The sequence below is a fragment of the Simplicispira sp. GW247-4R2A genome (assembly GCF_059424465.1).
The window spans coordinates 1-51,498 of record NZ_JBWKZM010000034.1; the positions used below are offsets into that span (position 1 = coordinate 1).

50 protein-coding genes and 1 tRNA gene are annotated in these 51,498 nt (G+C 62.2%); 32 read left to right on the forward strand and 19 right to left on the reverse strand.

Annotation, left to right across the window (positions count from 1 at the left end; all coding sequences use genetic code 11):
• Window positions 1–43 precede the first annotated feature (43 nt).
• The 7 genes from AC07ZH_RS18175 to AC07ZH_RS18205 all read right to left on the reverse strand — a co-directional run bounded on the left by AC07ZH_RS18175 (window position 44) and on the right by AC07ZH_RS18205 (window position 5,259).
• On the reverse strand, window positions 44–442 hold the full coding sequence (locus AC07ZH_RS18175; protein WP_495200809.1) for a hypothetical protein: 399 nt from the start codon (window positions 440–442) through the stop codon (window positions 44–46).
• Window positions 443–454: 12 nt separating this feature from the next.
• Window positions 455–1,204 (reverse strand): pilus assembly PilX family protein, encoded by a 750-nt coding sequence (locus AC07ZH_RS18180; RefSeq protein WP_119108083.1) that lies wholly within the window; start codon window positions 1,202–1,204, stop codon window positions 455–457.
• Between the two features lie 20 nt (window positions 1,205–1,224).
• Window positions 1,225–2,172 (reverse strand): PilW family protein, encoded by a 948-nt coding sequence (locus AC07ZH_RS18185; RefSeq protein WP_495200810.1) that lies wholly within the window; start codon window positions 2,170–2,172, stop codon window positions 1,225–1,227.
• The gene (gene pilV / locus AC07ZH_RS18190; RefSeq protein WP_119108081.1) at window positions 2,172–2,792 is read right to left on the reverse strand and encodes a type IV pilus modification protein PilV; all 621 of its coding nucleotides are present in this window, start codon (window positions 2,790–2,792) and stop codon (window positions 2,172–2,174) included. Before pilV ends, AC07ZH_RS18185 begins: the two co-directional genes overlap by 1 nt.
• A complete protein-coding gene (locus AC07ZH_RS18195; RefSeq protein WP_495200811.1) occupies window positions 2,786–3,358 on the reverse strand; it encodes a GspH/FimT family pseudopilin in 573 nt (190 codons plus the stop codon). Before AC07ZH_RS18195 ends, pilV begins: the two co-directional genes overlap by 7 nt.
• Before the next feature lie 470 nt (window positions 3,359–3,828).
• On the reverse strand, window positions 3,829–4,848 hold the full coding sequence (locus tag AC07ZH_RS18200; RefSeq protein WP_495200812.1) for an IS110 family RNA-guided transposase: 1,020 nt from the start codon (window positions 4,846–4,848) through the stop codon (window positions 3,829–3,831).
• A 120-nt stretch (window positions 4,849–4,968) separates the two neighbouring features.
• Complete coding sequence (locus AC07ZH_RS18205; protein ID WP_495200813.1) at window positions 4,969–5,259, reverse strand: hypothetical protein; 291 nt, start codon at window positions 5,257–5,259, stop codon at window positions 4,969–4,971.
• Window positions 5,260–5,518: 259 nt separating this feature from the next.
• On the opposite strand from AC07ZH_RS18205, the gene rpsO reads away from it, so the two are divergent.
• The 22 genes from rpsO (at window position 5,519) to AC07ZH_RS18315 (ending at window position 25,984) form a co-directional block, all read left to right on the forward strand.
• Window positions 5,519–5,785: a 30S ribosomal protein S15 gene (gene rpsO, locus AC07ZH_RS18210; protein WP_119108077.1), complete on the forward strand. Its 267-nt coding sequence runs from the start codon at window positions 5,519–5,521 to the stop codon at window positions 5,783–5,785.
• A 195-nt stretch (window positions 5,786–5,980) separates the two neighbouring features.
• Window positions 5,981–8,242, forward strand: a complete 2,262-nt coding sequence (gene pnp, locus AC07ZH_RS18215; protein WP_495200814.1) for a polyribonucleotide nucleotidyltransferase — start codon at window positions 5,981–5,983, stop codon at window positions 8,240–8,242.
• A gap of 81 nt (window positions 8,243–8,323) precedes the next feature.
• On the forward strand, window positions 8,324–9,316 hold the full coding sequence (locus AC07ZH_RS18220) for an NAD(P)H-quinone oxidoreductase (protein WP_495200815.1): 993 nt from the start codon (window positions 8,324–8,326) through the stop codon (window positions 9,314–9,316).
• A complete protein-coding gene (tpiA, locus tag AC07ZH_RS18225) occupies window positions 9,304–10,077 on the forward strand; it encodes a triose-phosphate isomerase (RefSeq protein WP_495200816.1) in 774 nt (257 codons plus the stop codon). Before AC07ZH_RS18220 ends, tpiA begins: the two co-directional genes overlap by 13 nt.
• Window positions 10,078–10,114: 37 nt before the next feature.
• Window positions 10,115–10,501, forward strand: a complete 387-nt coding sequence (secG, locus tag AC07ZH_RS18230) for a preprotein translocase subunit SecG (RefSeq protein ID WP_495200817.1) — start codon at window positions 10,115–10,117, stop codon at window positions 10,499–10,501.
• A gap of 112 nt (window positions 10,502–10,613) precedes the next feature.
• A tRNA-Leu gene (locus tag AC07ZH_RS18235) sits at window positions 10,614–10,698 on the forward strand.
• Between the two features lie 76 nt (window positions 10,699–10,774).
• The gene (locus AC07ZH_RS18240; protein ID WP_119108072.1) at window positions 10,775–11,134 is read left to right on the forward strand and encodes an NADH-quinone oxidoreductase subunit A; all 360 of its coding nucleotides are present in this window, start codon (window positions 10,775–10,777) and stop codon (window positions 11,132–11,134) included.
• Between the two features lie 24 nt (window positions 11,135–11,158).
• Window positions 11,159–11,638 (forward strand): NuoB/complex I 20 kDa subunit family protein, encoded by a 480-nt coding sequence (locus AC07ZH_RS18245; protein WP_119011751.1) that lies wholly within the window; start codon window positions 11,159–11,161, stop codon window positions 11,636–11,638.
• A 10-nt stretch (window positions 11,639–11,648) separates the two neighbouring features.
• On the forward strand, window positions 11,649–12,257 hold the full coding sequence (locus tag AC07ZH_RS18250) for an NADH-quinone oxidoreductase subunit C (RefSeq protein ID WP_119108071.1): 609 nt from the start codon (window positions 11,649–11,651) through the stop codon (window positions 12,255–12,257).
• A 19-nt stretch (window positions 12,258–12,276) separates the two neighbouring features.
• Window positions 12,277–13,530, forward strand: a complete 1,254-nt coding sequence (locus AC07ZH_RS18255) for an NADH-quinone oxidoreductase subunit D (protein ID WP_119108070.1) — start codon at window positions 12,277–12,279, stop codon at window positions 13,528–13,530.
• Window positions 13,527–14,018, forward strand: a complete 492-nt coding sequence (gene nuoE, locus AC07ZH_RS18260) for an NADH-quinone oxidoreductase subunit NuoE (protein ID WP_495200818.1) — start codon at window positions 13,527–13,529, stop codon at window positions 14,016–14,018. The genes AC07ZH_RS18255 and nuoE overlap by 4 nt, the downstream gene beginning before the upstream one ends.
• A complete protein-coding gene (nuoF, locus tag AC07ZH_RS18265) occupies window positions 14,015–15,367 on the forward strand; it encodes an NADH-quinone oxidoreductase subunit NuoF (RefSeq protein WP_119108068.1) in 1,353 nt (450 codons plus the stop codon). The genes nuoE and nuoF overlap by 4 nt, the downstream gene beginning before the upstream one ends.
• A 15-nt stretch (window positions 15,368–15,382) precedes the next feature.
• A complete protein-coding gene (nuoG, locus tag AC07ZH_RS18270) occupies window positions 15,383–17,518 on the forward strand; it encodes an NADH-quinone oxidoreductase subunit NuoG (protein ID WP_495200819.1) in 2,136 nt (711 codons plus the stop codon).
• Entirely contained in the window at window positions 17,515–18,591 is a 1,077-nt protein-coding gene (gene nuoH, locus AC07ZH_RS18275) for an NADH-quinone oxidoreductase subunit NuoH (protein WP_495200820.1), read from the forward strand. Before nuoG ends, nuoH begins: the two co-directional genes overlap by 4 nt.
• A 14-nt stretch (window positions 18,592–18,605) precedes the next feature.
• Window positions 18,606–19,115, forward strand: coding sequence for an NADH-quinone oxidoreductase subunit NuoI (gene nuoI / locus AC07ZH_RS18280; RefSeq protein ID WP_119108065.1), 510 nt, complete (start codon window positions 18,606–18,608; stop codon window positions 19,113–19,115).
• 44 nt (window positions 19,116–19,159) lie between these two features.
• Complete coding sequence (locus AC07ZH_RS18285; protein WP_119108064.1) at window positions 19,160–19,825, forward strand: NADH-quinone oxidoreductase subunit J; 666 nt, start codon at window positions 19,160–19,162, stop codon at window positions 19,823–19,825.
• A gap of 2 nt (window positions 19,826–19,827) precedes the next feature.
• Window positions 19,828–20,136, forward strand: coding sequence for an NADH-quinone oxidoreductase subunit NuoK (gene nuoK, locus AC07ZH_RS18290; RefSeq protein ID WP_119108567.1), 309 nt, complete (start codon window positions 19,828–19,830; stop codon window positions 20,134–20,136).
• Between the two features lie 27 nt (window positions 20,137–20,163).
• Complete coding sequence (gene nuoL, locus AC07ZH_RS18295) at window positions 20,164–22,200, forward strand: NADH-quinone oxidoreductase subunit L (RefSeq protein WP_119108063.1); 2,037 nt, start codon at window positions 20,164–20,166, stop codon at window positions 22,198–22,200.
• A gap of 13 nt (window positions 22,201–22,213) precedes the next feature.
• The gene (locus tag AC07ZH_RS18300; protein ID WP_495200821.1) at window positions 22,214–23,689 is read left to right on the forward strand and encodes an NADH-quinone oxidoreductase subunit M; all 1,476 of its coding nucleotides are present in this window, start codon (window positions 22,214–22,216) and stop codon (window positions 23,687–23,689) included.
• 23 nt (window positions 23,690–23,712) lie between these two features.
• Entirely contained in the window at window positions 23,713–25,206 is a 1,494-nt protein-coding gene (gene nuoN, locus AC07ZH_RS18305) for an NADH-quinone oxidoreductase subunit NuoN (protein ID WP_495200822.1), read from the forward strand.
• Between the two features lie 9 nt (window positions 25,207–25,215).
• On the forward strand, window positions 25,216–25,521 hold the full coding sequence (locus AC07ZH_RS18310) for a DUF2818 family protein (protein ID WP_119108060.1): 306 nt from the start codon (window positions 25,216–25,218) through the stop codon (window positions 25,519–25,521).
• A 25-nt stretch (window positions 25,522–25,546) separates the two neighbouring features.
• Entirely contained in the window at window positions 25,547–25,984 is a 438-nt protein-coding gene (locus AC07ZH_RS18315) for a DUF1178 family protein (RefSeq protein WP_495200823.1), read from the forward strand.
• A 70-nt stretch (window positions 25,985–26,054) separates the two neighbouring features.
• Here AC07ZH_RS18315 and AC07ZH_RS18320 read toward each other — a convergent pair whose 3' ends face one another.
• A complete protein-coding gene (locus tag AC07ZH_RS18320) occupies window positions 26,055–27,881 on the reverse strand; it encodes an ABC transporter transmembrane domain-containing protein (protein ID WP_495200824.1) in 1,827 nt (608 codons plus the stop codon).
• 164 nt (window positions 27,882–28,045) lie between these two features.
• Between AC07ZH_RS18320 and AC07ZH_RS18325 the strand changes: the two genes are divergently transcribed.
• The 5 genes from AC07ZH_RS18325 (at window position 28,046) to AC07ZH_RS18345 (ending at window position 32,749) form a co-directional block, all read left to right on the forward strand.
• Complete coding sequence (locus AC07ZH_RS18325; RefSeq protein WP_119108057.1) at window positions 28,046–28,816, forward strand: ABC transporter ATP-binding protein; 771 nt, start codon at window positions 28,046–28,048, stop codon at window positions 28,814–28,816.
• A 1-nt stretch (window position 28,817) separates the two neighbouring features.
• Window positions 28,818–29,543, forward strand: coding sequence for an ABC transporter ATP-binding protein (locus AC07ZH_RS18330; RefSeq protein WP_119108566.1), 726 nt, complete (start codon window positions 28,818–28,820; stop codon window positions 29,541–29,543).
• A 76-nt stretch (window positions 29,544–29,619) separates the two neighbouring features.
• Window positions 29,620–30,819 carry an ABC transporter substrate-binding protein gene (locus AC07ZH_RS18335; protein ID WP_495200825.1) on the forward strand — a complete coding sequence of 400 codons (1,200 nt, stop codon included), beginning with the start codon at window positions 29,620–29,622 and terminating at the stop codon, window positions 30,817–30,819.
• A gap of 36 nt (window positions 30,820–30,855) precedes the next feature.
• Window positions 30,856–31,740, forward strand: coding sequence for a branched-chain amino acid ABC transporter permease (locus tag AC07ZH_RS18340; RefSeq protein WP_119108055.1), 885 nt, complete (start codon window positions 30,856–30,858; stop codon window positions 31,738–31,740).
• A 13-nt stretch (window positions 31,741–31,753) separates the two neighbouring features.
• Entirely contained in the window at window positions 31,754–32,749 is a 996-nt protein-coding gene (locus AC07ZH_RS18345) for a branched-chain amino acid ABC transporter permease (RefSeq protein ID WP_119108054.1), read from the forward strand.
• Window positions 32,750–32,776: 27 nt separating this feature from the next.
• On the opposite strand, the gene AC07ZH_RS18350 is transcribed toward AC07ZH_RS18345, so the two are convergent.
• From AC07ZH_RS18350 to AC07ZH_RS18360, 3 genes are read right to left on the reverse strand one after another with little or no spacing between them, the layout of a single operon-like run.
• Window positions 32,777–33,907, reverse strand: coding sequence for a lipocalin-like domain-containing protein (locus AC07ZH_RS18350; RefSeq protein ID WP_495200826.1), 1,131 nt, complete (start codon window positions 33,905–33,907; stop codon window positions 32,777–32,779).
• Between the two features lie 5 nt (window positions 33,908–33,912).
• Window positions 33,913–34,971: a PLP-dependent cysteine synthase family protein gene (locus AC07ZH_RS18355; protein ID WP_119108052.1), complete on the reverse strand. Its 1,059-nt coding sequence runs from the start codon at window positions 34,969–34,971 to the stop codon at window positions 33,913–33,915.
• Between the two features lie 31 nt (window positions 34,972–35,002).
• Entirely contained in the window at window positions 35,003–37,597 is a 2,595-nt protein-coding gene (locus AC07ZH_RS18360; protein ID WP_495200827.1) for an ABC transporter permease, read from the reverse strand.
• 111 nt (window positions 37,598–37,708) lie between these two features.
• On the opposite strand from AC07ZH_RS18360, the gene AC07ZH_RS18365 reads away from it, so the two are divergent.
• Window positions 37,709–38,137 carry an Hsp20/alpha crystallin family protein gene (locus AC07ZH_RS18365; RefSeq protein WP_119108050.1) on the forward strand — a complete coding sequence of 143 codons (429 nt, stop codon included), beginning with the start codon at window positions 37,709–37,711 and terminating at the stop codon, window positions 38,135–38,137.
• A gap of 8 nt (window positions 38,138–38,145) precedes the next feature.
• Here AC07ZH_RS18365 and AC07ZH_RS18370 read toward each other — a convergent pair whose 3' ends face one another.
• Genes AC07ZH_RS18370 through AC07ZH_RS18380 form a run of 3 tightly spaced genes read right to left on the reverse strand, consistent with a single transcriptional unit; the run spans window position 38,146 to window position 41,069 of the window.
• A complete protein-coding gene (locus tag AC07ZH_RS18370) occupies window positions 38,146–38,802 on the reverse strand; it encodes an ABC transporter ATP-binding protein (protein ID WP_495200828.1) in 657 nt (218 codons plus the stop codon).
• Between the two features lie 49 nt (window positions 38,803–38,851).
• Window positions 38,852–39,844 carry a tRNA (adenosine(37)-N6)-dimethylallyltransferase MiaA gene (gene miaA, locus AC07ZH_RS18375; RefSeq protein WP_495200829.1) on the reverse strand — a complete coding sequence of 331 codons (993 nt, stop codon included), beginning with the start codon at window positions 39,842–39,844 and terminating at the stop codon, window positions 38,852–38,854.
• Window positions 39,831–41,069 (reverse strand): multidrug effflux MFS transporter, encoded by a 1,239-nt coding sequence (locus AC07ZH_RS18380; protein ID WP_495200830.1) that lies wholly within the window; start codon window positions 41,067–41,069, stop codon window positions 39,831–39,833. Before AC07ZH_RS18380 ends, miaA begins: the two co-directional genes overlap by 14 nt.
• Before the next feature lie 160 nt (window positions 41,070–41,229).
• On the opposite strand from AC07ZH_RS18380, the gene AC07ZH_RS18385 reads away from it, so the two are divergent.
• The 3 genes from AC07ZH_RS18385 to ggpS all read left to right on the forward strand — a co-directional run bounded on the left by AC07ZH_RS18385 (window position 41,230) and on the right by ggpS (window position 44,854).
• Complete coding sequence (locus AC07ZH_RS18385) at window positions 41,230–42,423, forward strand: mechanosensitive ion channel family protein (protein WP_495200831.1); 1,194 nt, start codon at window positions 41,230–41,232, stop codon at window positions 42,421–42,423.
• A gap of 145 nt (window positions 42,424–42,568) precedes the next feature.
• Complete coding sequence (locus AC07ZH_RS18390) at window positions 42,569–43,282, forward strand: HAD family hydrolase (RefSeq protein ID WP_495200832.1); 714 nt, start codon at window positions 42,569–42,571, stop codon at window positions 43,280–43,282.
• 12 nt (window positions 43,283–43,294) lie between these two features.
• Window positions 43,295–44,854 (forward strand): glucosylglycerol-phosphate synthase, encoded by a 1,560-nt coding sequence (ggpS, locus tag AC07ZH_RS18395; RefSeq protein WP_495200833.1) that lies wholly within the window; start codon window positions 43,295–43,297, stop codon window positions 44,852–44,854.
• Window positions 44,855–44,905: 51 nt separating this feature from the next.
• On the opposite strand, the gene gdhA is transcribed toward ggpS, so the two are convergent.
• Entirely contained in the window at window positions 44,906–46,249 is a 1,344-nt protein-coding gene (gene gdhA / locus AC07ZH_RS18400; RefSeq protein ID WP_495200834.1) for an NADP-specific glutamate dehydrogenase, read from the reverse strand.
• Between the two features lie 258 nt (window positions 46,250–46,507).
• Complete coding sequence (gene mutL / locus AC07ZH_RS18405; protein ID WP_495200835.1) at window positions 46,508–48,454, reverse strand: DNA mismatch repair endonuclease MutL; 1,947 nt, start codon at window positions 48,452–48,454, stop codon at window positions 46,508–46,510.
• Between the two features lie 84 nt (window positions 48,455–48,538).
• On the opposite strand from mutL, the gene AC07ZH_RS18410 reads away from it, so the two are divergent.
• Window positions 48,539–49,192, forward strand: coding sequence for a DedA family protein (locus tag AC07ZH_RS18410; protein ID WP_119108043.1), 654 nt, complete (start codon window positions 48,539–48,541; stop codon window positions 49,190–49,192).
• Window positions 49,193–49,274: 82 nt separating this feature from the next.
• Here the strand turns inward: AC07ZH_RS18410 and AC07ZH_RS18415 are convergent, their stop codons facing one another.
• The 3 genes from AC07ZH_RS18415 to AC07ZH_RS18425 all read right to left on the reverse strand — a co-directional run bounded on the left by AC07ZH_RS18415 (window position 49,275) and on the right by AC07ZH_RS18425 (window position 51,448).
• On the reverse strand, window positions 49,275–49,502 hold the full coding sequence (locus AC07ZH_RS18415; RefSeq protein ID WP_119108042.1) for a YMGG-like glycine zipper-containing protein: 228 nt from the start codon (window positions 49,500–49,502) through the stop codon (window positions 49,275–49,277).
• A gap of 134 nt (window positions 49,503–49,636) precedes the next feature.
• Complete coding sequence (locus tag AC07ZH_RS18420) at window positions 49,637–49,975, reverse strand: cupin domain-containing protein (RefSeq protein ID WP_495200836.1); 339 nt, start codon at window positions 49,973–49,975, stop codon at window positions 49,637–49,639.
• A 42-nt stretch (window positions 49,976–50,017) separates the two neighbouring features.
• Window positions 50,018–51,448, reverse strand: coding sequence for an N-acetylmuramoyl-L-alanine amidase (locus AC07ZH_RS18425; RefSeq protein WP_495200837.1), 1,431 nt, complete (start codon window positions 51,446–51,448; stop codon window positions 50,018–50,020).
• Between the last annotated feature and the right edge of the window lie 50 nt (window positions 51,449–51,498).

A 51,498-nucleotide genomic window follows, 5' to 3' on the forward strand; every position in this document is an offset into this window, starting at 1 on the left:
CGCAGCACTTGCAGCGGCTGAGCCTCCAGGCTGATTCAGTACATTAAACAAATGTTGCACTTGGACTTGAATCCGCCACCTTCATGGAGTTGATTGCACCTGGAGTAAGTGATCCAGCGCCAGGTGAATTTCCATTGTTCCACATGGCTTCCCATGCAAGTCGGATCTTACCGTCTGGTAGCAAGATCTTGTCATTGAAAACAGTGCTCAAAGCTTCGCGCAACCGGTATATTTTGGAATGCGTATCTCCGCCACCAACGGACTCATCCATACTTCCTGAATCATCTACCGTTAAAACGACATCCGGTGCGGGCGGAATAGAAACCAGTCCAGGCGGTAATTTGGAAAAGTCCAGGGGATCGGCATAGGCCATTTGAGGTGCGCAGATACTTGCGACCAGAGCACTCAAAAGGGTTTTCTTGAAATTGGAAAGCTCTTTCATGGGTTTCTCCGATCAGTTCTTTACTTTTTGGCGTACGAAAGTAGATTGCAAAACTACTTGGGTGCTGGGTTTGATGCCAAGGGCTATCGCGGTGATCCGATAGGCGATGCTGGGCTTTAGGTTGAGCGGCAGATTGGTGGAGCCGTTGGTGATTAGGCCGGAATTTCCGGCATTCGGGTCGTACGGCATCACCTCGATCCAGTACCAGCCGCCCTGACCTGCGGTGACGTTTTTGAGGATAGGGTTGCTGGCAGTGGTGCCAGTGCCACCCGTTTCGGCGCCAGTATATTGGCCGTAGCGGGCGCCTTCGGGCAACATGGCATTCAGGGTTGTTTTGTCGTTCCAGAAATCTTGGTTGCCGGTTCGCTTGAGGCAAAGACCTTTGAAGCAGAACTGAGTGCTGGCCTTGGTGCCCAGTGTGCTGATGAGATCGCCAAGTTCCTTGTCTTCCGTCGGAAACCAGACCGGTGCGGAGGGTGCGGGCCGGCATGTGTCTGCAGTGACATTCGGGATAGCGCGGTCACAGGCCAAACCATCCGGGCGCTCGCCGCGAATATCGAATTCGGCGTCCTGAATAAGCGCCTGGGCAGCCTCAAAAGCGCGCTGGTAATCGGAGTCGTTGCCCACAACCATTTCATTGAAAAGTGATGTCCGTGCACCCCAAAGGGCAAGCAGCATGGACAGCATGACAAGAACAATTACAACGAAAAGCGATATGCCGTGCTGGTATCGCAATGATCGTCGAGGAGGGGTGCTGCGCATGGATAAACTCTTAGGTGTGCTCAGCCGGCCAGACCCTGGCTGCGCAATTGGTACACGGATCGGAAGGTCATGTGTAGGCGATTCTTGCGAGCAGCGGCAAGAGCACCGGTGCTGCTCATATTGACTGCCGTGCCGTCACAACCGATGTAGGTGCTTCCAGCCGGCATGTCTATGGGCTCATCGCCATACAAAACAAGACAGACTTCAACCCCAAAGACGCTAGACCAGTCCGGAGAGCCCCCGGCTGCAATAGGTGGGACGTTTGCGGCGTCCACATACTGAATGGTGGGCAATCCACTGATTGCAGCCGCTCGGCTCTGCACAAGATAGCGAACCTGAAAATCCGCCACATTTCTGATGAGGGATTGTGGTACGTTGTCCGACCCTGCACAGCGGAGTTCGCCATTGTCCAGAACAAACTGACTTTGAATGATGGTGGCAGAAGGTTGGTCGCCCAGGCAGTCTCGGAAAAACGAGACATTGGTCCCACTCGGAAAACTCTGTTCCTGATAGTTCTGATATGCCAAGGAAAGTTTGTATTCTCCGGCACTAGGTGCATCCTTCCCTGCCACAGACGGGATAGTCGGTGGGATATCTGGGAATGCAGAATATATTTCCGTATTGGGTGAAAAAGCAACCACGTCGTCCACTTCCACAGGATCGGTAGCGGCCTTGTTGGCCGCAAGATTCAGACGCATGGAGCCTGATTGTCGGATTTGCTGACCCATGACGCGAAACACGTACGAAGCCTGCTGCTGCAACTGGCTCGCATCGGTTATCGTGCCTGATACGCCCCGCGAAACCATCATAGCGCCCATGGCCACCACGATGGTCATCAGGCCAATGGCGATGCCGATCATCAACTCAATAAGGGTCACGCCGCGCTGGAGCGGCCTTGTGCACATTGGGGGGCTACTATGCAGAAGAGTAGTCATGTGTCTGGGTCCGCAAAAGTTACCAGAATGCATTACAACGGGCAAAATACTGTGGGAGCCGCCACGCCGCCCAAAAGATAAGGTGTGCACCGTGCAGTTAATTGGATATATTGCAAATGGCATATCCGGTTGGCGGGGCAGGTGGCACCAGCGACTCCGGTGGCATCTGGAGTAAACACACCTTTGTACGCCGCATTCTCAGCAGCAGTGCCGTCTGCACGTTCGTTTTCCCGCCAACTGATTAATACGCCCAATTGCCGGTGGTTGTTGGCAAGGGTTTCGTCGGCTACTTCAAATACGACCGCGTCCGCCAGGGGTAGCGACGCCTGAACGTTCTGCTTCCACTGCCGAACGTCTGCCAAAGCCAGATTTTGCGCATTGCAGGCAACGGTTTTGCAATCGGGAGGGGCCGGTGGAGTTCCTGCGCCAATCTCATAACTGGCAATATTTCCCAAGGCGTTGGGATTCACCTTCAAGCGTTCGCTCAAGTCCTCAATGAGGCGAATGGCTTGTGCGCGGCGAACCCCTGTTTGCGTATCCGCCAGGGTTCGCATCTGTACGCCCAGTATTCCAAGAATCCCAAGTGCCACCACCACAATGGCGACCATGGACTCAATGAGTATGAAGCCTGATTCAGATTTGCTTTTCAGCATGAAACTGTCCCCTTGGTGGTTCTAATGCGGCCACCCGATGTGACGCACAGGGCAGAGGCATGGCGCGAGGAAACGCCAAGTGGCTCGGGCGTAATGGAAAAGCTGGCGGCACCCAAAGCATTGATTTGGCCCCAGCGGTCCATGGTAAAGAAGGCGGTGTTGCCGAGGTTGTTGACGTTTACCCCTGTCTGGGCGGGGAATGTTTGCAGGACTGTATCCAAGTCTGGGGCGGCAGCGTTGACGACGCCATTTGAATTGGCGTCGGTAAACACAATCCAGCCGCATTGCCATTCCTGGTTGGTGCCGGTTCCACAGTTCTTGCGCACCGAGACGCGGCCCCCGCGCTTGATGGCCTCTGAGCGCGCGTAATAAATAGTGCTGGTGATCTCTTCGGCTGCGCTGCGCACGCGCCAGCCGTCAATCAGGTCACGAAAACTGGGTCCGGCCAATGCTGCCAAGATGGCTACGATAGCCACAACCACCATCAATTCGATAGCGGTGAACCCATGGCTCAGATGCCTGCGCATGGGCCTTGCAGGTGCAGGAATGGATGAGAAAGCTGCCATGGAAACATCCTAGACAAATGGGGCGATAAGAGCGCCGCTGACCCGACCAGTGGTGCCACGGTAGCGACGAACGGCGTTACTTACTACAAGGGCTTCCCCACCTTTGCAAGCGCAATCCATCCTGAGTTGATTGCAGCGCAATCGACTCAGGCAAACGGTTTGCGGTTTTCAATCCAGATCGACTCCCAGCCCAGTGTTGGCGGTGTGTTGATGCTCTGTGGCAAACGGTGCGGACGGCGGTACTACAAACGGTCATTCTTGCTGCATCACATGGCAGCGAACCCTGATGAAAGACGCGCGCCGAGGGCTCCATTCGTTAGTCGGGCTTGGGGCGATTTCTCACCCGGTATCCCCTAGAGTTAATCGAGCATTCCCCGGCGCAGGTCCTAACCTTTGCACATCAACAACAAGCCTTCACGCGGCGGACGGTCTGATCTGCGGTGTCATGTCAATCTCTCAATAGGCGCTGCTCAGGCCGGCAACCTGAATGCCTCGCCTCGGCTGAGCACGGCCCAGCACATGCGGGCGTTCTTGGCGGCAATGGCCACGATGGCCTTCCAGTAACCGCGCCGCTGCTCCAGACTCACGACCCAGCGACTGATCGGATCACTCTTGTTCTTGGCCGCTGCCAGCACCGCTCGGGCACCAAGCACCAGCAGGCTGCGCAGGTACGGGTCACCCGCCTTCGTGATGCGCCCCAGGCGCTGCTTACCGCCTGAGCTGTACTGCCCAGGCACCAAACCCAGCCAGGCGCAAAGTTGGCGGCCACACTTGAAGTCGCGCCCGTTGCCGATGGTGCTTAAAAGTGCGGTCGCTGTGGTCTCTCCCACGCCGCACAACTGCATCAGGCGCTGTGCCTCGATGCTTTGGCGCGCCATCAATGCAATGTGCCGGTCGTACTGCGCAATGCGTTCGTCCAGATGGGTGACCTCGCTGAGCAGGTCCCCGATGACGGTGTTGGCCCAGCCGGGCAAGTCTTCCAGGCGGGCCATCGCCTCGCGGCGCACGACAGCGGCTTTGAGCGGTAGCACGATGCCCAGCTCAGAGAGCAAACCCCGGATGCGATTGAGCGTGGCGGTACGTTGCTCCACAAAACCTTGGCGGGCGCGGTGCACCATGAGCTGGCCTTGCTGATCGATCGATTTGATCGGTACGAATCGCATGTTTGGGCGGGTGACGGCTTCGCAGATTGCGGCTGCGTCGGCCGCATCGTTCTTGCCACGGCGACCCGAGAGGCGGTAAGGGATGACGAACTTGGGCGCCATGATGAGCACGGTGTGGCCAAAGTTTTGAAACTCGCGCGCCCAGTGATGTGCGCCGGAGCATGCTTCCATGCCGATGAGGCAAGGTGGCAGCGAGGCGATGAGTTCGAGCAATTTGGAGCGCGCCACGCTGGGGCGTACCAGTGCGCTCTTGCCTGTGGCATCTACGCCGTGAACAGCAAAGACGTTCTTGGCGAGATCGATTCCGATGGTGACAATGGCAGACATGGGCTTCCCCTTCCACAAAACGAGTGAGTTGATGAGAGGTTGCACTTCCCATCGTGGCACTTTGATGCCGTACCCCGCAACTGCGCGGATCACTCGGGACGGGGAAGTCCCTTTCATTCCTTAACCGCGCGTGAAACCCCGGCACGCTCCGGCGTCTGGCATGCCATGGCATTCACGCAGCAGGCGGCGCTCACGTTCGGCGCGGCTTTCCTCGGAGGAGCTGGGGCGGGAGTTGGTCTTGCTGCCCTTGCTGGAAGTGGCATGGCTGGCGGTGGCTTTGTGCCCTTTGTGCTTTTTTGCCTGAACGTCCTGGGGCATGGCGAGCCCGCACAGGAGCAAGGCGGTGGTGGCAAGGGAGGCAATGCGTGCTGAAGAGGCGGGGACTCGCAGAGATTGGGATGGACTTGGCATGGGGCTCCTTCGGTTCAAGCATGGGTTTGATTGCGGCGAAAACTCGGGCGCGAAAGCTGCGATGCTGCCGTTCGCCCTGTGCCTTGGGTATGCGAGCATTCCCGTAGAGTGCCCTGCCGTGTACAATTGGATGGTTTTGCATGGTGCAAGACGCACGCGGGCAACCCTTCCAGCTGCCCGCGCAAGTAAAACCAGTGCCGCTCTGCGTTCGCGCGATCCGTTCGAGCTATTGCCGGCCATATTTCAGGAAACTTCCCCAATGATCGCATCCTCCATCAAGGCCGAGGTCGTCAAGGCCAATGCCCGCGCCGCCAACGATACCGGTAGCCCAGAAGTGCAAGTGGCACTGCTGACGGCCCGCATCAATGAACTGATGCCTCACTTCAAACAGCATGCCAAGGACCACCATGGTCGCCGTGGCCTGCTGCGCATGGTGAGCCGCCGCCGCAAGCTGCTTGACTACCTCAAGGCCAAGGACGGCGAGCGCTATGTGGCGCTGATCGCAAAACTGGGCCTGCGCAAGTAAGCGCTGGGTCATGCAAAAACGCCTGGGTTAGCACGCTAGCTCAGGCGTTTTTTACTTTGCTGGTGGTCCTTGCAGATCGAAGCTGTGTCATTCCACTGAAGTTCCGCGTGCGGTTTCACTGGAATGGCATCGTGTTCTAAAAGGGCTCTAGCGCTTGCTGGTGGTACGCTGTCAGCTATACAAACAGGAGCAAACATGAGCATTTTCAACAAAGTCAGCAAGACGTTCCAATGGGGCGACAAGACCGTCGTCATGGAAACCGGCCAAGTGGCCCGTCAGGCGTCTGGCGCGGTGCTGGTGAACATCGACGACACCGTGGTGCTGGCCACCGTGGTGGCTTCCAAGGGTGCCAAGCCGGGGCAGGACTTCTTCCCGCTCACGGTCGACTACATCGAGAAGACCTACGCCGCAGGCAAGATCCCCGGTAGCTTCTTCAAGCGCGAAGCCAAGCCCAGCGAGCACGAAACGTTGACCAGCCGCCTGATCGATCGCCCGATCCGCCCGCTGTTCCCCGAAGGCTTCTACAACGAAGTGCATGTGGTGATCCACACGGTGTCGCTGAACCCCGAGGTGGATGCCGATATCGCTGCGTTGATTGCATCGAGCGCGGCGCTGGCTATCTCCGGCATTCCGTTCAACGGCCCGATCGGCGCAGCGCGCGTGGGCTATATCAACGGCGAATACGTGCTCAACCCCGGCCAGACCGCGCGCAAGAGCAGCCAGATGGACCTGGTGGTCGCCGGCACGGAGGCGGCGGTGCTGATGGTCGAATCCGAAGCGCAGCAGTTGCCTGAAGACGTGATGCTGGGCGCCGTGGTGTTTGGCCATGAGCAGGGCAAGATCGCCATCAACGCCATCCACGAGCTGGTGCGCGATGCCGGCAAGCCGATGTGGGATTGGGCAGCCCCCGCCAAGGACGAGGCGCTGATCGCCAAGGTCGGTGCACTGGCCGAAGACAAGCTGCGCGCCGCTTACCAGATTCGCAACAAGCAGGCCCGCACCCATGCGTGCCGCGAAGCCTACGCCGTGGTCAAGGCCGATCTGAAAGAGGCCGGCGTTGAATTCGACGCGGTCAAGGTCGAGGGCATGCTGTTCGACATCGAAGCCAAGATCGTGCGCAGCCAGATTCTGTCGGGCGAGCCGCGCATCGACGGGCGCGATACGCGCACCGTGCGCCCCATCGAAATCAGCACCAGCGTGCTGCCCCGCACCCACGGCTCGGCGCTGTTCACGCGTGGCGAGACGCAGGCGCTGGTGGTGTCCACCCTGGGCACCGAGCGCGACGCACAGCGCATCGACGCGCTGATGGGCGAGTACGAAGACCGCTTCCTGTTCCACTACAACATGCCTCCCTTTGCCACCGGCGAAGTGGGCCGCATGGGCTCCACCAAGCGCCGCGAAATCGGCCACGGGCGCCTGGCCAAGCGCGCGCTGGTCGCGGTGCTGCCGAGCAAGGAAGAGTTCCCCTACACCATGCGCGTGGTGTCGGAAATCACCGAATCCAACGGCTCCTCGTCGATGGCGTCGGTTTGCGGCGGCTGTCTGTCGCTGATGGACGCTGGCGTGCCCATGAAGGCGCATGTGGCCGGCATTGCCATGGGGCTGATCAAGGAAGACAACCGCTTTGCGGTGCTGACCGACATTCTGGGTGACGAAGATCACCTGGGTGACATGGACTTCAAGGTGGCGGGCACCACAGCCGGCATTACCGCGCTGCAGATGGACATCAAGATCCAGGGGATCACCAAGGAAATCATGCAGGTCGCATTGGCTCAGGCCAAGGAAGCGCGCATGCACATCCTGGGCGAGATGCAAAAGGCCATGGGCGAAGCCAAGACCGAGGTGAGCAGCTTCGCGCCCAAGCTCTACACCATGAAGATCAACCCCGAGAAGATTCGCGACGTGATCGGCAAGGGCGGTTCGGTGATTCGCGCGCTGACCGAAGAAACGGGCTGCCAGATCAATATCGACGAGAGCGGTGTCATCACCATTGCGTCGACCGACAGCGAACGCGCCGAAGAGGCCAAGCGCCGTATCGAGCAGATCACGGCGGAAGTCGAAATCGGCAAGATCTACGAAGGCCCGGTCACCAAGATTCTCGACTTTGGTGCGCTCGTCAACCTGCTGCCCGGCAAGGATGGTCTGCTGCACATCAGCCAGATCGCCCATGAGCGTGTCGAGCGTGTGAGCGATTACCTGCAAGAGGGCCAGATCGTCCGCGTCAAGGTGCTGGAGACGGACGAAAAGGGCCGCGTCAAGCTGTCGATGAAGGCGCTGGCGGAGCGCAGCAACGGCGGTGGCGAGCGCCAGGCGCCGGCAGAGCGCGGCGATCGCCAGGATCGGGGTGAGCGCCACGACCGGGGCGAGCGCCGTGAGCGTTTCGAGCAGCCCGCACGTGATGCGGAGCCGCAACAGCAGGGCGTGCCCTCGGGCGGTGCTGTAGACCAAGATGCTTGAATGCTATTGATTTAAGAGCTGCTAACGCTTATGTCATAAGCGCTAGCGGCCTAAATCGCTTGAAATTTAGAGCCTTAGCTGATGCAAGCCATTGAAATTGCCTCGTACGGCGGCCCGGACGTTCTGCGTCTGGCCGAGCGCCCGGCGCCTGTAGCCGGCGCGGGTGAGGTGCTGGTGCGTGTGGCCGCCAGCGGCGTGAACCGACCGGACGTTTTGCAGCGCAAGGGCTACTATGCGCCGCCGCCTGGGGCGTCTGACATTCCGGGTCTGGAAGTGGCTGGCACCATCGAGTCGGGTGACGAAGCCGCCTTGGCGCGCGCCGGTCTTCGAATCGGCCAGCGTGTGTGTGCATTGGTGGCGGGTGGGGGTTATGCGGAACTGTGCGCAGTGCCTGTTGGCCAATGCTTGCCGGTGCCAGGCGCCTTGACCGATGTCGAGGCCGCCTCGCTGCCCGAAACCTACTTCACGGTCTGGAGCAACGTTTTTGACCGCGGCCAGCTCAAGGCGGGTGAAACCTTGCTGGTGCAGGGCGGGAGCAGTGGCATTGGCGTTGCGGCCATTCAATTGGCGCGCGCGCTTGGTGCCACGGTGATCGTGACGGCCGGCTCGGAAGAAAAATGTGCGGCCTGCCTCAAGCTCGGTGCGCACCACGCCATCAACTACCGCAACCAGGATTTCAGCGCCGAAGTGCTGCGCCTGACGGACGGGCGCGGTGCCGACGTGGTGCTCGACATGGTGGCCGGCAGCTATGTGGCGCGTGAGGTCGAGTGCCTGGCCGAAGATGGCCGGCTCGTCATCATCGCCGTGCAAGGCGGAACCGCTGCCAGTTTTGATGCAGGCCTGGTGCTGCGGCGGCGCCTGACGGTCACTGGCTCAACCTTGCGCGCGCGGCCCACGTCCTTCAAGGCGGCGATCGCGCAGGCGCTGCAAAGCCAGGTCTGGCCATTGCTGGCAGCGGGCAAGGTGGCACCGGTGGTGCACAGCGTGTTTCCTGCGGCGCAAGCCGCACAGGCCCATGCGCTGATGGAATCGAACCAACATGTGGGAAAGATTGTTCTGACATGGAATCCATGAAAAAGAAGCTCATTGTTGGCAACTGGAAGATGAACGGCTCCTTGGCAGCGAATGCATCGCTCGTCCAGGCGCTGCGCGCAGGCATGGCAGAGGAGACCGCCTGTGGCGTGGCGCTGGCCGTGCCTGCTCCCTATCTCGCACAGATTCAGTCGCTATGTGCGGGTAGCCGCATTGAGCTGGCCGCACAAGACGTGTCGCAGCACGAGGCCGGGGCATTTACCGGGGAAGTTTCCGCTGCGATGCTGCGGGACTTTGGCGTGCGCTATGTGCTGGTCGGGCATTCCGAGCGGCGCCAGTTGCATGGTGAAAGCGATGCCGCGGTGGCAGAAAAGGCGCAGCGCGCGCTGGCCGCTGGCATCACCCCCATCGTGTGCGTGGGCGAGACGCTGGCCGAGCGCGAAGCTGGCCAGACCGAAGCGGTCGTCCGGCGCCAACTGGCGGCGGTCATCCACGCCAACGGCCGCTGTATTAGCGAAGTGGTCGTGGCGTACGAGCCGGTCTGGGCCATTGGCACCGGAAGAACGGCCACACCTGCCCAGGCGCAGGAAGTGCATGCGGCGTTGCGCTCTCAGCTGGCGGCAGCCACGGCGCGCGCAGGGGTGATGCACTTGTTGTATGGCGGAAGCATGAATGCTGCCAACGCCGCGCAATTGCTGGCCGAGCAGGATATCGACGGTGGCTTGGTGGGGGGCGCTTCGCTGAAGGCGTCTGATTTCCTCAGCATCATTGCCGCTGCGCAATCAGACGCTTTGCGCTCGTGAGTGCCAGCCCTAGAACAAATAACGGAGTGAATGAAGAATGAACGTGCTTGTGAATTTGATTTTGACGCTGCAGATTCTGTCTGCACTGGGCATGATTGGCTTGATCCTCGTCCAGCATGGCAAGGGCGCTGACATGGGGGCTGCATTTGGCAGCGGCAGTTCGGGAAGCCTGTTTGGCGCCAGTGGTAGCGCCAACTTTCTCTCGCGCACCACGGCCGTGCTGGCGGTGATCTTCTTTGTCAGCACCCTGGCACTGGCCTATTTTGGCAATCTGCGTCCTTCCAGTACGGGCAGCGTGCTTGAGAACGCTGCCGTGGTTACGCAGCCGGCTGCAGCCACGCCTGCCGCCGCTGGTTCTGCTGCGGCAAGTGCACCGGCGCCAGTTGCGAGCGAGCCGGGCGCAGCGCAGATCCCCACCAAATAAAGGCCCCCAAAACTGTTTCGCTTTGTTTGAAGCAGGGTTTTTCCGGAGTAGAATTCAAGGCTGTCTGGGAAGCCAAAGCCCAGTGGTCCTCATGCCACCCAGACAAGACTTAGCCGTCGTGGTGAAATTGGTAGACACGCTATCTTGAGGGGGTAGTGGCGAAAGCTGTGCGAGTTCGAGTCTCGCCGACGGCACCAAACAAAACAAAGCCTGCCCGCGGTGCCATTTGGTATTGCGAGCGCAGCAGGCTAAAGCGGTGAGCGCATCTACAAGATGAATCTCGATCAGTATCTCCCTGTTCTTTTGTTCATCTTGATCGGGATTGCGGTGGGCATTGTGCCGCTGGCGCTGGGCTACATTCTTGGGCCCAACCGTCCCGATCCAGAAAAAAATTCCCCTTATGAGTGTGGTTTCGAGGCCTTCGAAGACGCGCGCATGAAGTTCGATGTCCGCTATTACCTGGTGGCCATCCTCTTTATTCTGTTTGATCTGGAAATTGCCTTTCTCTTCCCTTGGGCGGTATCGCTGCAAAAGGTGGGGTTGACGGGTTTTTTCGCGGTGTCTGTTTTTCTCGCCATTCTGGTGGTCGGCTTTGCCTACGAATGGAAAAAGGGTGCTCTCGATTGGGAGTAAGCGCCCTGAACAAGGATTGACGCGATGATTGAAGGCGTAATGAAAGAAGGCTTCGTCACCACGAGTTATGACTCGGTGGTGAACTGGGCCAAGACCGGTTCGCTCTGGCCAATGACCTTCGGTTTGGCCTGCTGCGCGGTCGAGATGATGCATGCAGCAGCTGCGCGTTACGACATTGGTCGCTTCGGTGCCGAAGTGTTTCGCGCCAGCCCGCGCCAGTCCGATTTGATGATTGTGGCTGGCACGCTGTGCAACAAGATGGCGCCTGCGCTGCGCAAGGTGTACGACCAGATGAGTGAGCCGCGCTGGGTGCTGTCCATGGGGTCGTGTGCCAATGGTGGTGGTTATTACCACTACAGCTATTCCGTGGTGCGCGGCTGCGACCGCATTGTCCCTGTGGACGTGTACGTCCCTGGCTGCCCGCCCACGGCGGAGGCCTTGATCTACGGGATCATCCAGTTGCAGCAAAAAATCCGCCGCACCAATACGATCGCGCGTGCTTGAGGGGCTACCAATGACATCAGTTGCTATGCGCCCCGAGGCTGTTCGCGATGCTGTTGCCAGTGCGCTCGGCGATGTTGCGCGCACCGTGCACGTCGCGCTGGGGCAGGTGATTGCCGAGGTGCCGGCCGCGCACTACCATCAGGCCATGCAGACCTTGCGCGACGCGCCGTCTTGCCGCTTCGAGCAGTTGGTAGATCTGTGCGGCATGGACCATTCGACCTATGGCGACATCGGCACCGAGGGTGCGCGTTACAGCGTGGTTTCGCAATTGCTGTCTGTCAGCCTCAACCAGCGCGTGCGCGTCAAGGTGTTTTGCCCGGACGACGATTTTCCGGTGGTGGCCTCGGTCAGTGACCTGTGGAACTCCGCCATCTGGTACGAGCGCGAGGCCTTTGACCTGTATGGCGTGGTTTTTGATGGCCATGGCGACCTGCGCCGCATCCTGACCGATTACGGCTTCATTGGTCACCCCTTCCGCAAGGATTTTCCGCTGTCCGGTCATGTTGAGATGCGCTACGACGCGGATCAGCGTCGCGTGATTTATGAACCGGTCACCATCGAGCCGCGTGAAGTGACGCCCCGGATCATCCGCGAAGACAAATACGGAGGCCTGCACTGACGCGTGCTGACGGATTGCCATGGCTGAAATCAAGAACTACTCTCTGAACCTGGGTCCGCAGCACCCGGCGGCACACGGCGTGTTGCGTCTGGTGCTCGAACTCGACGGCGAAGTCGTGCAGCGCGCTGATCCACATATCGGCTTGCTGCATCGCGCCACGGAAAAGCTCGCCGAGCACAAGACCTTCCTCCAGTCGCTGCCCTACATGGACCGGCTGGACTACGTCTCGATGATGTGCAACGAGCACGCGTACTGCCTGGCGATCGAGAAGCTGCTGGGCGTGGAGGTTCCGCTGCGCGCCCAGTACATCCGTGTGATGTTCTCAGAAATCACGCGGCTGATGAACCACCTCATGTGGCTGGGTTCGCACGGCAACGACTGTGGCAGCTCAACCATCCTGATCTACACGTTCCGCGAGCGCGAAGATCTGTTCGATATGTACGAGGCTGTGTCGGGTGCGCGCATGCATGCGGCGTATTTCCGGCCGGGCGGCGTATACCGCGATCTGCCCGACAGCATGCCGCAGTACAAGGCGAGCAAGGTGCGCAACGCCAAGTCTCTGGAAGCACGCAACGAAAATCGCAAAGGCTCGTTGCTCGATTTCATCGACGACTTCACGCAGCGCTTCCCCAAGTGCGTGGACGAATACGAAGTTTTGCTCACCGACAACCGAATCTGGAAGCAGCGCACCGTAGGCGTTGGCGTGGTGTCAGCCGAGCGGGCGCTGAACCTGGGCATGACCGGGCCCATGTTGCGCGGCTCTGGCGTGGTGTGGGATTTGCGCAAGACCCAGCCTTATGAAGTCTACGACCGCCTGGAATTCGACGTGCCAGTCGGCGTTACCGGCGATTGCTACGACCGGTATCTGGTCCGCGTGCAGGAGATGCGTGAGTCCAACCGCATCATCAAGCAATGTGTGGACTGGCTGCGCAAGAACCCCGGCCCGGTGATCACCGACAACCACAAGGTGGCGCCACCCAGTCGCGAGTCCATGAAGACCGGCATGGAGGATTTGATCCACCACTTCAAGCTGTTCACCGAAGGCATGCATGTGCCCGAAGGGGAGGCTTATGCCGCCGTGGAGCACCCGAAGGGCGAGTTTGGTATTTATCTGGTGAGCGATGGGGCCAACAAGCCCTACCGTCTCAAGATTCGCGCGCCTGGTTTTCCGCATCTCGCCGCCATGGACGAGTTGGCCAAGGGGCACATGCTGGCGGATGTGGTTGCCATCATTGGCACCATGGACATCGTGTTCGGAGAGATTGACCGATGATTTCTGATGCAACCCTCACGCGTTTTGCACGCGAAGTTGCCAAGTACCCTGCCGAGCAAAAACAGTCTGCCGTGATGGCGTGCCTGGCTATCGTGCAGCAGGAGCAGGGCTTCATCAGCGAGGCCGCTGAAATCGATATTGCTGCGTACCTGGGCATGCCGCAGATCGCTGTACATGAAGTGACGACCTTCTACAACATGTACAACCAGCATCCAGTGGGCAAGTACAAGCTTAACGTCTGCACCAACCTGCCGTGCCTGCTGCGGGACGGCGGCAAGGCACTTGAATACCTGGAAAAGAAGCTCGGAATTTCCATGGGCGACACGACGCCCGATGGCCTGTTTACGCTGCAACAATGTGAGTGTCTTGGCGCCTGCGCCGATGCGCCCGTCATGTTGGTGAATGACCGTTCCATGTGCAGCTTTATGTCAGACGACAAACTTGATCAGCTTGTTGACAGTTTGCGTGCGGCGGAGGGGCGGGCATGAAGGCGGCGCAGGTACTCTCGCAGTTTCAGGCTGCCGGCGTTGAAACCTGTTTTCACGGTCGCCATATTGATCCGCAAATTTACGCCGAGCTTGACGGTTCGAATTGGGGCATTGAGTCGTATACCAAGCGCGGAGGTTATCAAGCGCTGCGTACGATCCTTGGCGCCGATGGCGGAACGGCCTGGACACAGGATCAAGTGATCGCCACGGTCAAGGAATCGGGTTTGCGGGGACGCGGTGGGGCGGGTTTCCCGACTGGTCTGAAGTGGAGTTTCATGCCGCGCCAGTTCCCCGGCCAGAAGTACCTGGTGTGCAATTCGGACGAGGGCGAGCCGGGCACATGCAAGGACCGTGACATCCTTATGTACAACCCGCACAGCGTGATCGAGGGAATGATCATCGCAGCCTACGCCATGGGCATCAGCGTCGGGTACAACTACATTCACGGTGAAATTTTCCGGGAGTACGAGCGGTTCGAGACGGCTCTCGAAGAAGCGCGTGCGGCCGGATTCCTCGGCTCCAAGCTTCTAGGCAGCGACTTCAGCTTCGAGTTGCACGCGCACCATGGCTTTGGTGCCTATATCTGTGGTGAAGAAACGGCTTTGCTGGAGTCGCTGGAAGGCAAAAAAGGCCAACCGCGCTTCAAGCCGCCTTTCCCCGCGAGCTTTGGTCTGTATGGCAAGCCGACCACCATCAACAACACCGAGACCTTTGCGGCAGTTCCATGGATCATCCGCAACGGCGGTGCCGCCTATTTGGCGTGCGGTAAACCGAATAACGGTGGCACCAAGATTTTCTCGGTCTCGGGCGATGTCGAACTGCCTGGCAATTACGAGGTGCCCATGGGCACGCCGTTCTCCAAGCTCCTTGAGTTGGCCGGTGGTGTGCGCAAGGGGCGCCAGCTCAAGGCGGTCATTCCAGGCGGATCCTCGTCGCCCGTGCTGCCTGCTTCCATCATGATGGAATGCACGCTCGACTACGACTCCATCTCCAAGGCAGGTTCAATGCTTGGTTCTGGCGCAGTCATCGTCATGGACGACAGCCGTTGCATGGTCGAATCACTCAAGCGTCTGTCGTATTTTTACATGCACGAATCTTGCGGCCAGTGCACACCCTGCCGCGAAGGCACGGGTTGGCTGTGGCGTCTTGTGGACCGTATCCACCGCGGTGAAGGCCGGCAGGCCGACATGGACGTGCTCGATGACGTGGCAGCGAACATCATGGGCCGCACGATTTGTGCGCTGGGGGACGCGGCCGCGATGCCGGTGCGCGCCATGCTCAAGCACTTCCGCCATGAATTCGAAGCGATGATTCCCAAGACAAATCCCCGGAAGTCGGCCTCGGCCTGACCATGAGAAAAGCATATGGTTGAAATCGAACTCGACGGGAAGAAGGTTGAAATCGCCGCAGGCAGCATGGTGATGCATGCTGCCGAAAAGGCGGGCACTTATATTCCACACTTTTGTTACCACAAGAAGCTGACCATTGCGGCCAACTGCCGCATGTGCTTGGTGGACGTGGAAAAGGCACCCAAGCCCATGCCAGCCTGCTGCACACCGGTGACGCAGGGCATGGTGGTGCGCACCACCAGTGACAAAGCCATCAAGGCACAAAAGTCTGTGATGGAGTTCCTGCTCATTAACCACCCGCTCGATTGCCCGATTTGCGATCAGGGTGGTGAGTGCCAACTGCAGGACCTTGCCGTCGGCTACGGAGCGTCGGCGTCGCGCTATGAGGAAGAAAAGCGTGTTGTCCTCCACAAGGATGTGGGCCCCTTGATTTCCATGGAAGAGATGACGCGCTGCATTCATTGCACGCGCTGCATTCGCTTCGGCCAGGAAATTGGCGGCGTAATGGAACTCGGCATGATCAATCGGGGCGAGCACTCCGAAATCACCACGGTTGCTGGCGACACGATCGATTCCGAGCTGTCGGGCAACATGATTGATCTTTGCCCGGTCGGTGCGCTGACCAGCAAGCCATTCCGTTACAGCGCCCGCACTTGGGAGCTCTCGCGCCGCAAGTCGGTCAGCCCGCACGACTCCACGGGTACCAACCTCGTCGTGCAGGTCAAGAACCACCGCGTCATGCGCGTGCTTCCATTCGAGAATGAGGACGTCAACGAGTGCTGGATCGCCGACCGCGACCGTTTTTCGTACGAGGCGCTCTCCAGCTCCGACCGCCTGGAACACCCCATGCTTAAGCAGGGCGGTGAGTGGCGTGAAGTGGACTGGCAAACCGCGCTGGAATACGTTGCCAATGGTTTGCAGGACATTGATGCCGAGCACGGTGCATCCAGCATCGGTGCATTGGTCAGTCCGCACAGCACGCTTGAAGAGCTGTATTTGGCCGGCGCTCTGATGCGCGGCATCGGTAGCGGCAACATTGACTACCGTCTGCGCCACGCTGAATTCACGGCGGCGCCAGGTGTGCGTTGGCTGGGGCGCTCCATTGCGTCGTTGTCCACGCTTGATTCGGTGCTCGTGGTGGGTTCGAACGTGCGCAAGGACCACCCTTTGTTTGCGCAGCGTATTCGCCAGGCCGCGCGCAAGGGCTGCGTTGTCAGCTCCATCAATGTGGCAGCGCAGGATTGGGCCATGCCCGTGCCGCACGCCATGGTGGCGCCGGCCGCTGATTGGTTGCGAACGCTAGCCGACGTAGCCGGTGCCGTTGCACAGGCGCGGCAGGTGCAGGCGCCCGTGAATGTGGGCGAGTCGAGTGTGGCTGCGGCTGCTATTGCCGCGGCCTTGCTGGGGGGCGAGCAAAAGGCCATCCTGCTCGGCAATGCTGCCGCACACCACAGCCAGGCCTCGCAACTGCTTGCCCTGTGCAACTGGATTGGCGAGCAGACAGGTGCAACGGTGGGCTACCTCACCGAAGCAGCCAATACTGTGGGTGCCCAATGGGTGCGTGCATTGCCCGAAGCCGGTGGCCTGAACGCCGGGCAGATGCTGGGCGGGGCCCTCAAGGGCGTGCTCTTGCTCAATACCGAGCCGGAATTTGACAGCGCGGCCGGCAAGCGTGCCAGTGCGGCACTGGCCAAGGCAGACATGGTCGTGACGCTCAGTCCGTTCAAGACCAACATGGAATTCAGCGATGTGCTGCTGCCTATCGCGCCGTTCACCGAAACGTCGGGAAGTTTTGTCAACGCTGAAGGCCGTTTGCAGAGTTTTCATGCCGTCGTGCGCCCCTTGGGGGAAACGCGCCCTGGCTGGAAGGTGCTGCGGGTGCTTGCGAACCTCATGGGTCTTTCTGGAACTGACTTCGAGACCTCGCAGGAGGTGCTTGCCCAAATCACTGGCATGACCGGCGATAGCAGCGCAGTTCCCGTGGAGCAGTTGAACAACCACTCTGATGCAGTCGTGTCAGATCTGGCGGGTGTCGCCGGGGAGGCCCCGGCCGCAGCCGCGATCTACCAGCTCGATGGCCTGGTTCGGCGCTCGCCCTCTTTGCAAGCGACGCGCGACGGCCTCGCTGGCGCCGCGGAGGCCCAGCCATGATCGACGCCATCTACAACGGCGGTTTGCACCTGCTGGATCAGGCTTGGTGGACCGGTGCCGGTTGGCCGGTGCTCTGGATTCTGATCAAGATCGTCGTGGTGTTGCTCCCGCTGATGGGCGCGGTTGCCTACCTGACGCTGTGGGAACGCAAGCTCCTGGGTTTTATGCAGGTGCGCCACGGCCCCAACCGGGTCGGCCCTCTGGGGTTGCTGCAGCCGATTGCCGATGCCGTCAAGTTGCTCACCAAGGAAATCATCCAGCCGTCCGCCGCCTCCAAAGGGTTATTTGTTCTTGGCCCGGTGATGGCCATCATGCCGGCTCTTGCCGCGTGGGTGGTGATTCCCTTTGGGCCCGAGGTCGCGCTCACCAACGTCAATGCTGGCTTGCTGCTGATGATGGCCATCACCTCGATCGAGGTGTACGGCGTGATCATTGCTGGCTGGGCGTCCAACTCCAAGTACGCTTTTCTTGGCGCCATGCGCGCTTCGGCGCAAATGGTGAGCTACGAGATTGCCATGGGTTTTTGCTTTCTGGTGGTCATCATGGTGTCGGGCAGCATGAACCTGACCGAAGTGGTGATGGGGCAGGCGCGTGGCTCGATGGCATCGCACGGGCTGTCGTTCCTGTCCTGGAACTGGCTGCCATTGCTGCCCATCTTCATCGTCTATCTGGTTTCGGCTGTCGCTGAAACCAACCGGCATCCGTTCGACGTGGTTGAGGGTGAGGCCGAGATCGTCGCAGGGCACATGGTGGAGTACTCCGGCATGGGTTTTGCCATCTTCTTCCTCGCTGAGTACGCGAGCATGTGGCTGGTGTCGATCCTCGCGGTGATCATGTTCCTCGGTGGCTGGCTCTCGCCATTCGCCGCGCTTGATTTCATCCCCGGCTGGATCTGGCTAGGCATCAAAACGTTTGCCGTGGTGTCCATGTTCATATGGATTCGCGCCACCTTCCCGCGCTTTCGCTACGACCAGATCATGCGTCTTGGCTGGAAGATCTTCATTCCGGTCACGCTCGTGTGGCTGCTCGTGATCGCGGGCTGGCTGCTCTCGCCCTGGAACATCTGGAAATAAGCGGAGAACCCCCTATGGCTGCCGTTTCTGCTGCATCTTTTTCACTCAAGGATTTCTTCAAAAGCTTCATGCTGGTGGAGCTGGTCAAGGGTATGGCGCTTACCGGGCGCTACACCTTCCGTCGCAAGGTTACGGTCCAGTTCCCTGAAGAAAAAACTCCGCTTTCTCCCCGTTTCCGTGGTCTGCATGCCTTGCGCCGCTATGAAAACGGCGAAGAGCGTTGCATCGCCTGCAAATTGTGCGAGGCGGTGTGTCCTGCCCTGGCCATCACGATCGAATCCGATATACGCGACGACGGCTCACGCCGCACGACACGCTACGACATCGATCTGACCAAGTGCATTTTCTGTGGTTTTTGCGAAGAGAGCTGCCCGGTTGACTCGATCGTGGAAACCAGCATTTTTGAGTACCACGGTGAGAAACGCGGTGACTTGTATTTCACCAAGGACATGCTGCTGGCGGTGGGTGACCGCTACGAAGCTGATATTGCTGCTGCCCGAGCGGCAGACGCGCCGTACCGCTGAAGCGGGTCGGCTCCCACGCGAGACTTATTGAAAAGAACCGATTCATGGATGCCAAGACTGGTTTTTTCTATTTTTTCTCGGTCGTGCTGCTGTACGCAGCCTTCCGGGTGGTTACGGCGCGCAACCCTGTGCATGCGGTGCTGCACCTGATGCTGGCGTTCTCTCAGGCAGCCGGGTTGTGGCTGCTGCTGAATGCGGAGTTTCTTGCCATCGTGTTGGTGCTTGTGTACCTGGGAGCGGTGATGGTGCTGTTCCTCTTCGTGGTCATGATGCTCGATATCGATATGTCGGGCGTGCGTCAGGGTTTCTGGAAGCACTTTCCGCTGGGAGCTGCGATTGGCGGTTTGATTGCGCTTGAAATGGCCTGGGTGCTGATGTCTGGTTTTCGTGGCATGGAGGAGCCCAAGGCCGTCGCGGTTGCGCTGGATGCCGCCGGCCAGGCGGTGCCTTTTTCCAACGCCAAAGCCCTTGGTGAGCTGATGTACACGCAGTACCTGCTGCCCGTGGAAATTGCTGCGGTGATTTTGCTGGTGGCAATGGTGGCGGCCATCGCCTTGACGCTGCGCCATCGCAAGGACAGCAAGGCCATCAGTCCTTCGCAACAGGTGCGGGTGCGTGCGCAAGACCGCATGCGCATCGTCAAGCTGGCGGCCACGGTGCAGGCGCCTGAACCCTCAGTGGACGCTGCCGCACAGGAGACCAAAGCATGAGCCTGACCTTGACCCTTGGCCATTTCCTCTCGCTGGGCGCCATGCTGTTTGCGCTCGCAGTGATCGGCATCTTCCTCAATCGCAAGAACCTCATCGTTTTGCTGATGGCGATCGAACTCATGCTGTTGGCAGTGAACATGAACTTCGTCGCGTTCTCCCATTATCTGGGCGACATGCATGGACAGGTGTTCGTGTTCTTCATTCTTACGGTGGCAGCGGCCGAGTCGGCCATTGGCCTGGCCATCCTGGTGCTTTTGTTCCGCAACAAGTCCAACATCAATGCGGACGCGCTCGACACCCTGCAGGGTTGAGGCGACAGACACGCAAGGTTTCGCACAATGAGTCAAACCCTCTCGGCTTCCACCCTGTTGATCGTGCCGCTGGCGCCATTGGCTGGCGCGTTGCTTGCCGGTATTTTCGGCACCACTTTTGGCGGCAACTGGATCGGCAGGCGCGCAAGCCACAGCCTGACGATTCTGGGCGTCTTGATTGCCTTTATCGTTTCCGCCATGACGCTCAAGAGTGTCGCAATGGATGGTGCCCGTTTCAATGAAACCATCTATACCTGGATGGTCGTTGGCGGCATGAAGATGGAGGTCGGTTTTCTCGTCGACAGCCTGACCGCCATGATGATGTGCGTGGTGACCTTTGTCTCGCTCATGGTGCACATCTACACCATCGGCTATATGGAGGAAGACGACGGCTACAACCGCTTCTTCGCTTACATCTCGCTGTTTACCTTCTCCATGTTGATGCTGGTCATGAGCAACAACATGCTGCAGCTGTTCTTCGGCTGGGAGGCGGTGGGCCTGGTGTCGTACCTGCTGATCGGTTTCTGGTTTAACAAACCCACGGCCATCTTTGCCAACCTCAAGGCCTTCATGGTCAACCGTGTGGGCGACTTCGGATTCATCCTGGGCATTGGTCTGATCGCGGCGTACGCCAATACACTGAACTATGGCGAGGTGTTTGCCAAGGCGGGTGAACTGGGGGCGCTGTCGTTTCCTGGTACCTCGTGGATGTTGATTACGGTCATCTGTATTTGCCTGTTCATTGGTGCCATGGGAAAAAGTGCGCAATTTCCGTTGCACGTCTGGCTCCCGGACTCAATGGAAGGCCCGACACCCATCTCGGCACTGATCCACGCGGCTACCATGGTGACGGCCGGCATCTTTATGGTGGCGCGCATGTCGCCGCTGTTCGAGCTGTCTGACACCGCCTTGAACTTCATTCTGGTGATTGGCTCCATCACGGCCCTGTTCATGGGGTTTCTGGGCATTATCCAGAACGACATCAAGCGCGTGATCGCCTACTCCACGCTCTCCCAGCTGGGTTACATGACCGTAGCACTCGGTGCGTCGGCTTACTCGGTGGGCGTGTTCCACCTGATGACGCACGCCTTCTTCAAGGCGCTGCTGTTCCTGGGGGCTGGCTCGGTGATTATCGGCATGCACCACAACCAGGACATCCGCTGGATGGGCGGTGTACGCAAATACATGCCCATCACCTGGATCACGTTTTTGCTGGGCTCGCTGGCCTTGATCGGCACACCGCTGTTTGCAGGTTTTTACTCCAAGGACAGCATTATCGAAGCTGTCCATGCGAGCGATCTGCCGGCTGCGGGGTTCGCTTCGTTTGCGGTGCTTGCCGGCGTTTTCATCACGGCGTTCTATTCCTTCCGGCTGTATTTCCTGGTGTTCCACGGCAAGGAGCGCTACGACCAGAACCCGGATGCGCACCACCACGCTGCGGACGAAGAGCCCGATCCGCACCACCACCATGACGATCACAAGAAGCCGCACGAGTCACCTTGGGTGGTGACGGTTCCCTTGGTCCTGTTGGCGATTCCGTCGGTGGTCATCGGTTTCCTCACTATCGGCCCCATGCTGTTTGGTGATTTCTTCAAGGGCGTCATCGCCGTGGACGCAGCGCGGCATCCGGCTATGACGGAGCTCGTGGACGGTTTCCATGGGCCCGTGGCCATGGCGCTGCACGGTTTCACGGCGCTGCCTTTCTGGCTGGCCATGGCTGGCGTTGTGTCGTCCTACTACATGTACATGGTGAACCCGGCGTTGCCGGCGGCCATCAAGCGGATTTTTCACCCGGTGTACGCCTTGTTGGAAAACAAGTACTACATGGACTGGATCAACGAGAACATCCTCGCGCGTGCGGCGCGTGGGCTTGGCGTGGCTTTGTGGAAGGGCGGCGACCAGGTGGTGATTGATGGCGTGATGGTGAATGGCTCCTGGAAGCTCGTGGGCTGGATCGCAGGAGTGGTGCGGCGCGTGCAGACGGGCTACGTCTTCCACTACGCGCTCGCCATGATTCTGGGCGTCTTCGTGCTCATGACGTACTTCGTCTGGCTCAACAAGTAGGGGAAGAATAAAAATGGGTGTGTTGAGTCTTGCTATCTGGACACCGATCGCGTTTGGTGCCCTGCTGCTGATGTTCAGCGGCGACAAGTACGCGGGTCTGTCGCGCTGGCTGGCACTGGTGGGTTCGCTGGCCGGTTTGGTGGCGACTTTCCCGTTGATGGCCGGTTTTGTTCCCGGTACCGCGGACATGCAGTTTGTCGAGAAGGTGTCGTGGATCGACACCTTCCATATCTTCTACCACGTGGGCGTGGATGGAATTTCGTTCTGGTTTGTGCCCCTCACGGCCTTCATCACGGTGATTGTGGTGATTGCCTCATGGCAATCGATTACCTCACGCGTCAACCAGTACATGAGCGCGTTTCTGATCCTTTCGGGGATCATGATCGGTGTCTTCTGTGCACTCGACGGGATGCTGTTCTACGTGTTCTTCGAGGGCACGCTGATTCCCATGTATTTGATCATTGGCGTCTGGGGTGGCCCGCGCAAGATCTATGCAGCCTTCAAGTTCTTCCTGTACACCTTGCTTGGCTCCCTGCTGATGCTGATCGCCATGCTCTACCTCTACAACGAGGCGGGTGGCAGTTTCGACATTGCGGCGTGGCACGCCGTGCCGCTCTCGGCCCATGCGCAGACCATGCTGTTCTTCGCGTTTGTTGCGGCCTTCGCCGTCAAGATCCCGATGTGGCCGGTGCACACCTGGTTGCCGGACGTGCACGTGGAAGCGCCCACCGGCGGCTCTGCCGTGCTGGCAGCCATCATGCTCAAGCTGGGGGCCTACGGGTTTCTGCGCTTCTCGCTGCCCATTGCCCCCGATGCGTCGCGCGAGTGGGCCTGGCTGATGATCACCTTGTCGCTCATTGCCGTGATCTACGTCGGTCTCGTGGCCATGGTGCAGAAGGACATGAAGAAACTGGTGGCCTATTCCTCGGTCGCACACATGGGTTTTGTCACCCTGGGTTTCTTCATCTTTAACGACCTGGGCGTCTCGGGCGGTATTGCCCAGATGATTGCGCACGGTTTCGTTTCTGCCGCCATGTTCCTGTCGATTGGCGTGCTGTACGACCGCCTGCACACGCGTGACATTGCCGATTACGGCGGCGTGGTCAACACCATGCCCAATTTTGCGGCCTTTGCGCTCTTGTTTTTCATGGCCAACTGCGGCTTGCCGGGTACCGCAGGCTTCGTGGGTGAGTGGATGGTGATTCTGGCCGCCGTCAAGTCCAACTTCTGGATTGGCATGGCCGCAGCCACCGCACTCATCTGGGGCGCTGCCTACAGCTTGTGGATGTTCAAGCGCGTGTATTTGGGCGCGCCGGGCAATGCCAATGTGCGGGCCATGCTCGACATTGGCCGCCGCGAGTTCCTCGTGCTGGCTTTGCTGGCCGTGGCTATTCTTGCCATGGGCCTGTACCCAAAGCCGGTGACCGATGTGACGGACGCTTCGGTAGCCCAGCTGCTCAAGCATGTGGCCATGTCCAAGCTGAACTGACCTGATCGAAAAAGAGTATCCCGATGATTGACAACATCAGCTGGCTGGCGATTTATCCCGAGGTAGTGCTGCTGGTCATGGCCTGCGTGATTGCGCTGGTCGACCTGGCCGTGAACAGCCCGCGTCGCACCGCGACCTATTTGCTGACGATGCTGACGCTCGCGGTGGTGGCAGTGCTGCAGGGCGTGTACGCCAGCAGCGGCAATACTTTCTACGGTTTTGGCAACATGATCGTCAGCGACGCCATGGGCAACTGGCTCAAGTGCTTTGCCGCAGTGGCCTTGATGGTGACGCTGGTCTATGGCCGCCCCTACGCGGGCGACCGCGACATGCTGCGCGGCGGCGAGTTGTTCACCCTCAGTATGTTTTCGCTCCTGGGCATGTTCATCATGATCGGCGGCAACAACTTTCTGGTGATCTATTTGGGCCTTGAGTTGCTCACGCTGTCGAGCTATGCACTGGTCGCCCTGCGCCGCGATGACCCGGTAGCGACCGAGGCGGCGATGAAGTACTTCGTGCTCGGCGCAATGGCCAGCGGCTTTTTGCTGTATGGCCTCTCCATGCTCTATGGCGCCACGGGCTCACTGGACATTGGCGAGGTGTTCAAGGCCGTCAATGCCGGCCAGATTCGCCATCAGGTGCTCGTCTTTGGCTTGGTGTTTATCGTGGCCGGCCTGGCGTTCAAGATGGGTGCAGTGCCTTTCCATATGTGGGTGCCCGACGTGTACGAAGGGGCCCCTACCGTCATCACCCTGTTGATCGCTGGCGCACCCAAATTGGCAGCGTTTGCCATCGTCATGCGCTTGCTGGTCGATGGCTTGTTGCCCCTGGCGATTGATTGGCAGCAGATGCTGGCCGTGCTCGCTATCGGATCGATTCTGGTGGGAAATCTGGCGGCCATTGCGCAGACCAATCTCAAGCGCATGCTGGCGTACTCCACCATCTCGCAAATGGGTTTCGTGCTGCTGGGTTTGATGTCGGGCGTGGTCAATGGCAATGTGGACGCCGCCACCGTGCAGGCAGCCTACAGCGCCTCCATGTTCTATGTGGTGACCTATGTGCTCACCACGCTGGCGACTTTCGGCGTCATCATGCTGCTGGCGCGCAGCGGATTCGAAAGCGATAAGATTACCGACATGGCTGGCTTGAACCAGCGCAGTCCCCTGTTCGCAGGTATTCTGGCCGTGTGCCTGTTCTCCATGGCCGGTGTACCGCCGCTGGTCGGCTTCTACGCCAAGCTGTCTGTGTTGCAAGCCCTGGTTGCCTCGGGTGAAACACCCTACATCGTCTTGGCTGTCTTTGCCGTGATGATGTCGCTCATAGGCGCTTTCTACTATCTGCGTGTGGTGAAAGTCATGTATTTTGATGCGCCCGTGCAGACGGCCCTCATCCAGGCGCCGCTTGATGTGCGCGTTGTCTTGACACTCAACGGCGCTTTGCTGTTTGTCTTGGGGCTGCTGCCTGGCGGGCTCATGGCCCTGTGCAGTGGCGCCATCCTGCGTTCGCTTGCCTCCTGAGCTACTACGGTGTCGCAAACGGGAGCCATCTGGCTCGTGATCCTTCTGGCCTGCCTGGCCGCCAACCTGCCATTCGCCAACCACCGGGTGCTAGTGCTGGGGCCTAGGCTGCAGCCGCGAAAGCCTTTGGTAGTGCGCTTTGCCGAACTGCTGGTGCTGTATTTTGTGGTGGGAGGCATCGGTCTGCTCCTGGAGAAGCGTGCCGGGCAGATTGCGCACCAGCAATGGGAGTTTTATGCCGTGACCGGTGCCTTGTTCATCACCCTGGCATTTCCGGGTTTTGTCTACCGCTATCTGTTGCGGCATCGCACCTAGACTGGCGTCCACTGGCAAAGCAGTCATGAAGGTTCTTGATCTTCAATGTGCCAACGCCCATGTCTTTGAGGGCTGGTTTGCCGATGAAGCGGCGTTCCAGCGGCAACTGTCCGAAGGGTTTTTGCAGTGCCCGGTGTGCGCCAGTGCTGCGGTGCACAAGCTCTTGAGCGCGCCGCGTATCAACCGGGGTGCAACGCCAGTAGCCACTTCGGCGGCTCAAGGCGCAGAGGCAGAAAGCGGTGCCAATGCACAAGCCGACTGGCTGCAACGCGCCCGCGACATGGTGGCGCAGGCTGAAGACGTGGGCGAGCGCTTCGCCACTGAGGCGCGCGCCATGCACGAAGGCGAGCAGCGCAGCCGCTCCATTCGGGGCGTTGCCAGCCTGGAGCAGGCACGTGAACTGCTGTCTGACGGCATTCTGGTCATGCCAGTACCGCCAGTGCTGAGCGATACCTTGCACTGACGAATACTATTAAAAACATAGCTTATAGCGCTTATGTAATAAGCGCTAGAGGCCATTTTTCCTATATTTCCTAGACGGTGAATTGCAGGGCGGCCAGACGGGCGTAGGTTTCGCCGCGCGCAATGAGTTCGCTGTGCGTGCCTTCTTCGACCACGCGGCCGTGGTCCAGCACCACGATGCGGTCGGCGTTCTGCACCGTTGCCAGCCGGTGGGCAATGACCAGGGTGGTGCGCTGGCCGGCGTGGCTCTGCATGGCCGAGTCCAGCGCCGCCTGCACCATGCGTTCGCTCTCGGCGTCGAGTGCGCTGGTGGCCTCGTCGAGCAGCAGCAGGGGCGGATTCTTCAGCATGGCGCGGGCGATGGCGATGCGCTGGCGCTGGCCGCCTGAGAGGCGCACGCCGCGCTCACCCAGAAAGGTGTCGTAGCCCTCGGGCAAGGCGCTGAGAAAATCGTGGGCGAAGGCATCGCGCGCGGCAGCGCGCATCTCATCGTTGCTTGCATCGGGCCGGCCATAGCGAATGTTTTCCAGCGCAGTCGCGGAAAAAATCACAGCGTCTTGCGGCACGGTGCCGATCCGCTGGCGCAAGTCCTCCAGGGCCATGTCGCGTACGTCGATGCCATCGAGCCGTATGCCTGGCACGGGGCGGCTGGGGTCTGAGCCTGGCATGGCGTCCACATCGTAGAAGCGTTGCAGCAACTGAAAGACAGTGGTTTTTCCGGCGCCGCTCGCGCCCACCAGCGCCACGGTCTCGCCTGGCCGCAGGTGGAGTGTGAAATCGACCAGTGCCGCCTGCGCGGGCCGTGAGGGGTAGTGGAAGCGAACGTGGTCAAAGACGACCTCCAGACCCCGGCCGCTGGGCACCAGGGCGCGCGGCACTTGTGGCGATTGCACCGGGGACTGGCTGGCCAGTAGTTCCATGAGCCGCTCGGTGGCGCCGGCAGCGCGCAGCACGTCGCCATAGACTTCCCCGAGCACCGCAGCAGCGCCCGCCAGCAGTCCGACGTACAGCACCGTCTCACCCAGATGTCCCGCCGTCATGGTGCCCGCCAACACGGCCTGGGTTCCCTGGTAGAGGCCCCAGAGCAGCAACGCAGCGTTGGCGATGATGATGAAGGCCACCAGCAGTGCGCGGGCGCGCGAACGGTGCACCGCAGTCTCGAAGGCGTTTTGCGTGGCCTTTGCAAAGCGTGTGGATTCGCGCGCTTCCGCGGTGAAGCTCTGCACCACCGGCACGGCGTTGAGCACTTCGGCGGCAATGGCGCTGGAGTCCGCCACCCGGTCCTGGCTGGCGCGCGAGAGCTTGCGTACCCGCCGCCCGATCCACATCGCGGGCAGCACCACCACGACCAGCATGAGCAGCACGATGGCCATGATGCGGGGGTTGGTCCACACCAGCATGACGATGGCGCCACCGCCCACGACGGCGTTGCGCAAGCCCATCGACAGCGATGAGCCCACCACAGTCTGCACCAGCGTGGTGTCGGTGGTCAGGCGGGAGAGCACCTCGCCGCTTTGCGTGGTTTCAAAAAATTCCGGGCTCTGACGCAGTACGTGGGCGTACACGGCGTTGCGTAGGTCTGCTGTGACACGTTCTCCAAGCCAACTCACCATGTAAAAGCGCGCCGAGGAAAACAGGCCTAGCATGATGGCGACGCCAAACAGCGCCAGAAAATGGTTTCTCAAACCCAGCGCTGTGGCGCCACGGTTTTGCGGTGCCAGGCCCCCGTCGATGAGGGTACGCAAAGCCATCGGGAAGGCCAGCGTGGCCACTGCGGCCAGCAGCAAAAACAAAAATGCCAATGCCAGGCGCGCACGGTATGGCCGCAGAAAAGGCAATAGACCGGAAAGTGAACGGGGGGCGCCGGTGGACGGCGATGTGTCACGGGATGAAGCCATGTTGCCAAGTGTAGGGCGGGCAGCCTTGTAGGCACTTTTACATACGCGTTAGTCCCAGTGCAACCATAGGCATGGCGCCGTACCATGACCTATGACAAGTTTTGCATGCGCTCTGCTGTGTGCATTGCATGGCCCCCATCCCTAAGAAAACACTTCAGGTCCTGATGAGCGACTTTATTCTTGAGACCCGCAATTTGACGAAGGAGTTCAAGGGCTTTACCGCTGTGAGCGACGTGAGCTTGAACGTTCAACGCCATTCCATCCATGCGCTGATTGGTCCCAATGGCGCGGGCAAAACCACCTGCTTCAACCTGCTGACGAAATTCCTTGAGCCCACTTCGGGCAGCATCCGTTTCAATGGCCGTGACATCACGCGCGAGCAGCCGGCCCAGATCGCGCGGCGTGGGGTCATCCGCTCGTTTCAGATTTCGGCGGTGTTCCCGCACCTCACGCTGATCGAAAACGTGCGTATCGGCCTGCAGCGCAGGCTGGGCACGGCGTTCCATTTCTGGCGCAGTGAGCGCAGTCTGCGCCAGCTCGACGACCGGGCGATGCAACTGCTCACCGAGGTGGGCCTCGAAGATCTGGCCGACGAAGTGACCGTGAACCTGCCCTACGGGCGCAAGCGTGCGCTTGAGATTGCCACCACGCTTTCCATGGAGCCTGAGCTGATGCTGCTCGATGAGCCTACCCAGGGCATGGGCCACGAGGACGTTGACCGCGTGACCGACCTGATCCGCAAGGTCTCGGTTGGCCGCACCATCCTGATGGTGGAGCACAACATGAAAGTGGTCTCGACCATCGCCGACCGCATTACCGTGCTGCAGCGCGGCACCGTGCTGGCCGAGGGCCCCTACGACGAAGTTTCCACCAACCCCGAGGTGATGGAAGCCTACATGGGCAGCACCGATGCCCAGCTGCAAGGAGCGCACTGACATGGCAAGCACCGCCAGCCAGACTCCCGCCCTTGAAATTGCCAAGCTAGAAGCCTGGTACGGCGAATCGCACGTGCTGCATGGCATTGACGTGGTCGTGCGGCCCGGCGAAGTGGTGACGCTGCTTGGGCGCAACGGCGCCGGCCGCACCAGCACCCTGCGCGCCGTCATGGGATTGACCGGGGCGCGCAAGGGCTCCATCAAGATCAATGGCGTGGAAACCATCGACATGCCCACGCACCGCATTGCGCACCTTGGCGTGGGCTATTGCCCGGAGGAGCGGGGCATCTTCGCCAGCCTGTCGTGCGAAGAAAACCTGCTGCTGCCGCCAGTGCTCAAGACCGGCACGCCCGGCATGTCGCTTGAAGAGATCTACGACATGTTTCCCAACCTCGCCGAGCGCCGCAATAGCCAGGGCACGCGCCTGTCCGGCGGCGAGCAGCAGATGCTGGCCGTGGCGCGCATCCTGCGCACGGGTGCCAAGCTGTTGCTGCTCGACGAAATTTCCGAAGGCCTTGCGCCGGTGATCGTGCAGGCGCTGGCGCGCATGATCACCACGCTGCGGACCAAGGGTTATACGGTGGTCATGGTCGAGCAGAATTTTCGGTTCGCCGCTCCGCTTGCCGATCGGTTTTACGTGATTGAACATGGCGCCGTGGTGCAGCATTTCGCTGCGGCAGAGCTCGAATCCCGTATGCCGATCCTCAACCAGTTGCTGGGGATTTGAGCGCGCCACTGCCGCTTGCTTGTCGCAAGCATCCTTTCATTTTTTTGTTTTCCAACCGTCCACAAGGAGACACCGCATGAAGTACAAGCACACCACACTGGCATTGATGCTCGCCGCTGCAGGCCTGGCCACTGGCGCCGCGCACGCCCAGGAAAAGGTCGTCATCGGATTCGTCACCGACATGTCAAGCCTTTACTCGGATGTGGAAGGCAAGGGCGGCGCTACTGCCATCCAGATGGCCATTGATGATTTTGGCGGCAAGGCGCTTGGTCAACCGATCGAACTGCTCACGGCCGACCACCAGAACAAGGCCGACATCGCCGCTTCCAAGGCACGTGAATGGATCGACACACAGGGCGCGACCATGATTTTCGGTGGCACCAACTCTGGCACCGCGCTGGCCACGGCCAAGGTGGCGCAGGAGAAGAAGCGTGTGTACATCAACAACGGTGCTGGCTCGTCGGCGCTCACCAACGAAGCCTGCACGCCCTACACGGTGCACTATGGCTATGACACCGTGGCGCTGGCCAAGGGTACGGGCGGTGCTCTGGTCGATGAGGGTTTCAAGACCTGGTTCTTCCTGACGGCCGACTATGCCTTTGGCCATGCGCTTGAGAAAGATACCTCTGCCGTGGTGGAAGCCAAGGGTGGCAAGGTGCTGGGCGCCGTGCGCCATCCGCTCAACGCGTCGGATTTTTCGTCCTTCTTGCTGCAGGCGCAAAGCTCCAAGGCGCAAGTCCTGGGCCTGGCCAACGCAGGTGGCGACACGATCAACTCCGTCAAGGCCGCCAAGGAATTCGGTATTGACAAGACCATGAAAGTGGCAGGTCTGCTGGTGTTCCTGAGTGACATCCACAGCCTGGGCTTGAAGAATGTGGGCGGCCTGCTGCACACCACCAGCTGGTACTGGGACAAGGACGATGCATCGCGCAAATTTGGCGAGAAGTATTTCGCCAAGATGAAGCGCATGCCCACGGACGTGCAGGCGGCCGACTACTCGGCCACCATGACCTACCTGAAGGCCGTTGCTGCCGTGAAGACAACCGATGCCGACAAGGTGATGGAGTACATGAAGAAGACGCCCATCAACGACTTCTATGCCAAGAACGGCATCATCCGCCCGGATGGCCGCATGGTGCACGAGATGTACCTGGTGGAAGCCAAGCAACCTTCCGAATCCAAGAAGCCCTGGGACTACCTCAAGATCGTGAAGAAGTTGCCCGGCGACTCGGTGTTCACCACCAAGGCCGACAGCAAGTGCGCGCTCTGGAAATAAACCTCTGACCCGACCCTTCCACGACCTGTTCTGCCCATGGAATTCTTTGGTATCTCATTGCCAGGCTTGCTGAGCCAGCTCCTTCTGGGGCTGGTCAACGGCTCGTTCTACGCAATTCTCAGCCTGGGGCTCGCCGTCATCTTCGGCCTGCTCAATGTCATCAACTTTGCGCATGGTGCGCTGTTCATGATGGGGGCCGTGATTACCTGGATGGCCATGAACTACTTTGGCATCAACTACTGGGTGATGCTGGTGGTGGCGCCGCTGGTCGTGGGGGTGTTCGGGGTGCTCATTGAGCGCCTGCTGCTGCGCTGGATCTACAAGCTCGACCATTTGTATGGTCTGCTGCTCACGCTGGGGTTGACGCTGTTGATTGAGGGTGTGTTCCGCTCGGTCTACGGCGTGTCGGGCCTCGGGTACGACACGCCGGACCTGCTGTCTGGCGGTACCAACCTCGGGTTCATGTTTCTGCCCAACTACCGCGCCTGGGTCGTGGTGGCGTCTATCTCCGTCTGCCTTGCCACCTGGTTCGTGATCGAAAAGACCAAGCTGGGCGCCTACCTGCGTGCGGGTACTGAAAACCCTCGCCTGGTTGAAGCTTTTGGCGTGAACGTACCCGTCATGGTCACACTCACCTATGCCTTCGGCGCCGCCCTGGCGGCGTTTGCGGGTGTTCTGTCGGCCCCGGTGTACCAGGTGTCGCCTTTGATGGGGCAAAACATGATCATCGTGGTGTTTGCCGTGGTGGTCATTGGTGGCATGGGCTCGATCATGGGGTCCATCCTGACCGGTCTTGGTCTTGGCGTCATCGAAGGGTTCACCAAAGTTTTTTATCCAGAAGCCTCGTCAACCGTGGTGTTCGTCATCATGGTGATCGTGCTCCTGATTCGCCCCGCCGGCCTGTTCGGCAAAGAAAATTGACGGGGCCCACAACATGAATCTCAAGAATCTTGCTGTCCTGGGCTATGGCCTGCTTTTCGTAGGTCTGTTGGCGGCGCCATTTTTAGGCGCCTACCCGGTCTTCGTGATGAAGCTGATGTGCTTCGCACTGTTCGCCGCGGCCTTCAACCTGTTGCTGGGCTACACCGGCATGCTGTCGTTCGGCCATGCCGCCTTTCTTGGCGGAGCTGCGTATGTCACTGGGTACGCGATCAAGGTATGGGGCCTGACCCCGGAAGTGGGCCTTCTGCTGGGCACGGCCGGGGGCGCCTTTCTGGGGCTCATCGTCGGCTTCTTTGCGATCCGGCGCACGGGCATCTACTCGACCATGATCACGCTGGCGCTGGCGCAGATGCTGTTTTTCGTCGCGCTCCAGGCCCCGTTCACCGGGGGTGAGGACGGCCTGCAGTCGGTGCCGCGCGGCATGCTGTTTGGCCTGATCGACCTCAAGAACGACCTGGTGCTGTACTACATCGTGCTGGCCATTGTCGTGGCTGCTTTTCTGTTGATCGTGCGCACCGTGCATTCGCCGTTTGGCCAGGTGCTCAAGGCCATCAAGGAGAACGAGCCGCGCGCGACTTCGCTGGGTTACGACACCAACCGATTCAAACTGCTGGCCTTCGTGCTCTCGGCAGCGCTCTCTGGCTTGGCGGGTGCCCTCAAGACGCTGGTGATGGGGTTTGCCACGCTCAGCGATGTGCACTGGACGGCATCGGGCCACGTGGTGCTGATGACGCTGCTCGGCGGCTTGGGGACGCTCTCTGGTCCGCTGGTGGGTTCGGCCGTGGTGGTGTTGCTGGAAAACAAGCTCGGCGAGGTGGGGCATTTCCTTGCCGAGACGACCCATATTGACTGGTTCAACACACTGGGTGAATCCGTCACCATGGTCACGGGCCTGATTTTTGTGGTCTGTGTGCTCGCCTTCCGGCGCGGCATCATGGGCGAAATCATCGCCTGGCTGACCCGCCGGCGCGGGGCCGGGAAAATCTGATTCCGGGCTGTCTGCCAAACGGCGCTGTTACAGCGCCAGCCGCGCGGCATAGCCTGTCATTTCCAGATAGCCGCGCCCCACGGCCTGGCCTTGTGCCCCGCGCAGTTCGCTCAAGCCTTCCCAGTAGAAGGCACCGGTGGAAGCGCGGCTGTCGAGTTCTTGCGCATCCAGCAGCGCGTGCACTTCAAACAGGCCGACCGGTGTGCTGAGCCGCCAGGCCACGGGGTAGCGCGCCCCGCTGGTGCCACTGGCCCAGGAGCGCAGGGGCGTAAAACGCAGCCCGTCTGGGCCGAAGTTGTGTGCGGGCCCGCCAGGTGCGCGCCACGAACCGCCCGCCCAGAGCGCCGTGCCATTCGCGCGCCGCAGCTGGAAAGCCGTGAGCGCGCTGCCATCCTCCAGGTTCATGCCTATCCAGTCCCAACCCACGGCCTCGGTCGGCAGGATGGCTTGGCTGGCCTCGTGGTCCAGCCAGGCGCGGGCCGCAGTGTCGTGTACGGCCAAGCGCTCGCGCCCGAGGGTGATGTGGCCTTGCACCTGCAACTGCGGCTCGGTGATGTAGTAGCTCAGGTTGTCGGGCTGCGGCCCCTTGCGCGAAATTCCGGCCTCGCCCTGCAGCAGCACCTCCTGGGTGGCCGTCAGCTCCAGTTCCAGTGCGAAATCGGTGCCCAGCATGCGAGCGGTGTACTGGCTGCGACCCGCGGCATCGCGACGTTTCAAAAGCCAATCGCCGAGGACGATATCCGTATCCCGCTCGCTCGCCTCGGCCAGACCAAAGCCGGCGCGCGCAATCCGCTGCTCGTGCAGCAATCGCCTGCCTTGCAGGTCGGTGAGCGCCGCGTGCGCGAAGAGCAGTTGCCGTGCGGCAAACCGCGAATGCAGCGCCTGTGTTCCTGGTACCCGGCTGCGAAAGAAGGTCAGTTGAAAACCGAAGGTGCGTTCGCCTGCGCGCGCGTGGCCGGTAAGGTACCACCACTCGGTGCGCAGATTGGGGTGGCTGCCGTGGTCACGGGGAAAATGCAGCGGCCCGGCAGGAAGGGTCTGCGCCGCAGCCGTGAGCGGCAGGGTGCACGCGCCCAAGCTCAGCGCAAGCCACTCGCGCCGCGACCAGGCGGACGTTGGCACCGTTGCGGGTGGTGTTGCCGACGGTGCCGGGCGCATGGTGCTTACGCCATCAGCGCCTGCATTTTGGCGTGTGCGGCGGTGCAGTCGCCAAAGCGCTCCGCGACCCACGTGGCGTCGCAATAGGTGGGCAAATACCGCTCGCCAGCGTCGCAGAGCAAGGAGAGGATGGAGCCTTGCTCGCCGCGCTGGCGCATTTCGCCCGCGAGCGCCAGCATGGCAACAAAGTTGGTGCCCGTGGACGGCCCGACACGCCGCCCGAGCAAGTGCGAGAGCGCCTGCATGGCGGCAATCGATTCCACATCTGGCACCTCGACCATACGGTCCACCAGCGTGCGGATGAAGCTTGGCTCCACGCGCGGCCGGCCAATGCCTTCAATGCGCGAGCCGGGTGCCGTGAGCGCAGCATCGCCCGTGCGGTGGTAGGCGCTGAAGACCGAGCCCGCCGGGTCGGTGACGCACAGCCTGGTGGCATGGCGCTGATAGCGCACATACCGGCCAATCGTGGCGCTGGTGCCACCGGTGCCCGCGCCGACCACGATCCAGCGCGGCACTGGGTGGCGCTCGCGCGCCATCTGCGTGAACATGCTCTCGGCAATGTTGTTGTTGCCGCGCCAGTCGGTGGCGCGCTCGGCGTAGGTGAACTGGTCCATGTAGTGGCCGCCTGTCTGCTCGGCAATCGCATGCGCCTCGTGGTAGACGGCGCCAGCGCTCTCCACCAGGTGGCAGCGCCCACCCTGAAACTCGATTTGCGCGATCTTTTCCGGCGAGGTGCCGCGCGGCATGACGGCGACAAACGGCAGGCCGAGCAGGCGCGCAAAGTAGGCTTCGCTGACCGCGGTGGAGCCGCTCGACGCCTCGACGATGGTGGAGCCTTCGCGCACCCAGCCGTTGCACAGGGCGTAGAGGAACAGCGAGCGCGCCAACCGGTGCTTGAGGCTCCCCGTGGGGTGGGTGGATTCGTCCTTGAGGTACAGGTCGATGCCCTGCGCCGCATGCGAAGGCAGGCGCAGCGGGATCAGGTGCGTGTCGGCGCTGCGCTGGTAGTCGGCTTCGATGCGGTCGATGGCCTGGTGCAGCCAGGGGGTGGCGGTGGTGGTCATTCGCCGATTGTGGCGCAGCAGGTTTCCCGGCTCACCAATCCTCCTTCACCGCCATCACCGCGTCCCGCCCCGCGGCGGCCCGCCCGGCCAGCCAGGCGGTAGCGGTGCCGGCGAGCACCACGGCAGCGCACAGCAGCAACAGCCGCAGCAGCGGCAAGCGCAGCTCCATGGTCCAGTGAAAGCTCTGCGGGTTCACCACCAGCACCAGCACCAGGGACACGGCGACTCCCAGCAGCAGGCCAGCCGCAGCGCCAACGCCCGTCCAGGCCGCGCCTTCGCTGGCCACCACAGCCAGGATCTGTGCGCGCGTCAGGCCCAGATGCGCCAGCAGTCCGAACTCCTTGCGTCGCGCCAGCACCTGCGCGCTGAAGCTTGCGGCCACGCCAAACAGGCCGATGCCAATGGCCAGCGCCTGCAACCAGTAGGTGACCGCAAAGCTGCGGTCGAAAATGCGCAGCGACCGTTCGCGCACCTCGCCGGCCGATGAGAATTGCAGGCCCTCGGCCGCCGCTGCGCCTGTTTGCTGCGTGGCCAGTTGCGTGATCGCGCGGCGTGCGCTTGACATGTCGGTACCCTCGGTGGGCCACAGTGCCAGGTCGTTGGCGCCGCGCTCGCCGCTCAAGGCGGCGAAGGCGTTGCTGTCGATGACCAGTGCGCCGGTCTGGCGGGCATAGTCGCGCCACACGCCAGCTACAAAAAAAGAAGCTGCTGGCGCTTGTCCATCCTGCGCTAGAGCCCTAAAAGACTCTAAAAATGGTGCCAGATCAGACCCTGGCTGCGCGCCCCACAAGTCCGCGGCCGCTTCGCTCGCATACACCGCGACCCGGCCAGGCGGTACGGCGAGCGCGGGGCCGATCAAGGGCAGCACCTTGTCAGCGCCAGCCTGCAGGGGTCTGGCAATCAGGGCGACGGCCGGTCGCGCCGGGTCGGGCTGGAGCTGCACCACCCGCAGGCCTTCCACGCGCGCGAGCGCTGGCAGGGCGCGCGCTGCCTGCACAAAGCGCTCGCTGAAAGCCGCCTGGCCGTCGGCCGAGGCGCCGCGCACATAGAGTGGTGCGGGCAACACGGCATCCAGCCACTGCACCATCGAGCCGCGAAAGCTGCTCACCATGACCGTTAGCGCCACGGCCAGCGCCAGACTTGCCACCACACCACCGACTGCCACGGCCGCCAGTCCGTGCGTGCGGCGTGCCCGCTCCACCGCGAGCAGCGCGAGGGGATGTCGCCGGGACCATGCACCGAGTGCCTTGAGCAGCAACGCCGCCCCACTCGGCAGCAAGGCAATGCCGCCCAGCAGCAGCGCCGCCACCGACAGGTACGCCGCCACCGGCAGATCTGCCACTGCGGGAGCAAAGGCCAGCAGCACGCCCGTGGCCAACAGTGCCAGTCCGGTGCGCGGCGAGGGTGCTTGCGTGCCGGCGGTGTGCAGACCCTTGAGCGTTTGCGCAGGCGGCAAAGCCTCAGCCGTGCGCGCCGGCCACCAGCCACCGATTAGCGCGGCCAAGATGCCGAGCGCGCCATAGCCTGCCGCCGCGAGCGTGCTCCACTGCAAGGCAGGCTCTGCGCCGCTGAAGTAGCCGCTGCCCAGGTCGCCACCCAGCAGGCGCAGCGCCACTGCGGAGAGCGCCGTGCCCAGCGCCACACCGACCGCGCTGCCTACCACGCCGAACGTGGCCGATTCCAGCAGCACCAGCAGCAGGCGCTGGCGCGGCGTCGCGCCCAGTACGGCCAGCAGCGCAAAAGCGGCCGAGCGCTGCGCCACGCTGAGCGAGAGCACCGAGAACACCAGGAATGCGCCCGTGAACAGCGCCACCAGGGCCAGCACGCTCAGGTTGACGCGGTAGGCGCGCGAGAGCGCATCCATACGCTGGCCGGCGTCCTGCGCGTTGGCCCACACGAGGCCGGGCGGCCAGTCGGTGCGCTGTGCCATGCGCTGGGTGAAGCTGCTGCGCACCGTGCCCGGGCGCAGTTGCAGGTCGATGCGGCTCAGGCTACCCGCCAGGCCAAACATATCTTGGGCGGCGCCAAGGTCCATGACCGCCAGTGGTGCGCCGCCTGCGACCACAGTGCCGGCGACCCGCACGGCGAACTGCTCCAGCCCGCGCCGCAGCGTGATGCTGGGTGCCTCGGCAGGCGCCTCGGGCAAGTCCAGCGCACGCCGCGCCTGCGCATTGAGGTACACCGCGGCCGGAGCAAACAGGGCCAGGCGGTCGGTGGGCAGACTGGCCCAGGGGCGCGGCATGAGCGCGGGTGCGGTGGCTGGGAGCAAGAGCGCATCTACGCCCAGCACACGTATCAGGGTGGGCGTCTGCCGATCTGCGGTGCTGGTGGCGCTGGCCTGCAATTGCAGTTCCAGCACCGGGCTGGCGCGTGCCACCTCGGGCTCGCGCGCCAGCAGCGGGTACAGGCGCTCGTCCACATGCCCTTGCGCGTTGCGCAACTGCAGGTCGGGTGTGCCGTTGATGTTGCGCGTGGCCTGGGCGAATTCCTCCAGCGCCGATGCGTTGATGGTGTGCACCGCGAAGGCCAGCGCCACGCCCAGCATCACGGCGCATACAGCCGCCAGGCTCTGCCAGGGGTGGCGGGCGAGGGCTTGGAGGGACCAGACGCGAAAGAGACGCAACACCCTTTGATTGTGCCGTTCTTGAATTGCGGCGCGCGCCCCCTAGATGCTGCTCAGAGGCCGGCCGATGGCTGGCCCACCTTGAAACCAGCAACTTTGAAAGGAGCTATTGCCATGAACGCATTGATCGGCCGCGGTGGCCTGTTTGACGAGTTTTTCAAGGATGTGAATCCGGGGTTCTATGTGCGCCCGCTGCACGGTGACCCGCTGCCGAGCCCCGGCCAGATGAAGGTGGACGTCAAGGAAAATGACGGTGGCTTCCTGGTGTCCGCCGAGGTGCCTGGCGTACCCAAGGACGAAATACATGTCACGGTCGATGGCAATGTGGTGACGCTGCGTGCCGAAGTGCGCCAGCAGGACCAGCAAACCGAGGGCGAGAAAATGCTGCGCTCAGAGCGCTACTTTGGCAGTGTGTCGCGTAGCTTCCAGTTGCCGGCCGATATCGAGGCGAGCCAGTGCCAGGCGAAGTACGACAACGGCGTGCTGACGCTGAACCTGCCCAAGAAGCAAGGCGGTAGCGGCCAGCGTCTCGTCATCGAATAAGCCGGCTGTCAGCCGCGCATGCCGCCCGCTGTCAGGTGCAGCACCCGGTCGGCGCGCGCCGCCGCGGCGTCCGAGTGGGTCGCCAGCACCAGCGAGGCGCCATGCCGGTGCGTCTGGGCGATTAGCAAGTCCAGCACGCGCCCTGCCGTGCCGGGGTCAAGGTTGCCGGTCGGCTCGTCGGCCAGCAGCAGAGCGGGGTGGTGCACCAGCGCACGCGCCAATGCCACGCGCTGCAGCTGGCCGCCGCTGAGCTGCTGCGGCAACCGCGTGCCCAAACCTGCCAGGCCGACGGCGTCCAGCATGTCGGCTACCCGAGCAGCGAAACCCTTGTCGCCCAGCAGCATGAGCGGCAAGGACACGTTCTGCGCGACATCAAGATGCGGCAGCACGTGAAACGCCTGGAAGACAAAGCCCACATTCGCCCGGCGCCATAGCGCGCGCCGGGTCGTGTCGAGGGTGGCGAGGTCAGTGGAGCCATGGTGGATGCTGCCGGCACTCCAGGTGTCGAGGCCCGCCAGGCAGTTGAGCAGGGTGGATTTTCCGACGCCCGAGTCGCCAATGATGGCGACAAACTCGCCTGGCGCCACCGTGAAATCGACCTGCTCGAACACCGTGCTGTCGCCATAGCGTTTGGCGAGATCTGCCACCCGCACCTGGACGCTCATTTGGGAGGCTCCGTGCTGCGAGCTGGCTTGGGCTGGCCCGGTGCTGTGCTCATGGCGCAGGCTGCTCCAGCCGCGCCAGCACGGCGACCTCCAGAGCGGCCTGCATGTCCGCGGCGTCGCAGGCGATGCGTTGGCGCCCGGGCATGCTGCGCAACCAGGTGATTTGGCGTTTGGCCAGTTGCCGCGTGGCGGCGATGCCGCGCTCGCGCAGGTCGGCCAGGTCCAGTGCGCGCCCGCTGGCTGCTTGGGCGTCAAGCGCTTGCCAGGCCTGGCGGTAGCCGACGCAGCGCATGGCAGGCAGGTCGGCGTGCAGGCGTGGGTCGGCGCGCAGGCGCTGCACTTCGGCAAGAAAGCCCTGCGCGAGCATGCCATCAAAGCGCGCCGCAATGCGGGCGTGCAGCCAGGCGCGGTCGTCGGGTTCAAGGCTAAAAAGGCATCCAGCGCTTATGCCACATGCGTTAGCAGCTCTCTTTTCAGGAGCATGAAAGGCAGATAGGGGCTGGCCGGAGATTTCCCATACTTCCAGCGCACGCTGGATGCGCTGGCTGTCAGCCGGGGCCAAGCGTGCCGCGGTCACCGGGTCGACCCGGGCCAGCTCGGCGTGCAGCGCCGGCCAGCCCAACTGCAAGGCGCGCGCTTCGATGCGTTGGCGCACGTCTGGGTCGGCGGCGGGCATGGCGTTCAAGCCGTCGATCAGTGCCTTGAAATACAGCATGGTGCCGCCCACCAGCAGTGGCAGGGCGCCGCGAGCGCGAATGTCGCCGATCAATCGGGTAGCGTCCTGCACGAAGGCGGCTGCGCTGTAGGGCTCCCAGGGCTCGCGGATGTCGATCAGGTGGTGCGGCACGGTCGCGCGTTCGGCTACCGTGGGCTTGGCGGTGCCGATGTCCATGCCGCGGTACACCAGGGCCGAGTCGACGCTGACGATCTCCAGCGCCACCCTCTCGGCCAGGCGCTCGGCGAGCGCCAGGGCCGCGCCGGTCTTGCCAGACGCGGTGGGGCCGGCAATTGCCAGGCAGGGCAGGGCCTCAGCGGTGCTCAAGCGGCTCTCCAAACTTTTGCACCAGCGTCCACGCTACGGCTGCCACCAGCGTGGCCCAAAAGACAACGCCATGCACCAGCGGCCAAATGGTGCCATCAAGGTGTGTTCCCACCCAGCCGCCCACAGCAAAGGCCGCCAGCATCATCATGAGCCCATTGAGCGCCGAGGCCGCGCCAGCCGCGTGCGGAAACGGTCCCACGCAGCCCGACTGCCCGCACGGCTGGTGCATGCCATGCGCCACCATGAAGCTGTAGAACGGCAGCAGCAGTGCGACCGGGTGCCGCACGCCGGCCCAGGCCAGCAACAGCATGGCGAGCGCGCCGCCCAGGCTTAGCGCCCCCGCCACCGCTACGGTGCTGCGCAGGCCGTGCCGCGTGAGTACGGCGCGGCAGGCGAAGGTGCCGCCGAAATAGGAAAAGGCACTGAAAAACAGCGCCAAGCTGTACTGCGTGCGCGAAAGATGCAGCACTTCGATGAACACGAACGAAGACGACGCCAGAAAGGTGAACAGCCCGCCGTAGGACGCTGTGGTGAGCAGGGAGAAAGCCCAAAACGTCGGATTGCGCAGTACGTGCATCCAGGTGCGCAGGAGGGTGGCGGGCTCCAGTGCCCGCAGGTTGCGGCGCGCCAGCGTCTCGGGCAGTCGCAGCGCCACGAGCGCCAGCGTCGCCATCGAAAAAACCGTCAATGCCAGCAGCGCCGCGCGCCAGCCCAGCCAGCCTGAGAGCAGCGCGCCGGTTGGCGGGCTCAGGCAGGCGACGATCCCCAACCCCGTGAGCGCGCGCGACATGGCACGGGCACCGGCCAGTGGTGCGTACAGGTCGCGGACGATGGCCCGCGCGCACACCACCACCGCGCCCATGGCCGCACCCTGCAGCGTGCGCCAAATCACCAGCCAATCCATGGAGGGCGCCAGTGCGCTGCCGATAGACGCCAGCGTGTACAGCCCCAGACCCAGGAGCAGCACGGGCCTGCGCCCCAAGCGGTCAGACAGCGGCCCCCAGGCAAGCTGCGACACACCAAACGCCAGCAACAAAGCGCTGAGCGTGAGCTGCGCCTGCGCCACCGGCGCACCCAGGCTGCGCGTCAGCGTAGGGAGCGCAGGCAGGTACAGATCGGTGGTGACCGGCTGAATGCTGAGCAGCAGCGCCAGCACCACAACGGCCAGGTCAGGCGATACCGCTGGTGCTGCGATCGGAGGGGCTGCGAGAGAGGGGGCGGGCATCGCTTTGAGCGTACCAGACGAAGTCAGGATGCGTCTTCCTCGCACCCCCATGAACATGGTCTTGGATTATGTCAATAGTATTCTCGGATTAATTGAATATAGACAATTAGAATGTATTCTGTTATAATTTATAATGCGCATATATTTCGGCGCTATTTTTGTGAATATTGATGATTCTCGTGGTGCGGATCGAAAATCATTTAATATTCATGCCATTTTGATGCAAGGAGTACCCCGGACGATGCAGGAATTTCTCGATATGTCTTTTGCTGGCAATGGCCTGCTCGCGTGGTTGCAGGCAGCGGTCTGGATTGTAGGGGCCGTGGTAATGATGAAAATCATATTGCCACTGATCATTCGACGTATTTCAACATGGGCGGCATCCACCAGCACCCGCTGGGACGACGCCCTGGTTCAGGGGTTGCGCGCAGTGCGCTGGTATCTGGTGGCGGTGGTGGCTCTGCTCCCTGCCAGCAACGAGTTGGTATTGCGTGCCAGCAGCGAGCGCTGGCTGTCCGGTATGGCCACAGTGGCATTTTTTCTCCAATTAGGGCTGTGTGCCAATGCCTTCATCAGTGGCTGGATCACCACTGTGCGGCAGGATTCGCTGCAAAAGGACCCTTCCACCACCAGCGCCCTGTCGATTCTGAGTTTCATTGGTCGGGTGGTGGCCTGGGCCATTCTGCTGCTTCTGCTGCTCGATAATCTGGGTTTTGATGTCAATGCCCTGGTAGCCGGATTGGGCATTGGCGGTATTGCCATTGGTCTGGCGCTGCAAAATATTCTCGGCGATCTTTTTGCGAGCCTCAGTATTGTGCTTGACAAACCTTTCCAGGTCGGCGATTTCATCGTTATCGATGATTTCAGTGGCAGCGTCGAGAATATTGGCCTCAAAACCACCCGCTTGCGCAGCCTGAGCGGAGAGGTGTTGGTGTTTTCGAATGGCGATCTGACGAAATCGCGGCTGCGCAATTACAAGCTCATGAAAGAGCGGCGCATTCCTTTTACCTTTGGCCTTACGTTTGATGCCACGCCGGATCAGCTTGAGCAGGTTCCGGACGCCATCAAGAAGGTTGTGGATGCGCAGAAGCAGGCCCGGTTTGACCGCGCGCATTTCACCGGCATTGGTGGCTCCAGCCTTGATTTCGAGGTCGTGTACTGGATGCTCACGCCCGACTACACCGCCTACCGCGATGTACAGCAGGCCATCAACCTGGGACTGATGCGCGAATTTGCCGCCCTCGGCGTCGATTTTGCCTTCCCCACGCACACCCTGATGTTGGGCAAGCAGAGCCCCATTGTGGTGGCGTTGGCGCAGGCTTCGGGCGTTCCAGAAGCCAGCACGGCGCTGTAAACGCCGCGCCTCGCTCACGGCAGCCTCGGCGGCCGTGCTTTCTTGTCACCTCTTTCTCATCCGCGCTGGCACCGGGGCTGCGGCTTTTTCCGCCAGCCCTTCGCTGGGGCGGGTTTCTTGCCCACCCTTCACGAAAGGAGCGCCCATGCACCAGACCATTCTCGCCACCGACCTCGACGGCACGTTTCTCGGCGGCAGCGCCGACGAGCGCACGGCCCTGTACGACTGGATTGGCCAGCGGCGCAGCGAAATCGTGCTGATCTACGTCACCGGGCGCAGCCTGACCACCATGCGCGATGTGCTCGATGAACTGCCACTGCAACCGGATCACATCATTTCCGACGTCGGTACAGCGGTGTACGCCGGTGCTGAGCGTGCGCCGCTGCCAGCGCTTGAGGGCTGGCTGGACGAAGGCTGGCCACGGCACGCGCCGGCCGTTGTGCGCAGCATTCTGGCCCGCCATCCGCACCTCACGGAGCAGCCCGTGGTGGAGGGGCGGCGCGTCTCCTGCTTTTATTCCGACACGGGCCTCGCGGGTGCAGCGCGCAGCGAACTGGAGGCGGCGGGCTACGACGTGCTGCTGTCGGCCGAGCGCTACTTCGACGTGCTGCCGCGCGGCGTGCAAAAAGGCCCGACGCTCTTGCGCACCCTGAGCGCGCTCGGCTTGCCGAAGGAGCGTACGTTGGTGGCGGGGGACACGTTGAACGACCTGTCGCTGTTCCAGACGGGCCTGCAGGGCGTCATCGTCGCCAACCGTGAGCCGCTGCTGGCTGAGGCCGCCAAAGACCTGCCCAAGGTGCACTGGAGTGACAAAGAGGGCGCCGCCGGCGTGCTCCACGCCCTGCACCGCATTCACTAAGAAAGGACACGCATGAATATGCCCACCCAGAAAGAATTGAGGAACGAACTTGTCGTCGTCTACCATCGCCAGCCGTATGAAGAGCTTGTGGAAAACGGCCAGACCGCGATGCGTGAGCCGCGCAGCCCCAACGGCATCATCCCTGCCATCAAGGGTTTTTTCAGCCATGTGGACAAGGCTGTGTGGGTGGCCTGGAAGAAGGCCGCTGCCGGCAAGGCGCTGGATTTCGAGCGCCGTATCACGGTCAGCGACAGCTACGGCAACTACGACGTGGTGCGCCTTCCACTGGAGGCCGCCAAGATCCACCAGTTCTACCATGTGACCTCCAAAGAGGCGTTGTGGCCGGTGATCCATACCTTCCCGTGGCTGTACTCGACCGAAAACATCCATTGGGCTGATTTCCGGGAAGTGAACCGGCGTTTTGCCGAAGCTGCGTGTGCCGAGGCCGAGCAGGGCGCGGTGGTCTGGGTGCACGACTACAACCTGTGGCTGGTACCCGGCTTTGTGCGCAAGATGCGGCCCGACCTGAAGATCGCCTTCTTCCATCACACGCAGTTCCCGGCGCCTGACGCCTTCAACATCCTGCCGTGGCGGGACGAGATCATCGACAGCCTGCTCGCTTGCGATCTGGTGGGGTTTCACGTGCCGCGTTTTGCGCAGAACTTCTGCGCCGTGGTCGAGAGCTTGCGCGAAGGCGTGGCGCGGCATGAAGCACCGGTCAGCCTGCCGATCCTTCAGCGCGCCTGCGCTTTGTCCGAGCCGCGTGTGACGGTGCAGCTCGATGTGGAAGGGCGCAGCATCGTCATTGACACCTGCCCGATTGGTACGGCGCCAGCGCTGATTGCCAGCACCGTCAATTCACCCGAAGGCAAGGCGCGCACCGAACGCATCCGCAAGGATCTGAATACCGAAACGCTGATTGTGTCCGTCAGCCGTGTGGATTACGCCAAGGGCGGGCGCCAGCAGCTCGAAGCCTTCGAGCGCCTGCTCAAGCGTCGCCCCGATCTGCACGGCCGCGTCAAACTCCTGCTCGTGACCGTGGCCGCTGCGGAGGGAATGGAGGTGTACCGTGCCGAGCAGCAAAAAATCGAGCAACTGGTGGGTCGCATCAATGGCCACTTTGGCACGCTGCACTGGCTGCCCATCCACCTCTCGACCACGCCATTGACCTTCGAGGAAGTGGTGTGCGCCTACCGCGCCGCGGACATTGCCTGGATCACGCCGCTGCGTGACGGCCTGAACCTCGTGGCCAAGGAGTTTGTCGCCGCCAAACAGGGCGAGGCCGGCGTGCTGGTGCTGTCTGAATTCTCTGGCGCGGCGATGGAGCTGGAAGACGCCATCCTTGTCAACCCTTTCAGCCGCAGCTCGCTTGACGATACGCTGGATGAAGCCCTGGCCATGGGCGAGGTGGAGCAGCGCCTGCGCATGGGCCGCATGCTGATGCAGGTACAGCGTTACGACATCGGCTACTGGACGCGCCATGTGCTGGCGCGCTTTGCCAAGTTGTCCGAGGCACCGACCCAGCCGACCGCGCCTGACCTCAAGCCTATAGAGGCGTCCGAGGCAGCATGAAATCAAAAGGGACCGCGCGGTCCCTTTGGGTTGGAGGGTTGCAGCCGTGACTCAGACCACGCCCTGCGCCAGCATGGCGTCGGCCACTTTGACGAAGCCGGCGACGTTGGCGCCGTCGATGTAGCTCACTGAGCCATCGGCGCGCGTGCCGTGCTGGACGCAGGCGGCGTGGATGCCTTGCATGATCATCAACAGGCGGGCGTCCACTTCTTCTGCCGTCCAGTTCAGGCGCATGGCGTTCTGGCTCATCTCCAGGCCCGAGGTCGCCACGCCACCGGCATTGCTGGCCTTGCCCGGTGCGTACAGCACGCCCGCAGCTTCAAACGCCTTGGCCGCTTCAATGGTCGAGGGCATGTTGGCGCCTTCGGCCACGCACAGCACGCCGTTCTTGATGAGGGTGGCAGCGTCGCTGGCATCCAGCTCGTTCTGTGTGGCGCAGGGCAGGGCGATGTCCACGGGGATATGCCAGGGTGTTTTGCCGGCTTCGAAGCGCGCGCCGGTGCGTTTTGCGTAGTCGCTCACGCGGCCGTAGTGGTGGTTTTTCACGTCCATCAGGATGGCGAGCTTTTCGGTGGTGAAGCCCTCTTCATCGACGATGGTGCCGCTCGAATCCGACACCGTCACCACCTTGGCGCCCAGGGCCATGGCCTTCTCGACCGCGTACTGGGCGACGTTGCCCGAACCCGACACCGACACGCGCAGACCGTCGAACGACTTGCCACGGGTCTTGAGCATCTCCTGGGCGAAATACACCGTGCCGTAGCCAGTGGCCTCGGGGCGGATCAGCGAGCCGCCGAACGACAGGCCCTTGCCGGTAAAGACGCAGTCGGCGCGGTTGCTGAGCTTCTTATACATGCCGGCAATAAAGCCGACTTCGCGGCCGCCCACGCCGATGTCGCCCGCGGGCACGTCGGTGTCAGCGCCGACATGGCGGAACAGCTCGCTGGCAAAGGCTTGGCAGAAGCGCATGACTTCGCCGGGGCTCTTGCCCTTGGGGTCAAAGTCGGAGCCACCCTTGCCGCCACCCATGGGCAGCGTGGTCAGCGCGTTCTTGAAGGTCTGCTCGAACGCCAGGAATTTGAGCACCGAGAGGTTGACCGAGGGGTGAAAGCGCAGGCCACCTTTGTACGGGCCGATGGCCATGCTGTGCTGGATGCGGTAGCCACGGTTGACCTGCACCGCGCCATGGTCGTCGGTCCAGGAAACGCGGAACATGATCACGCGCTCGGGCTCCACCAGGCGTTCGAGCAGGCTTTGCTCGGCGTACCTGGGGTGTTTCTCAATGAAGGGCCACAGGCTTTCCATCACCTCGGTGACGGCCTGGAGGAATTCCGGCTGGTGCGGATTGCGGGTGGCTACCTCGGCAAGAAAAGCCTCGACGGACGCGAATTTCATGGCAGTTGTCTTTCGGGAAAAGGGGTTTGTGCGGCGGTGCAGCATGACATTATGCCAAGTCGGCATGGATTGATGCGACAAAATGGGGCGCAGACGCACGAAAACAGTGCTGTTGTGCCCGGTTTAGGTGCTGGTGCGTGGCGACTGTGGTGCAAATCGGTGCAGAACTTGCGATGCGAAGCCAGCACCGCGCTCGGCCAGGGCGTCCGAGCGTGGTGGCATGGTGAGAACCGCGACGCAGCGGCTTTGAACAGGCTCTCAGCGCCCGCGCAGGAACAGCGCGTCGAGCTCGCGCAGGCTGAGCTGGCGCCAGGTGGGCCGGCCGTGGTTGCACTGGTCCGAGCGCTCGGTCGACTCCATCTGGCGCAGCAGGCCGTTCATCTCCGGCAGCGTCAACTGCCGGTTGGCACGCACGGCGCCATGGCAGGCCATGGTGCCCAGGATCTCGTTCTGCGCGCGCTGCACCACGCCGCTCGCGTCGTGCGCGGCCAGCTCGGCCAGTACGCTGCGGGCCAGCTCCACGGCATCGCCCTGCGCCAGCGTGGCGGGCACGGCGCGTACCGCCAGGGTGCGGGCAGAAAAGGGGGTGATCTCCAGGCCCAGCGCGGCCAGTGCGTCCACGTTCTGCTCGGCGGTGGCCAGTTCCTGCGGCGTGGCGGCGAAGGTGGCGGGGATCAGCAGCGGCTGGCTGGCGATGCGTGCGCCGCTGTCCCATTGCGACTTGAGTCGCTCGTAGACGATGCGCTCGTGGGCGGCGTGCATGTCGACAATGATGAGCCCCTGGGCGTTCTCCGCCAGGATGTAAATGCCCTGCAGCTGCGCCAGCGCGCGGCCCAGCGGCCAGACCTCGGCTTGGGGGGTGCCCTGCGTGCCCGGTGTGCCTGGGGCTGGGCTTTGCCACGCAGGCTGCTCGGCGCTCACCCAAGTGCTGCTCGCGCTCACGTCCTTGCGCTCGGGCTCAGGCTCTGGCGCGCGGGGTTGGCCCCACAGCGCACCCAGATCGGCCACGCGGTGGCCGATGGGTGCATCAAATTGCATAGCTGCCTGCGCCCGTGGAATAAGCGCTGGAGGCCAATTTTGTTCAAAATTTACTGAAGGTTCCGTGGCACCAGCTGCGTAGCCCATAGCGGCTGGGGGCGCGGCCGCCACGGCCCCGGCGCGCGGCGCGGCCAGGGCGCTTTCGATGGCGTGGCGCACCGCCTGGTGCACTTCGCGGCTGTCGCGAAAGCGCACCTCGATTTTGGTCGGGTGCACGTTCACGTCCACGCGTGCCGGGTCGATGTCGATGTACAGCGCATACACCGGCTGGCGCTGGCCGTGCAGCACGTCTTCGTAGGCGCTGCGGGCGGCGTGGGCCACCACCTTGTCGCGCACGAAGCGGCCGTTGACGTAGCAATACTGCTGGTCGGCGCGGGCACGTGCCGTGTCCGGCAGGCCGGCGCGGCCGGTGAGGGTGATGCGGCCTTCCTGGTGGGTCAATGCCACCGATTGCTCCAGGAACTCTTCGCCCAGCACGTCGGCCAGGCGCCGCTCCAGCGCTCCCGCCCCGGCGCCATGCGTCAGGGCGATGCGCCACTGCTGCACCAGCTTGCCTTCGTGCCAGATGGCAAAACCCACGTCGGGCCGCGCCAGGGCGTGGCGGCGCACCGCTTCGATACAGTGCGCCAGCTCGGTGGCATCGGTTTTGAGGAACTTGCGCCGCGCCGGCGTGCTGAAAAACAGCTCTTTCACTTCCACCGTAGTGCCCACGGCCCGCGCCACGGGGCGCAGCTCGCCGCTGCGGGCATCAAGCAGAAAGGCGCTGTCCTGCCCAGCAGGGCGCGAGAGCAGGGCAAGCTCGGAGACCGACGCAATGGCCGCCAGCGCCTCGCCGCGAAAGCCCATGGTGGCGACACTCTCCAGGTCGTCCAGCGTGCGGATCTTGCTGGTGGCATGGCGGCGCAGCGCCACCGCCAGCTCGGCTTGGGGAATGCCGCAGCCGTCGTCTTCCACGCTGATCAGCCGCACGCCGCCTGCCAGCAGGCGCAGCGTGATCTGCGTGGCGCCGGCGTCGAGCGCGTTGTCCACCAGTTCGCGCACCACGGAGGCGGGGCGCTCCACCACCTCGCCGGCGGCAATCTGGCTGACGAGTTCGTCGGGCAGGTCGCAGATGGGGCGGCGGGCGGCTTTGGACGCGGTAGGAGCTGGGGGAGAAACGTGTTGCACGCGAAGATTCTAGAGATTGGCGCCGCGGGCAGGAGAGATCGCCATAATGGCCCGCCTTATTCAACGCCTGCCCAAAGCCTGTTCATGGACGCCATTGCCTTTCTGATCGACTTCATTCTGCACGTCGACAAGCACCTCGAAGCCTTCGTTGCCACCTACGGCCTGTGGGTGTACGCGCTGCTGTTCCTGATTGTGTTTGTCGAGACCGGCCTGGTGGTCATGCCCTTTTTGCCGGGCGATTCGCTGCTCTTCATCGTGGGCGCGCTCTGCGGCGCCGGCATGATGGAATTTGCCCCGGCCGTGGCCGTTCTGCTCGCCGCGGCGGTGCTGGGCGACCAGTGCAACTACGCGATTGGCCGCTGGTTCGGTCCGCGCGTATTCCAGTGGGAATCGTCGCGCTGGTTCAACCGCCGCGCGTTTGACCAGGCGCATGCCTTCTACGAACGCTACGGCGGCATCACCATTGTGCTGGCGCGTTTCATGCCGTTCATTCGCACCTTCGCTCCCTTCGTGGCGGGCGTGGCGGCCATGGGCCGGGGCAAGTTCAGCGCCTACAACGTCGGCGGTGCCGCGCTGTGGGTGCTGGGGGTGAGCAGCGCAGGCCTGTTTTTTGGCAACCTGGCCTTTGTGCGTGAACATCTGGACAAGATCATCTGGGGCTTGATTCTGGTGCCGGGGCTGATTGCGCTGTTTGGCGCCTGGCGCGGGAGTCGCAAGGGAGTAGTTGTTAGCTCCTAAAAAAAGAGCTGCTAGCGCTTATGGGTAGTGCGCTGGAAGCTCTTTTGGCCAAATTTTTCAGGCCTTGGCGTTGCGGCCAGGATCAGCGGCGGCGCTGGTCCCGGTCTTCGCCCAGTTCGTGGCCAATCAAGGCGCCGCCTGCGGCGCCGGCGATGGCACCGCCGGTCCCCAGCAGGGCGTTGCCGGCGACACCGCCAACGACAGCTCCGACGCCGGTGCCGATCTGGGCGTTGGTGGGGTTGGAAGCGCAGGCGCCCAGGCCCAGGGAGGCAACAAAGGCGGTGGCGATCAGAAGATGTCGGGTTTGCATGGCAGGTCCCTTTCAGGAAAGTGGAACAAAGGCCGCGCCGCAAAACAGCGTGCGTTAGGCCGATGCGCCACTATCGCGCGGTATCCCTTGCCAGACTGTAGGACGCACCATGCAGCCAGCGTCAGCGCACGCGCTTAACCGCGCTCCGTGCACAGGCTGATGGTGAGCAGCAGCGAGGCATTGCTGCGGCCGGTGAGCGCGTGCGGTGTGCCGCCTTCGAGGTGGACGAAATCGCCAGTGGCCAAGACCTGCAGTGCACCGGGTGTCTTCAGCTCGCATTCGCCTTCGATGCACAGCAGCGTGATCTCGCCTGGCACCTGGTGTTGCGGCAGGGTTTTTCCGGCCGGCACCACCAGGCGAATCACTTCAAGTTCCTTGGCTTTGAGGACGGCGGTATTGACCGCGCCTGTGATTGCGGCCCCCAGCGGGGCAATACGGACAACTTCGGATGAAGGGGTATGGGTCAGGGCCATGGCGGTCTCCCTTGGAACAGGTTCCGGGTAGGTGACAGTGTGTCAAACCGAGCGGCTGCGCGCAAGCGGCGGGTTCTTGGCGAAGTAGCGCGTGATGCCGCGCATCAGTGCATCGGCGAGCTGTTCCTGGTAGGCGCTGCTGCGCAGGCGGTTTTCTTCTTCAGGGTTGCTGATGAAGGCGGTTTCCACCAGCACGCTGGGGATGTCGGGTGCCTTGAGCACCGCGAATCCCGCTTGTTCCACGCTCCCTTTGTGCAGCTTGCCCAGGTGGCCGATCTCGCCCAGCAGGACGCTGCCGAGTTTCAGGCTGTCGTTGATCTGCGCCGTCGTGCTCATGTCGATCAGTGCGCGGCGCACATGCTGGTCCTGGGCGCTCACATTGAGTCCGCCGACCAGGTCGGCCTGGTTTTCCTTGTTGGCCAGCCAGCGGGCGGCTGAGCTCGATGCACCCCCTTGGCTGAGTGCAAAGACGCTGGCGCCGCGGGCATCGGGGTTGGTGAAGGCGTCGGCGTGGATGCTGACGAACAGGTCGGCTTGCACGCGCTGCGCTTTTTGCACCCGCATGCCCAGCGGCACGAAGAAATCGGCGTCGCGCGTCATGTAGGCGCGCATGGGGTTGCCGCCGACGGTGGTGGCGTTGATGCGCTCGCGCAGCAGGTGCGCGACCTTGAGCACCACGTCCTTCTCGTGCGTGCCCTGGGGGCCGGTGGCGCCGGGGTCTTCGCCGCCGTGGCCGGGGTCCAGCGCCACGATGATGAGGCGGTCGGTCTTGCGCCCCAAGGCGAGAGCCGGTGCGGATGGGTTGGCCGGTGCGGCCGGGCGCTTGCCGGGCAGGGGATCCGGCGCTGCGGTGGGTGTGTCCGGCACGTCCAGTCGGGCGCCCGGCGCCGCCGCTTCACGCGTACCACCAGCGCGGGCAATGAGCTCGCCCAGCGGATCGGCTGCCTTGTCGGCGTGCGGGGTAGCGGACAGGGCCTGGGTGGATTCTGGCGGTGCTGCGCCTGGGGCCGATGTGGCGGCACTGCCGGGCGAGGCCTGCAGGCGTTCGGCAATCAGGGTCTCCAGCGGATCTACCGGCACCTCGGGGTACAGGTCGAACACCAATCGGTTGCCGTAGGCGGCAACGGGTGGTAGCGAAAACACCTGTGGCCTGGCAGCCTGTTTGAGATCAACGACCAGTCGCACCACGCCCGGCGCGTTCTGGCCGACACGAATGCCGGCAATGTTGGGATCGTCGCGCCGCACCTTGGCCACCAGTTCCCGGAGCGCGGGGCTGAGGTCGATGCCTTCGATGTCCACGGCAAGCCGGGGCGGTGTGCTGACGAAGAACTGGCGCGCCTTGAGCGGGCCGTCGGATTCCAGCGTGACGCGCGAATACTCGGGTGCCGGCCAGATGCGGACGGCCAGAATGGTGGCGCCACGCGCGATTTGCTGGCGGCCCAGCAGCAGCACCAGGCTGCCAGCCTTCAGCAGCGCGCGCCGCGAGGCGAGCGTGCGCGGCGCATGGGCGGGGGGCTCGGGGG

Bases quoted from the DNA above. Each gene is read 5' to 3' on its own strand.
- AC07ZH_RS18315 (WP_495200823.1), top strand. From the start codon at position 25,547: ATGAAGGTTCTTGATCTTCAATGTGCCAACGCCCATGTCTTTGAGGGC.
- AC07ZH_RS18340 (WP_119108055.1), top strand. From the start codon at position 30,856: ATGGAATTCTTTGGTATCTCATTGCCAGGCTTGCTGAGCCAGCTCCTT.
- tpiA (WP_495200816.1), top strand. From the start codon at position 9,304: ATGGAATCCATGAAAAAGAAGCTCATTGTTGGCAACTGGAAGATGAAC.
- AC07ZH_RS18185 (WP_495200810.1), bottom strand. From the start codon at position 2,172: ATGCATTCTGGTAACTTTTGCGGACCCAGACACATGACTACTCTTCTG.
- AC07ZH_RS18355 (WP_119108052.1), bottom strand. From the start codon at position 34,971: ATGACCACCACCGCCACCCCCTGGCTGCACCAGGCCATCGACCGCATC.
- nuoG (WP_495200819.1), top strand. From the start codon at position 15,383: ATGGTTGAAATCGAACTCGACGGGAAGAAGGTTGAAATCGCCGCAGGC.
- AC07ZH_RS18325 (WP_119108057.1), top strand. From the start codon at position 28,046: ATGAGCGACTTTATTCTTGAGACCCGCAATTTGACGAAGGAGTTCAAG.
- AC07ZH_RS18205 (WP_495200813.1), bottom strand. From the start codon at position 5,259: ATGCCAAGTCCATCCCAATCTCTGCGAGTCCCCGCCTCTTCAGCACGC.
- AC07ZH_RS18390 (WP_495200832.1), top strand. From the start codon at position 42,569: ATGCACCAGACCATTCTCGCCACCGACCTCGACGGCACGTTTCTCGGC.
- AC07ZH_RS18420 (WP_495200836.1), bottom strand. From the start codon at position 49,975: ATGGCCCTGACCCATACCCCTTCATCCGAAGTTGTCCGTATTGCCCCG.
- AC07ZH_RS18330 (WP_119108566.1), top strand. From the start codon at position 28,818: ATGGCAAGCACCGCCAGCCAGACTCCCGCCCTTGAAATTGCCAAGCTA.
- nuoN (WP_495200822.1), top strand. From the start codon at position 23,713: ATGATTGACAACATCAGCTGGCTGGCGATTTATCCCGAGGTAGTGCTG.
- AC07ZH_RS18350 (WP_495200826.1), bottom strand. From the start codon at position 33,907: ATGCGCCCGGCACCGTCGGCAACACCACCCGCAACGGTGCCAACGTCC.
- AC07ZH_RS18335 (WP_495200825.1), top strand. From the start codon at position 29,620: ATGAAGTACAAGCACACCACACTGGCATTGATGCTCGCCGCTGCAGGC.
- nuoH (WP_495200820.1), top strand. From the start codon at position 17,515: ATGATCGACGCCATCTACAACGGCGGTTTGCACCTGCTGGATCAGGCT.
- AC07ZH_RS18415 (WP_119108042.1), bottom strand. From the start codon at position 49,502: ATGCAAACCCGACATCTTCTGATCGCCACCGCCTTTGTTGCCTCCCTG.
- AC07ZH_RS18220 (WP_495200815.1), top strand. From the start codon at position 8,324: ATGCAAGCCATTGAAATTGCCTCGTACGGCGGCCCGGACGTTCTGCGT.
- ggpS (WP_495200833.1), top strand. From the start codon at position 43,295: ATGAATATGCCCACCCAGAAAGAATTGAGGAACGAACTTGTCGTCGTC.
- AC07ZH_RS18300 (WP_495200821.1), top strand. From the start codon at position 22,214: ATGGGTGTGTTGAGTCTTGCTATCTGGACACCGATCGCGTTTGGTGCC.
- AC07ZH_RS18380 (WP_495200830.1), bottom strand. From the start codon at position 41,069: ATGCCCGCCCCCTCTCTCGCAGCCCCTCCGATCGCAGCACCAGCGGTA.
- nuoL (WP_119108063.1), top strand. From the start codon at position 20,164: ATGAGTCAAACCCTCTCGGCTTCCACCCTGTTGATCGTGCCGCTGGCG.
- AC07ZH_RS18370 (WP_495200828.1), bottom strand. From the start codon at position 38,802: ATGAGCGTCCAGGTGCGGGTGGCAGATCTCGCCAAACGCTATGGCGAC.
- AC07ZH_RS18200 (WP_495200812.1), bottom strand. From the start codon at position 4,848: ATGTCTGCCATTGTCACCATCGGAATCGATCTCGCCAAGAACGTCTTT.
- nuoI (WP_119108065.1), top strand. From the start codon at position 18,606: ATGGCTGCCGTTTCTGCTGCATCTTTTTCACTCAAGGATTTCTTCAAA.
- AC07ZH_RS18180 (WP_119108083.1), bottom strand. From the start codon at position 1,204: ATGCGCAGCACCCCTCCTCGACGATCATTGCGATACCAGCACGGCATA.
- secG (WP_495200817.1), top strand. From the start codon at position 10,115: ATGAACGTGCTTGTGAATTTGATTTTGACGCTGCAGATTCTGTCTGCA.
- gdhA (WP_495200834.1), bottom strand. From the start codon at position 46,249: ATGAAATTCGCGTCCGTCGAGGCTTTTCTTGCCGAGGTAGCCACCCGC.
- nuoF (WP_119108068.1), top strand. From the start codon at position 14,015: ATGAAGGCGGCGCAGGTACTCTCGCAGTTTCAGGCTGCCGGCGTTGAA.
- pilV (WP_119108081.1), bottom strand. From the start codon at position 2,792: ATGCTGAAAAGCAAATCTGAATCAGGCTTCATACTCATTGAGTCCATG.
- AC07ZH_RS18240 (WP_119108072.1), top strand. From the start codon at position 10,775: ATGAATCTCGATCAGTATCTCCCTGTTCTTTTGTTCATCTTGATCGGG.
- AC07ZH_RS18245 (WP_119011751.1), top strand. From the start codon at position 11,159: ATGATTGAAGGCGTAATGAAAGAAGGCTTCGTCACCACGAGTTATGAC.
- AC07ZH_RS18195 (WP_495200811.1), bottom strand. From the start codon at position 3,358: ATGGCAGCTTTCTCATCCATTCCTGCACCTGCAAGGCCCATGCGCAGG.
- AC07ZH_RS18345 (WP_119108054.1), top strand. From the start codon at position 31,754: ATGAATCTCAAGAATCTTGCTGTCCTGGGCTATGGCCTGCTTTTCGTA.
- AC07ZH_RS18175 (WP_495200809.1), bottom strand. From the start codon at position 442: ATGAAAGAGCTTTCCAATTTCAAGAAAACCCTTTTGAGTGCTCTGGTC.
- AC07ZH_RS18410 (WP_119108043.1), top strand. From the start codon at position 48,539: ATGGACGCCATTGCCTTTCTGATCGACTTCATTCTGCACGTCGACAAG.
- rpsO (WP_119108077.1), top strand. From the start codon at position 5,519: ATGATCGCATCCTCCATCAAGGCCGAGGTCGTCAAGGCCAATGCCCGC.
- AC07ZH_RS18250 (WP_119108071.1), top strand. From the start codon at position 11,649: ATGACATCAGTTGCTATGCGCCCCGAGGCTGTTCGCGATGCTGTTGCC.
- AC07ZH_RS18365 (WP_119108050.1), top strand. From the start codon at position 37,709: ATGAACGCATTGATCGGCCGCGGTGGCCTGTTTGACGAGTTTTTCAAG.
- nuoE (WP_495200818.1), top strand. From the start codon at position 13,527: ATGATTTCTGATGCAACCCTCACGCGTTTTGCACGCGAAGTTGCCAAG.
- pnp (WP_495200814.1), top strand. From the start codon at position 5,981: ATGAGCATTTTCAACAAAGTCAGCAAGACGTTCCAATGGGGCGACAAG.
- AC07ZH_RS18255 (WP_119108070.1), top strand. From the start codon at position 12,277: ATGGCTGAAATCAAGAACTACTCTCTGAACCTGGGTCCGCAGCACCCG.
- AC07ZH_RS18285 (WP_119108064.1), top strand. From the start codon at position 19,160: ATGGATGCCAAGACTGGTTTTTTCTATTTTTTCTCGGTCGTGCTGCTG.
- AC07ZH_RS18320 (WP_495200824.1), bottom strand. From the start codon at position 27,881: ATGGCTTCATCCCGTGACACATCGCCGTCCACCGGCGCCCCCCGTTCA.